Below are 57,671 nucleotides of genomic sequence, written 5' to 3'. Positions count from 1 at the left end.
AAACAGGCCGATTGTGGTATTGCCGTTAGCGGCGCCACCGATGCGGCCCGCGCCGCAGCGGCAATTATTCTCACCGCGCCGGGCCTTTCCACCGTAGTGGATGCAATTGACGAAGCGCGCAAGATCTTTGAGCGCATTATTAATTATGTGCTTTTCCGGGTTTCCATGACCCTGGATATTATGGTGGTGGTGGTATTTGCCACAATTCTCTTCGGTTTTTCTCCCCTCACTCCGGTCATGATCGTATTGGTAGCTCTACTCGACGATATCCCCATTATGACCATTGCCTACGACAATACTTTGCTACCAAAGGAGCCGGTGCACTGGGAAATGCGTGATTTATTACTGGGTTCGACCATTATCGGCATTTTTTCTATCGCACAAACCATGGGGCTGCTCTTGATTGGTATGGAGTGGCTACAAAACAGCCAATGGCAATCCTGGATATCCCTAGATAAGTCTCAGATCCAAACGATTATTTTTTTACAAATTGTCGCCGGCGGTCATTTACTACTTTTTGTCGTGCGATCTCGCTCTGCCTTCTTCACAAAACCACTACCCGCAATGAAGTTATTTATCGCTATTGTCGGTACACAGGCGCTCACCGTCTTAATGTGTGGATTTGGTTGGCTGGTACCTGCTATCCCCTGGCGTATTATTGGGCTCGTTTGGCTCTATATGATTTTGTGGATGTTTATTCTGGATCTGGTGAAGAAACTACTCTATCGGCGCTTGCAGGATATTTAATCCACTGCGCAGAGACAAACCATTAAACTTATCATGAAGAAATAAAACTATGAATTGCTTCGAGGCATTCCAGGTAAAACCTGGCAGCAAAGTACAGTTAGATAAGATCGATGCCAGCTTCAAGGATTGCTATAACAATCGCGAAGAGGCCCAGCCGGTCATTGATAAGCTGGATGAAAGAATTCGCGCACAGCAGTATCTTATGTATGCCGAACACAAGCGTTCCCTGTTGATCTGCCTACAGGGTCGGGATGCCTCCGGCAAAGATGGCACCATTAATCATGTACTGGGGGCAATGAATCCCCAGGGCTGTACGGTGACTAGCTTCAAGCAACCATCCAAAGAAGAAGCCGCCCATGATTTCCTATGGCGATGCCATAAAGTCACCCCTGCGCAAGGGCATGTGGCTATTTTTAATCGATCCCATTATGAAGATGTATTAATTCAACGGGTGCATAATATGGTGCCGGAGAGCATCTGGTCTAAGCGCTACGATCACATTAACCACTTCGAACAGCTACTGGCTGATAACAAAACCCTGACTCTGAAATTTTTTCTGCACATCGATGCGGACGAACAACTGAAACGTTTTAAGCAACGTATCGATGACCCAAGTAAACACTGGAAAATCAGTGAGAGCGATTATACCGAGGCGAGCTACTGGGACGCCTACACCCAGGCCTTTGAGGATATTCTCTATAAGTGCAGTAAACCTCATGCTCCCTGGTTCGTTATTCCCGCCAATCACAAATGGTTTAGAAATCTTGCAATTGCCTCCATTGTCGCCGATGCGATGGAGGCCCTAAAAATGAATTTTCCCAAGCCCAGCGTGGATATCAATGAAATAAAAAGAAAGTATCATAAGCTGGATGACCTAGAGGAAAAGAAGGGACTCTTAGATGATCCAAAGGAGCATAAGAAGATCTAGCCACCACTCCTAATTTCAAATCTTAGATAATTTTTTCACTTCTGATATAACAATAACCATCAGTGAAACCGCCGGACTGTGAGGGCTGTATCTCAGTGATCAGTTGAGTTTTCAGAAGCCCAACTGGCAGTTCCCAATAGTGCACTTTACGCTCGGTTGACGGCACAATTGAAGCACCCCGGAACCGCATTGTGAATATGGATATAATCCACCGTCCCTAGGGAAAATTGCTTTTCAAGTACCACCTCAAGCTCCGCCCCCTGAGTAACCTCAGCAGTCTCCATTACCCCCTCGCAGTTATAAGCGCGAATTGAAAGCAGCCTGTGTCGCAGCATTAGGGGAACTTCATTAACCTCTAACTTAGCAGGCTCGGCATGCTCCCGAATAAATATAGGGCCTGAAGCACGATAAAAGGATGAAGTATTATGATGGCTATAGGGTAGGCAGAGTACCCTCTCGTCTACCTTGGCATCCTCAAGGGATACCCTGCAGGGATAACCTGGGTTCGCATCTACACGCTTCCAGCAAGCATTTTTTTCTTTCAACTGAGTATCTGGAAGCATCAATAAATGATAAAAATTTAGCGGGTTAATGCCTTGTATTTGAAATGCCATGGTAACTGCTACCTGATTGATCAAGAGGAAACAATCATAACTTCAGTGCATAACGAGTATCGGTCATTTTCGGAAGTATAAATTTGGACAAAAATGATAGAGTCATAAATAATACGCTAATTTGTTGAAGCGGTTGGATATCTCTTTTGGGCAATCACACACCCCGCTATACCTACAGGGCAGTCGTACCGTTAAACACATCAAGTCCAACGTATTCTTTCCTTGCCCCATGTGGAGGTTTGATAGAGTTCCAGATACATTGGGAACTCCACATAAGGGTTGCTATTGACTGATTAGCGATAAAACACAGCCAACCAAACTGTTGCTTCCTTAGGCGAGGTTTCCACCACGCGGTGCTTTCTTCCAGCCTCTATCAAAAAGCAATCCCCAGGCTTCAGCTGACATAATTTCCCACAGTCAAACTCCAGCACCCCATAACCACTCAATACAAGCACCCACTCATGTTCATCCTGGTCGTACCAACCCTCCTCCGGCGAGGACTGACCGTGAGAAACGATTCTCTCAATTCGTACAGCGTCACTTTTTACGATATCCTGGAAGTGCTCCAGTTCGGTGTTTTCCGGTAAATTCTCAAAAACATTTATCATATTTACTCCTGCCAACTGGAAAAATGATCCATTAGATAATCAATGGCCATTCTCACTCGTATTGGTAAAAAGCGACGGTTCTGGTACACAATCCAACTGCTCGCTCCGCTCCCCCAAAAAGGCTCTAGAACTGGCTCTAATAGCTGCGACTCTATAGAACGCCTAAAACTACTTTTAGGCATATAGGCAATCCCTAAACCTTTTTCACAAGCTTTTACCACCGTGTGGGCATTATTACTTCTCCAACGGCCACTAACACGAATAGACTCCTCAACGCCCTCTATATCAAATATCCAGTTCTCATTATTCGCAACAATACAACTATGCGACTTTAAATCCTGTGGATGGGTAGGCCTGCCAGATTGATCCAGGTATTCCGTGCTGGCAACAGCCATCATCTGGCGTCCCGCCAGCTTGCGGGCCACCAGTCCAGAATCCTCCAGGCGGCCATAGCGGATCGCAAAGTCGATACCATCCTCAACAAAATTAACCATTCGGCTATTAAAATCGATATCAATCTGCAGGTCGGGATGCTGTAAAGCGAAAGCCATCAGCGCTGGTGCCACATACTGCTCGGCGAATATACCGGCACAGCTCACCCTCAAGGTGCCACTCAGCTCATACTGTTGCTGGCCAACCTGTTCATTGGCCTGCTGCAGACCCACAACCAGCTCTTTACAGCGCTGGTAATAAACAGCACCTGCCTGAGTAAGGCTGACCAAGCGCGTTGTTCGAGCCAACAGAGCACTCCCCAGGCGCTCCTCCAATCGAGCAACCTGTCGGCTCACATGGCTGGTACTGCACCCCAACTGTTTGGCGGCTGCAGAGAAGCCCTGGCTCTCTGCCACAGCGACGAATTCGACTACACCGTCAAATGTATCCATCCCAGCTCACTCTATTATTGCCACTCAGCAAAAGTATTTCACAGATAACCCCTATTATCATCCACCTAGGGACAACATAGAATCCTCCTCACTGAATGCTTAACACAGAGGGCAGATTCATGAAAAAAGTACTTATTCCCGTTACCAACCATGCAACCCTTGGGGAAACTAACCAGGCTAATGGCACCTATTCTCCTGAGCTGACTCACGTCGTACATGTACTCAAAGAAAGTGATATTGACTACGATATCGCCTCCATTAAAGGTGGCAAGGCACCTCTCTACGGTACTGATATCGAAGACGATGAGGTAAACAGCCAAGTATTGGCCGATGAAGATTTCCAAAATCGTATCAATAACACCATTCCGGTGAGCCAGCTGAATACTGCCAATTACGATGCCGTGTTCTACCCAGGCGGGTTTGGTCTACTTTCCGACCTAGCCAGTAATGAAGATTTCGCCAAATTGAGTGCAGAGATCTATGAAAATGGTGGCATTCTTTCTGCGGTCTGCCACGGTCCGGCTGGGTTTCTGCCCATCACCCTGAGTAGTGGTGAAAGTTTGCTGGCTAGCAAGTCTGTAACGTCATTTACCCGAGAGGAAGAGATCGACTTTGGTACCATTGAAGATATCCCTTTCCTGCTGGAAGAAGCAGTTAGCCGAAAGTCTGCTCGATTTAATAAAGCACAGCCCTGGCAGGAATTTGTTATTGAAGATGGCCGTGTGATTACCGGGCAAAATCCAGCCAGCGCGCATGCTGTTGGCCAAGCCATCGCAAAACAGCTTGCCAACTAAACACTCAACCAATATTACTGGCGCAGGCTAATCGGGTCTGTGCCAGTATTTATCAAATGCTGTCGATATTTTCCGGAAAAACACCTTTTAATACCAAATTTTCCTACTAGATGAGCAATAGCTTTTCTTTGAGGTTTCAGTAGTGCCAAACTCTATTATCTACCCATTATTAATGCTAATTGCTGGTATCGGTATTCCAGTGATGGCTGCACTGAATAGTGGCTTAGGAGTAAAGCTCGGTAGCTCCGCGCTTGCCACCACGGTATTATTTTTTATTGGGTTGATTATATCGGCAATGTACTTAATTAAGACCGAAGGACTGCCTATTGGCGGCTTCCCCAAGGATATCTCCTGGCACCTGTACCTTGGTGGAATCTTAGTTGTTTTCTATATTCTTAGTGTAACCTGGGTTTCTCCCAAATACGGCATTGGCAATACTATATCCTTTGTACTTCTTGGGCAGCTAATTGCCATTGCTGTTATCGATCATTTTGGTCTTCTAGGCGCCCAGCAAAACAACTTGGATATCAAAAGACTTTGTGGTCTAGTGATGATGATTACAGGTGTATTTCTAGTTATTAAACGCAATGCTTAACAGAAAAACCGGAGTTTAGACAATGAGTAAGTTATTTGTTATGGCCAAAGTAAAAGTCAAGCCAGGGAATACGCAAGAAGCCAAAGAACTTCTAACCAACCTGGCGATAAACTCTGAGAGTGAAATCGGCTGCTTGAGTTATCAAATACTTGCTTCTGAGAAGGAAAAAAATACATTTATTACACTTGAAAGATGAGATTCTATAGAAAGCGAGCAACAACACTGGGAAATGTCCCATTTGAAAAATTCGCTAGTAAAGCTACATCCTCTCCTAGCAAGAGAAGTTAAGATCGAAAAATTTACTGAGATATCAAATAGACAGCCAAGAGTAATTAATATTAATCACACAAGGCTACTTAACTCCAGCAAATAAGACCTCAAACCAACGCAAATCCTCCGGCCCCAACTGGGCCTTGTTAGCCTGTTTCTTATCCAAATATATATCCTTATACACATGATAAACCGCTCGCGCGGTCAACTCGCGCCAGCGCTCGCTATCCAGCTCAGGGATTGAGCCGTCGGCCAAATTTGGATCGGTTAATGGGTCGTGCTGTGCTTCGGTAGTTCTCAGCGCTAATTCCAATTCTTGTAGAATCGGATTGATCACTTTGAGGGTATTGGATTCAGAAAACTGCTTGGCCACTTCCTCCTCTGCCTGGCGAAGCATTTTATTGCCCTGTAGTTCCGATAGCTTTTCTCCAACTGGGCGCAAGCCGAATTTATTGACCACACCACTCACACCGGGCAGTACTGCCTTGGCTGCCAGCCCGGCACCTATTAAAGGATTAAATACTGCTGCGACACCCCCAACCAGCAACAGCCCAAGAGTCAGTTTTCTGTCGAGCTTGTCGATATCATCTGCCAGCCTCTCGAGAGTACTTTTATTGGATTTTCCCCTTTCCTGGGATAACTCTAAGGCGCTCTCCACCATAAATTTACGTAAGCTACCTTCATAATGGGAGTTAGGAAAGTGAAATACTCGGCGCTTGGGTAGATCGTTTACCTCGGGGGCATCATCGGGTAAACAACGCATTGTGTGGAGAGTAAAGCCAGTTTGCGAGAGCTTATAGGGAATTACAAAGTAATGCTTTTCATCGTAGCTCTGCACAAAATTATCACTGCGCTCAGTAGAAGAAAATATCGGCAGGCCAGCAACTACCTCTTGAAAAACTTTTAAGCTACCGGTGATCTCTGCTGGCAGTTTACGAGAAAGGTCAAGCAGACCGTTTTTTCCTTTATCAAAATATTGTTTCATATCCGTTTATTCATCGGAAGCAAAGAATCATGGGGAGTGTTCCGCAGAAACCTTTCAACCTTTTATACTCCATTTCCCTGTGAAAACTATCCCTTCTCTATTGTTAAAGGATTAACGCCTTTAAAGTGAGAGTGCTTTAATTAGCTTCGGCATAAACCCAAGCTTCTGTACCAGATTTCAACTTGGCGGCAACCCGTTGATAGGCATCCACTTCATAAGCATCAGACTGAGCAAGTTCCTTGGCAGAAATTTCAAAGACAGTTCCCCTAACTTCGTCCGAGAAATCCCCTGTATATTTCAGAATGGGGTGAAATTCCTTGCCGCTAGTTTGAATAACTTGTGGATCTATGATTCTTATCTCGGAAAGTTGATAACCAATTAAGACATCTGCAGATCCTCTCAACTTACGCCCAAAAGTTTCCAGCTGGACATTCTCCTGTTGAAGAGTACCGTAGGAAAATAATCGTTCCATTGATCAAACCTTAACCCTATTAATGACTTATCAAATGCACCGTAAAAAACACCCACTATATCGGCAGAGTATTTTACCCACTTACCATCGAGTAAAAGAAGCCCCAAAGTGATGGCTGTAGATTTAAGTTCTTACTCCCTATATTTCGAAAACCTACCAAATCGCTGTATTTCAGGTTAATAACCAGTGATTCACTTATTCCTTTTTGATGTGACTGGCCTGAGAGACCGACCTTAACATCCCATGGACCTGCATTGGTGAAAACCTGTGCTAACCCATCCCGCAGTTGAGGCCGAATATACGGCGAGCTGCTTTGGGGAAATCTCTAACCAGCGCCTTGCCCCTGATAGGGTGCGCATGGATTTTGCCCTCCGGCAGGCAACGGTTTGACTCTAAATCCATGGTTGTTTACACGGCCCACTGGCAATAGAGAGGTGTGTAATGCATAACCGATCTTCGCTGCAAAACCATCAAACTATACCTACACGACGGAAAACGTCTCTACAAAAAATTCAAGGATCTCTACGTAAAAACGCTTCATTCGCCGCCGCGCTAATGGTTGTAGGATCGGCAATATTGGCTCCCCTGGCCTACGCTGCGGATTATTCCAATCCCTACACCCGCCAGGGATCAAGGTATGTCTCTCATCAAGGACATGGAGGGCATTATGACAGGCATTCCAGGTATAGCAGGGATTACAGGTACAGAAGGGATTATAGGGGACAGTCGAGATACAGTAGGAATCAAAGGGGATATTCAAGATACGGCAGATACCAAAGGAACCAGCCAGGGTTTGGTCGGCATATGTGGTTTAAAGCAAATATCCAGGGTACACCACGCATAGTGATCGACCTCAGTGACCAGATGGCCTACTTTTATAAAGGAGGACAATTGGCCGGTATGTCCCCCGTATCTACAGGTATGGCCGGACATCGTACCCCTACAGGCAACTTTCGTATTTCAGAAAAGAAATACAGTCACCGCTCAAACCTATATGGTCACTATGTGAGTTCCCGCGGCTATGTAGTGCGCAGTAATGTGGATGTACGCCACCATCGCAAACCGGCCGGGTCTCGATTCCGCGGGGCATCGATGGATTATATGATGCGGATTAATGGACCCGTCACCATGCATGCGGGTTATGTACCCGGATATCCAGCCTCCCACGGTTGTATCCGTATTCCCTGGAATATGGCGAAGATTTTTTATAGTCACGCCAAAGTCGGTACAAGGGTATCTGTCGTGCCTTAGGCAAAATCGGAGTGCTATAAAAAAGGCGGACTTAATAGTCCGCCTTTTTCTTTTCTTCAGACTTACTATCGGGAAACTTCCACACCATCCCGTTGGGTCATTTCCATTCGGGTGAAGTAATCATGGGCGGCGCGGTTAACATGCCTCGCCAGCAATAGCGTGGAAACCATGGTGGGTATGGCCATTACCGCGTACATACCGATAATAATGCTGTTGACCGCGCTCAAAGAAGCCACTGCACCCAATACAATCAACACCATATAGAGCCCGGTATAAAGCCCCTGCCAGCGGCCTCCAAAAAGAAATACATAGCACTTCATACCGTAATACCAACAGGTAACGATGGTGCTGAAGGCCAATGGGAATACCATAAACAGCAATAGAATAGGGCCCAATTGGCCGAACACCTGGGAGAATGCCTGTGCGGTCAGGGTCACACCAGCCACACCCTCTCCCTGTTGCCAGGCGCCAGTCAGTAATATCACCAGGGCGGTACAGGTGCAGATCAACAGGGTATCCACGATAGGGCCCAGCATAGCCACCACGCCTTCGCGCACCGGTTCGCGGGTTTTTGCCGCACCGTGGGCCAATGACTCGGTACCGATTCCCGCTTCATTGGAAAAAGCCCCGCGGCTTACGCCAATGGTAATCACCGTACCCAGGGCGCCGCCAGTAATGGCTTGACCATTAAATGCATCGCTAAAAATCAGGGCAAAAGCCGCGGGCACTTGCTCCCAAAAACTCGCGATCACGATTAGTGTCATTACCAGATAAAACAGCACCATGCCCGGCACTATGCGCGCGGAGAATTTGCCGATGCGCTGGATACGCCCGGCAATCACATAGGCAGAGGCGATAGCAATCAATAAACCAATGGCAAAATCAAATAGTAACGAACCGCCCGGTGCTACCCACCCCATTGGCTCGGCGAAAGATTCCCGCAATAACTGGGTAGTCTGGTTAGATTGAAATACCGGTAACATTCCGCACAGCCCTGCCACAGCAAACAGCATCGCCAGTGGCGTCCAGTGTTTGCCCAGGCCCTCGCGAATCACATACATGGGCCCGCCCTGCAGCTCTCCATTGGCATCGCGGCCGCGGAACATTACCGCCAGAGTCGCGGTATAGAATTTGGTGGCCACACCAACCAAGGCCGTAATCCACATCCAGAAAATCGCTCCGGGACCACCGGCAGTGATAGCGATAGCCACTCCGGCAATGTTGCCCAAACCCAGAGTGCCGGAAAGTGCGGTGGAAAGAGCCTGGCCGTGATTTACCTGGCCTGGATCATTGGGGTCATCATAGCGGCCACTCAGCAATCCAATACTATGGCCCAGATGTCGGTAGGGACGGCCGCGGGAATAAATCAGCAGTGCCAAACCACCGCCAACCAGTAACACTAATAAAGGCGGGCCCCAGACAAAACTGGCAAAGGCCTGCAGGGCCCGATCAATCGCATCTAAAAAAGGCATAAGCAAGAGTCGTTTTCTGTAAGACACAGCCAGTCTAGGTAGGCATACGCCAGGCTGTCAAAGTTCCACACATCCTCTGCAGTCAGCTCATAGACGGTTTCTAATAAAAAAGCCCCTGAAATAGGGGCTTTTTTATTGGGGAAAGACGCTTTTCTTCAAGCCGCGGAGCCAAGCTGTAACACCGGTTCCGACCGCGCGCTCTCTCGTACAAAAAATACCGATACCGCGCCGAACAGCATACTCACTCCAGCCAATACAAGAATGTAGATTGCCTGGTTAGCGAAAACAGATTTCAAAACAAGCCCTGCCACTAGTGCAGATACGATTTGGGGGGCGGCAATGGTGAAATTAAAGATTCCCATATAAACACCGGTCTTATCCGCCGGCAACGCATCAGAAAGTATGGCGTAAGGCATAGCGAGAATCGCCGCCCAGGCAATACCTACCCCCACCATCGGCAACAACAAGCCCAATGCCCCACTGGGAACCGTCACTTCGGTAATCAGTAAATCCACCTGAGTAGGCGCACCGCCCTGAAACAATATAAAGCCGATATAGCCCAGCCCACCCAATGCCAGAGACAGGGAATAAATCAACTTGCGCCCCAGCACCTGGGCCAGTCGGGCCAAGACGATAGAAAAGAGTGCTGCAAACAGAGAGTAAGCGGCAAAGAGAATGCCTACCCAATCACCGGCAGCGCCTTTGGCTGCGGCGATATGCGCGGGAATATCATCAACGGTTTCCAAATAGGCAGGATCAAACCACATGGCCTCCACCCCCCATACGTGTTGAGTGATCGCAGGTGTGGTGTAAACCCACATAATAAACAGGGCAAACCAGGAGAAGAATTGCACCAGGGCCAGCTGGCGCATGGTACGCGGCATATTTATTAGCAGCTGGAAAAAGCCTGCTAATCGTTTTGCCAATGAGGCTTTTGACTGCCCAACCTGTTCAGGCTCTGCAGAGTGGAGCCCCTTATAAGCGTTGTATTGCTCCGGTGGATATTCCTTGGTACGCAGTACCGTCCACAGCACACTACCCAACAATACCGTAGCGCCTATATAGAAAGCCCAAATCACCGAAGGCGCCACCTCACCCGCACGGGCGGTATTTTCCAGGCCGATTACATTGGTCAGAATAAACGGCAGTATTGAGCCGAAGATGGCACCGATATTAATCAACAAAGACTGTATCGAGTACCCCAGCGTGCGCTGCTCCGAAGGCACCATATCGGACACCAGTGCACGGAAAGGTTGCATGGTGACATTAAAGGCCGCATCCATCAGCGCCAGCATAACGCCACCGAAAATAATAGGGGCCACTATCGCCACCACAATCCCGGCATTGGGCATAAACGCCATGCCCAGGGCCGCTGCCATGGCACCAAACAAAATATAGGGGTTGCGGCGACCGAAACGGTTCCAGGTCCGGTCCGAAGCCGAACCCACGATAGGCTGTACGATAAGCCCCATGAGCGGCGCTACTATCCAGAACAGCGACAGGGAATGCAGGTCCGCTCCCAGGTCTGAAAGAATCCGGCTGGCATTGGCATTTTGCAGGGAAAAGCCAAACTGCACCCCGAGAAAGCCGAGGCTGACATTCCATACCTGCCAGAAAGGCAGACGTGGCTGCTGAATAGGATTGGGCTCTGATTGGCTCATAGGGTCACCGCATCTATCGTTATGCTTATGTTGCCATTCTGACATGCCCACCACAGACCTCCATCCTCCCCCTGTAGGGAGGATGCGGACCAGGTTCTGCGCTTTAGGATAAACTCAGGCCCATGCGTACGCGCAGGGCCACTGCAAAAACAAAATCCACAGCTAAGAAGTCCGCGCGATGACCCCAAGATTCCCACTCCTGCGCCTGCTGGGCCTCACCGCCGCGCTCTGCGCCTGCGTTCAAGCCCTGGCCTTAGAGCCGCGCATCTACCGCGACCACCACATGAGCAAAGACTCACTAAAGCTACAAACCAGTGATGGCGAAGTCACCCTCACCCCAGTGGGCCCTTCGGCACTGGCGATACACTACCGCCGCGAAGGCCTGAAGCAATTGCCCTCATTTGCTCTAGCTTCCAATCCTGCAGGCCAACCCAGGGCGACACTGGAACAACAAGGGAACAAGCTGGTTTACAGCACTGGCTCGCTCAGTGCAGTTATCCACAAGTCTCCCTTCCGCATCGAATATCTGCGCGGTAAAGCGCCCATCCTGAGTGAAGAGAGCGGTTTCTTTGCCACTGAGACTATGCGCGGATTCCGCTTCGCACTGTCGCCAGAGGAAAAACTGCTGGGCGGCGGAGAGCGCGTGATGGGCATGGACCGTCGCGGCCAACGCCTGCCCTTGTATAACCGCGCCCATTACGGCTACACCACTGAATCCAACCAGATGTATTTCTCCCTGCCAGCAGTAATGTCCAGCAACAAATACATTCTGCTGTTCGACAACTCTGCCACTGGCACCCTGGACCTGGGCGCGAGTGAAGATGATGTCCTGCAGTTTGAAGCCGTAGCCGGGCGCACCGCTTATATCGTGGTAGCCGGTGAGACTTATCCACAGTTGCTGGAAAATTATGTGTCCACCACTGGCAAACAGCCCCTGCCGCCCCGTTGGGCCCTGGGCAACTTTGCCTCCCGCTTTGGCTATCACAACGAAGCCGAAGTGCGCGCAACCGTGGACAAGTTTGCCGAAGAAGATTTCCCCCTGGATGCCCTGGTGTTGGACCTCTACTGGTTTGGCCCGGATATCAAAGGCCATATGGGCAACCTGGCCTGGGACAAGGAAGCCTTTCCCGAACCAGAAAAGATGATGGACGACCTGAAAGCCCGCGGTATCAACACCATCCTGGTGACCGAGCCTTTTGTCCTCTCCACTTCCGAGCGCTGGCAGGAAGCCGTGGCGAATAATGCCCTGGCGAAAAACCTGGCCGGAGAACCCAAACGCTTCGATTTCTACTTCGGCAATACCGGCCTGATCGATGTCTTCTCCAAAGATGGCCGCGACTGGTTCTGGAATATTTACGATGGACTATTGGAACAGGGCGTAGCCGGCTGGTGGGGCGATCTGGGTGAACCGGAAGTACACCCCTCTGATACCGTTCACGCAATCGGCATGGCCGATGAAATCCACAACGCCTTCGGTCACTCCTGGGCGCAATTACTGCACGCACGCCAAACGGCAAAACACCCTGAGCGCCGCCCCTTTATTATGATGCGCGCCGGTTTTGCCGGCTCCCAGCGCTACGGAATGATCCCCTGGACCGGCGACGTCGCTCGGGAATGGGGTGGCTTACAGCCCCAGGTGGAATTGGCTCTGAGTATGGGCTTACTGGGCTTTGGCTACACCCATTCAGACCTGGGCGGCTTTGCCGGCGGTGAGGAATTTAACCGCGAACTCTATATCCGCTGGTTGCAATACGGCGTATTCCAACCGGTTTACCGCCCTCACGCCCAGGAGCATATTGCTTCCGAACCGGTTTTCCACGATCGCCGCACCCGCGATATCCTGCGCGAATATGTAAAACTGCGCTATCGCCTGCTGCCCTACAACTACACCCTCGCCTTCGAAAACAGCCAGACCGGCATACCGCTGATGCGTCCGCTGTTTTTCGAAAACGAAAGTGACCTATCCCTACTCGACTACAAGGATGCCTACCTGTGGGGCCAGGATTTCCTCGTTGCCCCAGTAGTAGAAGAAAATGTGGATGAAGTCGCAGTTAAACTGCACGGCGGCACCTGGTTCGATTACTGGACGGATAAACAATATTCTGGCGATCAAGCCCTGGTAGAAGTGGATCTGAAAAGCATTCCTGTACTGGTGCGGGCCGGCGCCATTATTCCTACCATTGATGATATCCATAGCAGCCGTGATTACTCCAGTAAAAATCTGACCCTGGACTACTACGCCCACTCCTCAACGGCAAAATCCGAGCGCTATGTTTATGAAGATGATGGTGTTACCGCGCAGGCTTTCGAAAAAGGTCAATACGAGAAACTATATTTCTCAGCTGAAATTAAACAGCGGGGTTTAGCCTTCGCCTTTAAACGTGAAGGAAACGGTTATACCAGTATGCCGGAATCCCGCAAGGTCACTTTAAAGATTCACAACTGGCAACAAGTGCCTGCGCAGCTCGATATTAGCGGCGAATCCCTGCCTATTTTCGACAGTGAAAAAGACTTTACTCAGGCACCCCGTGGGGCCTGGTACAACAAGCGAAAACAGCAACTGCTGGTTAAATTTGACTGGCATAAAAAACCGCTGGATTTAATGCTCAAAAATCCATAATTCAGCAAACTGCTGTGCACTGACTAAAAAAATTAAAGTCATCAGGAAACAATGAAGAAGTTACATTCCCTGTTAATTGCCAAACTCCTTTTGGCTTCCCTCCTAGGCGCTGCTTTATTCGGCACTGCCGGCTGCGGCCAGGAGAGCAACCCGAGAGAAATACAGCCCGCTGAAAAAGTTGCGGAGAAAAAAGCGGTGATCTACCAAGTACTGCCGCGCTTATTTGGCAACACTAACAGTACCAACAAACCCTGGGGCACACTCGAAGAGAATGGTGTGGGTAAGTTCGCTGACTTTACCCCAAAAGCACTGAGTGAAATCCATGCGCTGGGCGCCACCCATATCTGGTACACCGGCGCCCTGCACCACGCGCTCGTTGGCGACTATACCGAATACGGTATCAGTAACGATGATCCCGACGTGGTCAAAGGCCGCGCCGGCTCTCCCTATGCCATCAAGGATTACTACAGCGTAAACCCGGACCTGACCAATAACCCAGCAGAGCGATTACAGGAATTCCGCGCACTGGTGGAGCGCAGCCACGCGGCCGGCCTGAAAGTGATTATCGATATAGTGCCTAACCATGTAGCCCGCGCCTACCATTCTCTCGATAAACCCCAAGGCGTGCAGGATTTTGGAGCTGGCGACAACACCCAGGTCACCTACGCCCGCAACAACAATTTCTACTATGTGGTGGGCGAAGATTTCCGCGTGCCCATTGCAGAGGACGGCTACAAGCCACTCAATGACGAAGCCAATGATCTTGTCGATGGGCAGTTTATAGAGAGTCCAGCCAAATGGACCGGTAATGGCGCGCGCAATGCACAACCTTCCATGCACGACTGGTATGAAACCGTCAAAATTAATTTTGGCGTACGCCCCGATGGCAGCAAGAATTTTTCTGAGCTACCCAAGGAATATGCCGAGCGCGACTACCGAGCCCACGCCCAGTTTTGGGCAGACAAGAAAGTCCCGGACTCCTGGAAAAAATTCCGCGATATCGCCCACTACTGGCTGGACTTTGGCGTGGATGGATTCCGCTATGATATGGCCGGTATGGTGCCGGTAGAATTCTGGAGCTACCTGAATTCCTCCATTAAAATGCGTAACCCCAATACACTGTTACTTGCCGAAATCTATACTCCAGAGCGCTACCGGGACTATCTGCACCTGGGCAAAATGGATTACCTCTACGATAAAGTCGGCACTTACGACGCTATTCGTGCGGTCATGGAGAACAAGGGCAGCACAGATAAAATCGCAGAGGTGCGGGCAAGCCTGGTAGATATTTCCTCTCATATGTTGCGCTTTATGGAGAACCACGACGAGCAGCGCATTGCCAGCTCACAATTTTCTGGTAATCCAGAGGCAGGCAAACCTGCAATGCTGGTATCCGTCGCACTCTCACCAGCCCCTACCCTGGTTTACTTTGGCCAGGAGTTAGGAGAACCCGCCAACAAAGATGCCGGCTTCGGTAAAGCCAGCCGCACCACCATTTTCGACTACTGGTCAGTACCCAGTGTGCGCCGCTGGAACAATGAGGGTGCTTTTGACACTGCTCAGCTGACAAAAGAAGAAAAAGAGTTGCGCAGCTTCTACCAACGCCTGCTCAACTTCTCCAAACAGAGCCCAGCCTTGCTTGGCAACTATCTGGACTTACACAGCTACAACCGCAAGCAGGGTAGTGGCTATGGGGAAAAACAATTTTCTTTTGCGCGCTGGAATAAAACGGAAAAACTCTTGATCGTTGTAAATTTTGATCGAGAGGACAGCAAATTCGAACTACTGATCCCCAATAAGCTACTTAAGCAGTGGAAACTGAAAGACGGCAGCTATGCATTAAAAGGGCAGATCAGCAATGCGAAGCAACAGCTGGTTATCCAAAATGGCCAGGGGCGAATCTCACTTAATCTTCGCCCCTTTGAAAGCCATATCTTCAAGCTTGAAGATTGAGTATTAAATACAGTCCCCGAATACAGAAACCCGGCTTTAAGCCGGGTTTCTGTATCAATACTAGACTCTATTTACTGGGCTATTAGACTATAAATCAAGGTCTGATCATTCATCTGCACCTTAAAGTTCCCTGTAGCAGAGGTATAGATATCAGATCCGCCCTGCTCCAGAGTTCCATTAGAGTCACTATCACCATAGTTTTCACTCCAATCGCCAGTTACATCAAACTTAAAACGCTGCTGGTATTGACCATTGAAGTTAACCGAAATTTCCCAAAGGTTGTCCGCCACTAACTGCATAGCCTCTGCTCCCCAGTTATTTGGCGTTCCACGGAAATATAGGGAGGCAAAATTAGAAGCGTGACTACCACAATCCACACAGGTCAGGGAGTAACTGAGTGTTTTATCATTCACTTCAACAAGATAAGTACCAGCCACATTGGTATGAATATCATTGCCACCTTGTTCAAGAGAACCATCGGCATGGTTGTCCCCGTAATTTTCATCCCAGTTAGTGCTTACATCAAACTTGAAACGCTGGTTGCTACTCCCATCAAATACAACCGTAGTACGCCAGTTATTATCCGCTACCAGAGTCATGGCCTGAGTGCCCCAGCTATTGGGCGTTCCCCGAAAATGCAGTGCCGTGAAGTTCTGTGCATAACCTCCGTTGTGATCAGTCACAGTGATGGCCGCAGTGGCGCTGTCAGTTAGGCCATCGTTATCCGTTACCGTCACGGTTTCTGTATAGGTTCCAGCGTTGCCAAAACTCAGGGTAGTACTGGCGTTGCTGCCACCACGACTCCAGCTATAAGACACCACACTGCCATCGGGATCGTTAGAAGCGCTGGCATCCAAGGTGATACTTTCATTGATTGCAACGGTAACCGCTGAGGGAGTAACAACCGCTACCGGTGCCTGCTGGGAGGAAACTTCAGTGAGGCTATAGCTCAAGCTCTGGTCGTTGACTTCGATTCGGTAATTACCACTCACAGAGGTATAAATATCTGCACCGGTCTTATCCAAAGTACCATCGGCACCATCATCCCCGTAATTCTCGGTCCAATCACCATAAATATCCAGTTTAAAGCGCTGGTCCGCCTGGCCATCAAAGTTCACCACTAACTGCCAGGTATTATCGCCCACTAGTTCGAACGCAGTACTGCCCCAGTTGTTGGCAGTACCGCGGAAGTAAAGGCTGGGGAAACCAGGTTCAGCGCAATCGTCACAAGGCGTCGCCAATTGCCCACCATGAATTGCCGCGGCAGAGTTGGCAGCTACATTAAAGGTGGCATAGCCGTTACTATCTACAGTAATCACATCGCCACTGCACTCGTTATCGCCCGCTAACACATTGCAATAATCCCCCTCGGGCATGCCTGTGTAGAGCGTCTGGTTCAGGGAGCCTCCCTCATTATTGATCACCACAAAACCTTTGTTGCCACGGCCAAAGGCAATCTGGTTGTTGTCATTGTCCCACCAATTGTTCATGGCGGTGCCGTTGGTATAGTTACGGAAACCCACCATGTTGGCGATATTGCCCCAGCGGTGCTGGCAAACCCAGGCACCATTTTGACAGTCATTCGGGCCAGTGCTGGGCGGACCAATATCGGTATCGGTAAAGTCATAACCAGACATTACCTTGGGATAGCCATAGGGGTGGGCCAACATAAAGACATTGGCTAGGTTGTACTTATAGTCATCGTGATAAGTAAGATTCCCACCGCCACCATGGCCTCGTTCTCGATCGTGGTTATCAATAAAATGCACGGCATCACTAGAGGAGAGCAGTCCCCAGCTTTCACCAATAGTGGCAAGATTTTTAATCTGACCGTTGAAATTGCTGGCTACATCTGTGCCATACTTAAATTCAGTAACCCGGCCAAGAAAAGTGTAATTGTAAGGCTGGATCTCTGAGGCCTCGCCGGCAGCACCAATAACTTCGGAAAAGACCCAGGGGTTGCCAGCTTGACTCACAATTGCCTGTAAATCGCCGGGGGACATATGCTTGACGGCATCAATTCGGAAGCCATCGACTCCCATGCCTTTTAATTTACTCAGGTAACCAGCGAGTTTTCCCTGCACATAACTGGAGCCGGTATCCAAATCTGGCAAACCACTCAACCGACAACTCCACACATGATTAGCATCATTGTAGTTATTAATGGTGCAATCGGAGTGATAGTTGTTATCAGAAAACTCCGGATGGTCCAGCAAGGTCCACCGAGTGCCTCCCCAACCGGTGCCACCGCCATTCCAGGCCGCCGTATGGTTAATTACCGCATCGGCGTAGACTTTCACACCTGCTGCATGACAACGGTTGATCATGCTTTGCAGTTCCTGCTCAGTACCGCTGCGACTGGTTAAGTTGGTATAAGTCACTGGCTGATAGCGCGCCCACCAGGTGGACAGACTGATATGCTCATTGGGCGGAGAAATTTGCACCGCATCAAAACCCTTGGGCCCGAGAAAGTTCTCACACTCACTGGCGATATCATTCCAGCTCCACTCGAATAAATGTACAAAAGCGGTACCGGCATTAGCGTGGGCACTAGATAGTGTACCAAGCACAAGGCCTGTACTGGCCAGCAGCCTTTTTAGGAAAAATGGATTGTTCATTTTTGCTTTCTCTTAGTCATCTTTTCGCTGTTATTTTTAAAAGCCAGGTATCCGAGCCCTCAATCACACAAACAGTGAGCCAAGGGGATTAGATCTCCTGAATTTGAAGACCGAAGTCACCGATTTAGAAACAGCAAACTCTGAAGCTGAGAAAGGTTCTTCTAACAAAGGTAAAAGAATCCAAGGACACAACAATCAATATGACATTCAAATTACCAGACATTCAAGGCAAGGCTCAGCAGCCAAATACATTCAGGAGAAAGCTGGATTCCGTGAGAGCAAATGACCGCCAGGGAATGACAGGTAAAGAAATAAATAAACCTAGTTATTGTTGTTATACCTAACTCAAAGTGTGCTTCTAACCTAGCGACTCTGACCTAAGTGCCCACCCTCTCTGGGGTGTGACCTATTGCAGAGTAAAGAAGTGGTACTAACGCACACATCCCCCTTAAGGGGGGCGTAGTAGTTTTATCTGCAGAGATTTGAACTTAGTGACATGAGAAGCATTGGGGTGTTCAAAAAAACAACAGGATTAAATTTTATTGGCAGCTATCAGATTAAGATGAGTCAATGAGCCTTAAGGATTAGTAGCTATTTAAAGATAGCCCTATTTGACATAGACCAATATCATTTTATCTTACTAAAGATCAGTCCATGGTATCTGGCGTAATTAAATTATTACTCCCATATTAATTTCTAGCGCATCAATCACTATAAGATTTCACGTTGCTAATCACGGACTGACACTAAAATTTATTTTCTTTCTATTTACCATACGACCCTATTCTGCTTAAAGCTAACTATTTTGATTCAACCGAAAGCAATTAGGTATGTATCATCCGTGGGATCATATTGACCTAGAGACTTCTCTCGCTATGATCATTATTTCTGATCCAGAAAAATCAGAAAAAAAAGATTTTTTTCAAATCAACCTATTGGAATGGTAAGGAATTATTGAGATAGTGGTCACGGTATCCGCATCGCAAATGTTAAATCAGTGCCAAATTCATAAAAGCAGATAATTTAATTTATTTTTTGGTAGCTAAGGTTAAACTACTTCCAGAATAATAATCAGAATAAGAGTGGTCATGATGATCACTATATAAATGTTAGCCCCCTTGAGGACATTTACAAAGGTATCCTATATGATTCGATTTATGTTGCTTGTACTGTTTTTTGTATCCTCCAGCGTCTACGCGATCGTCATTCGAGATGACGTTGACGATTCAAAATATAGAGTGCCAGGGTCTGAATATCCTGCTCTTGCTGACATACCTGGTGAGGGACACGGAATACTTATTGCTCCGCAATGGATAATAACTGCTGCACATGCGGTCACATGGCGCCCTGAACAGATAGTCCTCAATGGCAAATCCAGGAATATAGAGCGCCTGATAATACACTCCGGATACAAAAAGCCGTCAGAGGAACTACTTGATCATGCACTGGCCACTTGGGAGTGGACGCTCTTTGCGGTGCTGCTCTCCTCCTCAGATGACATTGCACTTCTCAAATTGGCACAACCCGTTACTGATGTCTCTCCTGTCGCCATCTACAAAGGAGATAATGAGTTCGGTCAGAGCGTCAAGATCATAGGAAAAGGCGCTACAGGTACCGGCGTCACTGGGTACGACTTTCATGACTCGCACCGTACTGAACTTCGTCGTGCGGAAAATAAAGTCACAAGCGCTCATGGCCGCTGGTTCTGCTATGTGTTTGATGCACCACCGGAAGCACTAGCCCTTGAGGGCAGTGAGGGGAATGGTGATAGCGGCGGCCCAATTATTATCCAAACTGATGACGATTGGCTGTTGGCTGGATTGACTTCATGGACAGCTCCACAAGGCACTACCAGGACTCCCCCGGGGCAGTATGGGCAAATCAGCTGTAATGTCCGTCTGAGTCATTACAAAGAATGGATTGGAAATATGATCTCTGAGCGATCGAAAGCAGATAGATAACACAACATTTCACCGGACCAACACGACAAGCCACACAGGCCGGTGAATTCAAACGTAAATTTTTTGGGGTATCTGAATGCTTGAATGGATTATGATATTTATGTTTGGTGGTAGTACGGTTGTTACCCCTGAACCAATTTACATATCCGATCAGCCGGTCTCAATCTCTTTTGACAAACCAATTACCGCTTATAACAAGTGGGCTACATTTCACGTTGATATTAGCCAATATTCTAATGAAGGATTAGATTACCTGAAACAAAATCAGTATCTGCGCTCAAGTTTCCCAGAGGGCTGTATAAAACTTATTCTTATTGGTGAAAATGGTAGCGAGTATAATTTCACCAATTCCAATTCGGCCCTTGGGAGAAATAGTGCTACAGATATTTGGTCCATACTGAGCACTAGTGAAAATGTACCTAATATTAAATATGTATCTGCAAGGATTTCATCTTGCAAAGCATTGTCAGCTACCAAAATAAGCTGGTTCAACTTTGGAAAAATCTAACAATCGCATGTATAGAAAAACATCTAAGTGTCAACAATTATGGTACTCTAGGCGCACTTTGCCACAATTTGATCTACCACAATGCCTCCGGTGATACGGGCAGTAGTCAAAGTCATGGAAAGATTTAAATATAACATTTTCGATAGAGAATTTTTAGTTGAAAGAAGCCAAAATCGCTGGAAAACCTTCTATCAGGGTTCTAAAGGCAAGCGCCTAGACACCGGAATATTTGTTCCGACAGAAATTACGGAAGATGAGTTAACTCAGTCTATCTGATCTCTGCCATGAGTGAGCAACTGAAAGGCACCCATTTGTGGTACGTCTCGTTAAAAAAAGTAAACGGATATTTACAAAGAGTCCCGCCTAACAATCTCAAGCAGAATGTTAAGGGCTCTAGTAGTACTTAGATATAAGACTTACCCACGTTTAGCAGACACCTTGTATAGTAAAGTTTCGGCCTAACACAGAGGCAAGACTTCAGTAATCAACAAAATTTTAGCCACATAGGATAAATAAAAAGCATGCTAAAGAAGATCATGAAAGCCACATTGGTTTATTCATTTTTTATGGGCCAAAGCTTAAATGCCTCTACCGTTGATTTCAATTTAGAGAACAACGATTTTGTCGGAAAATATTATCCATCTTCATCAACTGAGCAGCAGGTTGCTGTGTTGGTCCTGGGCGGGTCAGAAGGCGGGCTACCTGAAAAGCTCGCAGAGCCTGTTGTCGACGCAGGATATCCAACGTTAGCTTTAGCCTATTTTAATGCCGATGGATTACCTCAAGAGCTAGAGAATGTCCCGCTTGAATATTTTTCTCACGCTAAGTCTTGGTTAAAGAGTCAGAACAATGTAAAGCCAGATGAGTTAATAATTGTTGGCTGGTCTAAGGGCGCCGAACTGGCACTACTTTTAGCATCAAAAGATGAACAGATTTCAAAGGTAGTGGCAATAGCACCAAGCTCAGTAGTTTGGGCAGGCATTTTAAAAGATTGGACAAAAGTACCTGCATCAAGCTGGACGGAAAAAGGGCAAGAGTTAACTCACGTCCCATTTAAACCATCTGGGCAGGTAAACGGTTTGCGGGACCTGTATGCTCAGTCATTGGCGAATCGAGTTGATGGCAATAAAGCAGATATTTCCGTCAATGATATAAGTGCAATGGTGGTGCTGATGACAGGCGAAAATGATGAAATTTGGCCGGCGCCTCAGATGGCAAATGATATTTGTGAGAAAATGAATGCAAAACGAGAGAATCAATGTGAGCATATTTATTACGAAGGTTTGGGACACTTGCTAGATTATAAATTTTTAGACAAGGATACGGCCATGAATCATACGTTTATCAGTAAGCTTAAAGGTGGCTAATGAGCATAGACAGTAGACGCGTGCCCCACTGCTGCTTTGAGCTTAATGTGTATGACCTACACACATTTAGTAGATACCTTTTATTGTTAGGTTTCGGCCTAACACTGAGGTGTTACCATCAGTAAAAAAGAACTCAGATGTATACGGAAGAGTTTCGTAGAGAGATGGTAAAAGGGCTTAGAAACCGGAGACTACAACAGTCTCCGTCGTTTGTGAGCTGGGTATCAGCATCCTAAAGATCTATAACTGGCGGCGTCAGTTCAACCGACTCTCAGGGAAGCCGTCCAATAGTTTATGTCGATTTCTCGAGGAAGGAGAGTACAGAAATGCGCTGCCTCAAGAAAGAGTTGTATGTGGTCCGCCAAGAGGTCGAATTTCTAAAATAGGCAGCGACGTATTTTTCGAACCACCAAGAGTAATGTACATACTGATATTTGAGCATAAAGGGGGGTTCCCTATCAGCTGGATGTGTCGATGTTCTGAAGTATCAACTTCAAATTATTTCCCTTGGCTAAGTAAAGGAGACTGTCGCGTTAACCCTGCAGAAGAGGTGCTTGTAAGTTGCTCAGTCTGACTATTACTGGACCAAAGACATTACCTACATCTGGGTAAGGGATCGATTGGGTAAGGGGTCGATGGCTGTATCTTGAGGTAGTGTTTGACCTGAATTCGCCGTTGGCTGGTCGTTGATTATCCAGATAACGGAGTACCTTACGCAGAGCACATTAAATATGACTCTGCAGTAAAGAGGTACTTTACCGGGGCTGATCGTACATTTGAATCAGGGTATACAGTATCGGGCCCAGGGATTTCAGGGCCTTCTATTGGTGAACGATTGTCGCTCCAGCATGAATCTCCAGGCTAATTGCTGGATAATGTCGTAATGGAACCGTTTTTCAGGCATCGGAAATTTGAGCTGGTATATGCGATAATTTTTCAAAGTATCAATCCAGCGAATTCTTAAGTATTTGAATACCTCTAGATTCTCCTAAAACAGATTAAGCAGGTACTACACACTGGATTACATAATACCAGCAGAATATGAGCCAATATATGAATAATTATAGTGTCTATTTTTTCTGAATAAGGCCAGCGCCATAAATGGAGCAATTATGGAAGTAAGAATTGCAAATTCAACTTCAGATATTATGGAGTTTTTTGAGGCATTATCTCAGCTGAGACCTCATTTAAAGAAAGATACATTTCTTGATACAATCAACTCCCTCAGAAATCGTTATGATTTTAAATTGGTGTATTTACGTGAAGTTAAATTCAATCTGTAGCAGGAATAAGAATTGCTGAATGGCTAAAAACTGGAAAATATCTGGAAATTGAAGATCTGGTTACCTCTAATGAAAGTAGATCTGAAGGTTTTGGCAGCATACTATTTGATTGGATTATTAACTATGCCACAGAAAATGAGTGTACTCAGGTTCGGCTCGCATCAGGCGCTACACGAGAAGCAGCACATAAATTTTACCTTAATAAAGTCTTGTTATTTGAGTAGTAATATTTTTCAATTAATTTATAACAGGTTTTTAAATAAAAGGTAAAGCCAGCAGAGCGCGGTAAATCTCAGCTCTACTTAATGTGATATAAATAATAATGGTCATGGATCTTCAACGCTCTACCGGCTATGTATTTAAAGTCATTGAAGGTGACGATCAAGCTGAGATAATTTCCCATGGGCTAATTTCACCCGTAAAAAATTCTGAATTTCTCTTTCAATTGTTCTACAGAGCATCAAGAAACCCCTTTAAGTTAAAATTAAGGTTATTGTATTTCAAATTTTGGAGGATTAAGTGAGCCAAGTTACAATTGGCTTAAAGTTAAAGGATGCTTCGGTTGGAAGCCATAACAACCACCGGTATAATCATTAACTATGTGTGCTGAACTATTAAAAAATTTCCTACCTATATGGTGGGTGTAACATATAGTCAAGGGCTACAATGAAGACCTACATTTTACTATTCCGCGGAATCAATGTTGGCGGCAAAAACATAATACCAATGAAGGAGCTGAAATCACTATTGGAAGGTGAAGGCTATGAAAGTGTTAACACCTATATTCAAAGTGGAAACGTAGTTTTCAGAAGCAAAGCTAAATCATTCAAGGATATTACTTTGAAAGTTGAGAAAAAATTTGGTTTTAGTCCTGAGCTACTAGTGCTGGAAAAGTCAGAATTCGAAGACGCGCTAAGCTTTAATCCATTTACCTTATATGAAGGTAAAACAGTTCATCTCTACTTCTGCAAAAGGAAACCTATTCTGGACAAGAAAAAGTTAGATTTTTTTGCAGCCGATACCGAAAACTATAAACTGCACGGAAGTGTATTTTATCTCCATGCACCAAATGGTATAGGACGTTCTAAGCTTGTCTCAAACCTTGAGTTATGCCTCGGCGTCCCTGCAACAGGTAGAAACCTAAATACCGTATTGAAACTACAAGGAATGGCAGAAAACTTATAAAAATGAGCGGTAGAAATATGGACATAATAGCACCTAGGCTGCCCATTTGCTTTCGCTAGATTGAAGAGGGAGTGTACAAAAATCGACTCAATCATTACGCCGATATAAATTGCAAAATAATTTCAGGAATATACATGGATGATGCTTCTTAAGGTAATATCCGATTAACCAGATGGCACCAGCTTCGTAAATTTACTTACGGGAGAAGCACATCACTCTACACTGGCCCCGTTTACGGGCATATGGCTAAAGGAATTCATGCTTGGCTTAACTACAAGGTAAAAATACTAGTATTGACATCTTTTAACTCGAAAACGCTACTCTAAAACTTGGCACTAATACAGGGAAAGCAGCTACAAACGAAAAGAATGTTGTACTATTCAACTTTGAATGTAGTAATAAGATCAAAACTAATGAAACCATATAAAAGCTAACGTAAAGGATATATACCGTTGGCATATCAGAGTCACACCTTAACAATTTGCTGTTACTGGTTAGCCAATGTCTGACAAAGATTACTCTGAATTTACATACACTACTGAACCAATACAATGGTGCCGAGCATTATTTTTTAGCATTTTACAGATTTATCTATATAGTTTATAAAAGAAGAAAATAAGGAAATTTTCAAATGAACAAGAAGGCATTTTTAGCATCAGTTCTAGTTATCGGTATAGCTTGGATCTGCGCCATCACCCTCACAACTATTTCTCCTATTCAAATTACTTTACTTGCCATTCTCCTGGTAATCTTATCATTTGTTGTTTTGGTTATTTTAGCCTTGTTAAAGTGATTTACAGAATCTAAAACTGGACAATCTAAGTCTGCGAAGATCTGGCCTACATGACGTCAGGACAATTAAAAATATGTGGTACAAAAGATATGGATATAAACATCCTTCAGGTAGTGGGGGCATCGGCTGTATAGGTGCTTCTCTCTCTGTGATCGTTGGCTTCTCCTTAGCATTCCTTATATCGATCTTGTTAAAAAATATCTTATTTTTGTGGCTTGGAGTTCCGTTTACTTTTATTGGTTTTTGGGTTGCCGAAAAAAGCTTTGCCGATGAGGGCGAAAAGATACGGAAACGTCGATTTGAATACCATATTGGTAAAGCTAAGAGGTATTTGCAAGAAGGAAAGAAGCACAAAGCAGAAGATTCAATAAAGAAGGCCAAAATTTATGGAGAATTGCCCGATGAATTTAAAGAACGTAAAAGCAGTAAAAAGAATTCCACATAACCACACATGCGTCAACAATGTGGCTGTGATTATAAAACCTATGGAGATCACCAAATATGCGCAAACTCGTTAGCTCAGGCTCTCATTTAGAGGGTCCTATAGGATTTTCTCGGGCGTGCCGGATTGAAAACCATATAGCAGTATCTGGAACAGCTCCCATTGATAATGGCAAAACAGTATTCATTGGGGATTTGTACAATCAAACCAGGTATTGCCTTAATCTTTCGTTGCGAGCTATAGAAAAAGCTGGCGGCGGCATTGAGGATGTCATTCGTACACGTATCATGCTTACTGACATTTCGCAATGGAAAAAAACCGCTCAAGCTCATGGAGAAATTTTCTCACAACAACGACCAGCTTGTACTTTTGTAGAAGTAAATGGTTTTATCGATCCAGATTGGTTGGTAGAAACTGAGATGGACGCCATTACATCGAACTCATAATAAATTACTACAGCTTGCTTCAATTAGCATGGATTTTATAGAAGAATAAAAACCTTATCTCTGAGCAAAGCATTTTACACAGTAATAGGATAATTAATTATCCAACAAGTGAGTCATACAGCTCTATAGAAGCTATCTAAGCTTCTGATAGTGAAAAACTTCTAATACTGGCTGGATTATTTTAGGATTGAGTGTATCTATCTTCCTGAATATATTAAATTCAAGTATCTATTTCATCAGAAAATACATGAATGGACTCTACGCACCATCACCACAGCGTAATTTTAACCATCACTTTGAACATAAAAAGGATTTAATCATTGAAAATTAACCTACGCGAATTAACAAAAGATAACTGGGTCGATATGATTGACCTTGATATCACTAAAGAACAAGAAAACTATGTTTCTCTTCCATCAGAAGCTATTGCCGCGTCCAAGTTTTATGACCATTACATCAACCGTGGTGTTTATCTTGGAGGCAGGCCAATTGGCTTTATCCAATAAAGCCCAAATTACGACGATGATGACAAACCAAACGAAATCTTTATAAATCAATTATTGATCAATGTCAGTTTGCAAGATCAAGGTTACGGCTCAGAAGCAGTGAAACATGTTTTAGCTGAGATTAAGCACCTTGAAGGCTTTAACTCTATATCCATTTTTTATGTCGAAGGACATGGTATCATGAAATCTTTTTTCGAGCATTTTGGATTTGAAGTCGTTGTTCAACAATGAGTTAGATGAAGCAATTATGGAATTGCATTATGCTTGAGCAGTACATTGTGGATAACTATTCGACTGTTGCTCACATGAAATTATATAAAGGGTTTAAAAGGCTTAATATTGAAGGCCCCGGAAGTTAGAATATCATGAGTTTATCCAAAAAGTGTATCATAGCCGATGGTACAGTAACCATTAAGAGAAATTCTTTTTTAATTATATTTATTGTTTTATTCGGATTAGGCTTGATCACTTTATATATAGTTAATACTACTTTAGACCTCGGTCCTGAGTGGGTTATTTTCTGTGTATCTCCTATGCTGATTTTCATGTTTTCCAATCTTAGAGGTCATTTTTTTCCTGTGCAGACCAAAATTGATTTAAATCGAGAGGTTGTATTCATGAAAGGCTTAATTCCATGGAAATGGAAACCCATTTGTAGACTAAAGTGGGGAGTAAAGGACCTTTATATTTCAAACTACATCATGAATACCAGGCATGCCCCTCAGGCTAAATTCAATACACTCTGTCTAAAAGCAGGATTACGCGAATATGTGCTATTTGAAAGTATGGATGATTCGGCTATGAGAATGAAAGACTATATTTACAAGAACTCTCCCAAAAAGAGAAGGCGCAGATAAAACTAAACGGAATAATTTATCCAATAATAGCTAATCTCTGGAAATCCTATAATAAACACCCGCAATTATACCTAACATAATGACAATACTACCTACATAAACCACAACTTCCAAAGGGGTTGGAGTGGCTTCGTAGCCAGATATGGCATAGAACAGCTGCCCAGCAATTGAGTTTTCCTCCAGTAGTCTGGAACTATCCCATAGGGGCTCTTGCGCGGGCAGTAAATCTGCCTGAATCAGTAATTGCGAGGCTTGCAGGCTCATGCCCGCAGCTAGAATGGTAAGAAATATGCAAGAAATTCCCAGTGTATATCTTTGGGATAAACCACACAAAAGGTAATAAAACAACGCACTCAGGCTGTATCCTATGCCGGCACCTAACAATGCTCCGATCATTACAGAGGGCAACAGTGGTGGATGCAGCCAAAAGGAAGTTAGGTAAACATAAATTTCCGATCCTTCACGCATAATGGCCATCGTGACGGCCAGTAACATGACAAATTGCATCGTTAATAATTTATAGTGCTTTTTATGCCAGTTTACTAGCAATAATACTGCAACAACTATTAATAAAATATAGATAAAAATGGATATGCCCGCATTCACCAGCTCCTGGCCGACACCACCAAAAGCCTGAGAAATTTTTGCGAGGTTCTCACCGTAAATAACTGCAAAACACCCGCCAAGCAACAGAGCGATATAAAACCAACGGGCGCGCAGTTCTAATAAACGTGTAGCGGCCAATAGAACGCTTAGCAACAAGGCCACTTCCAACACTTCACGCAGAACCACCATTACAGAAGTCAATAACATAAGCCTTCCGCTATTGTGCGATGATTTTTCCCTGAGCAGTTTTTGGGTGGAACTCGCCAAAAAAAGGATATTCTCCTGCAGGCAAAGGGCCGATGAAAATCACGGCTTTGCTGTTGCCCATAATCACTTTCTTCCGGTTCAACAAGTAACTCTCAAACTCTTCCGGGGAGGAATCACGGTTATAGATTACCAGTTTAACCTCCGTATCGGCAGGTATAGCCACTTCGGAAGGGTTAAACAAATGATTACGAATTTCCAGTTTCACTGTGGGTTTGTCAGTATCTGAAGTACAGGTATTCAAAAGAGGGAAACCCAATAAAATAATCAACAACCATAGGCAACCGGTTATCCTGCCACTGCTCAGTATTCCTTTTCCAGCTTTTAGCAGGTTAATCACGCTCATCTTCCTTTACTTTTGTAAAGCGTATTGTTACTGAGAGCCCATGTCCGAAACTGGACTGACCGAGTTCGATTATGGCTCCATGCAAGCGGGCAATATGTTGCACAATAGAAAGTCCCAAGCCACAGCCAGGTACTGTGCTTTGATGTCGATCACCACCAATACGGTAGAAACGTTCAAAGATCCGAGTGTATTCTTCCTCTGGAATACCTGGCCCTGAATCCTCAACCCTCAATAAAATATCTTCTTTTACCAGTGTAGTACTCACTTTAATCCTGCCCGCTACTGGAGTATATTTTGCGGCATTGTGCAGGAGGTTTTTGAGAAGGATCGTCAAGGCGAAACGATCGCCACGTATAAATACCCTACCCCCCAAAAGTTCCACCTGTTGTTTTCTCTGGGCAAAGATCGGGTATTCTTCAGCCAATACCTCGCGAGCCAGGGCGTGAAGATTGAGCATTTCAAAGCGCGCTGGATAGTGCTCGGGTGTGGTACGAAATAAATCCAGCATTTGTTCCACCAAATGCGCCATACGATGAACACTGTCTTCAAGTTTAACCAGACTTGCGGGTATTAATTTTTGCCCGGTACCCTTAAATTCACTCTCCAAATTGTGGGCATGTACCTGTATGGCGGCGATGGGCGTACGAAGCTCATGGGCGGCGTCAGCGGAAAAACGTCGCTCGCGTTCAAAGGAGGCCTGCAAGCGGGTGAGCAGTGCATTAATGGATTGCACCACCGGTAACAGTTCCTCTGGTGGGCTGCATTCTGGCAGTGGTGTCAGGTCTTCGGCGCGTTTGCTGTGCAGTGCTTCAGCGAGTTTGCGCAGGCTGGAGAGGCCGCGCCCCACCACAAACCAAATCAACAACCCGGCAACCGGTAGACCCAGTAATATCGGCAGTACCGCAGCAATAGCCAACTTATCTGCTAATTGGTAACGCAGGTCAGATCTTTCGGCAACAATAATCCAGTGGCCGTTGTCGGGAAAATATTCGGTAAGACTTCGCCAGCGATATCCAGAGAAATTAATTTCCTTAAAACCAACGGCAAATTCACTCAGTGGCTTTACCGGAGCATCGGCGGAGCGCACCAGTAATTTTTTATCTTCCGACCACACCTGCATGACCATGGCCTCGGGCTGAGCCACCACCCGCTCGGCCCCGGATGCAACCGGCATATCTGCCAATAGTCTGGCCGAGGCCCCCAATTGGCGGTCGAACAGCCGTTGAGCCTCCGCCACTGTATCGCGATATCCATGCAGGGCCGATACAAAATTCACCAGCATGATGATCGATAACAAGGTAATCAGTAGAAAAATTCGGATGGATTTCATGCGCTGCCAGCCGGTTCCAGCTTATAGCCGACGCCGCGTATTGTTTGAATAAATTCTGGATAGATTTTTTTGCGCAAATTATGAATATGCACGTCTACGGTATTGCTCGATACCTCTTCGCCCCAACTGTAAAGTTTATCCTCCAGCTGTTCGCGGCTGAGGATATGACCTGGGCGCTCCGCCAGAGCGCGCAACAGACTGAATTCTCGTCGCGAGAGTTTTATTTCGCGACCCGCCTGTAATACCGTATAGCTGGACAGATTTATAGTCACATCGCCAATCTGGATTTCCGCGCTTAGTCCCGCTCCAGTACGTCTCTCCAGTGCCCGCAATCGGGCTAGTAATTCATCCACTGCAAAAGGCTTGGTCAGGTAATCGTCGGCACCGGCATCCAAACCCTTAACCTTGGAAGGGAGATCATCACGCGCTGTAAGAATCAACACCGGTGAGCGGATTGATCTAGCGCGTAGCGTTTTCAAAACCTGTAATCCGTCGAGATCCGGCAGACCTAGGTCGAGAATAATGACATCCGGCTGAGCGGCCTTAGCCAGGGATATGCCCTCACCTCCTCCAGCAGCGTGGTCGACTGCATAGCCCCCGCGTTGCAGTGCGGTAACCATACCTTCGGCCAATGAGCGGTTATCTTCAATTAATAGGATGCGCATCTATCTCGGTCCTTTGCATAACTGTTTGCGGGACCGAACAAGGCTTCAAAGGCACTGACGGCACCGATCCCTCCACCGCCTGAGCATAGTGCCTGTAACACTGGCGGTGGAGTTTAGGTGCTCACAAGTAACGAGGGTTCCCGTTCCCATTGCTCAGAAGTCATGATTTGCCGGGCTCGGGGAGCGGGTCTGTTGCTCCGGCGAATTGGCGCACCAGTGGCAATTTCTTTGCCAGTGCACTATCTACCAGGGCGGGAAAGAGGGCGTTGATCTTGATAAAGAACCGCTCCGGCCAGCCAACAAAGCGCCGACGACCATATTTGCTGTGCAATAGCTGCAGACACTGTTGGGCTATTTTTTCCGGTGGATCGGACTTGTTGCCGAGAGCGTGGTTTAAACCATTCACGGCTTCGCTGTTGAGACTGGTATCCACCGCCCTTGGCGCCAGGTAATGCACGCGTATTCCAGTATCCAGAAGTTCACGCCGCAAGGTCTCGGTAAAGCCATGCAGGCCGGCTTTACTGGCACCATAAGCGCCAAACCCCGGATGCCCGATATGACCAAAGGCGGAACTGATATTGATAATCGCGGCACGCTGACTGCGCTTTAATAGCGGAAGCAGATCGCGAGTTAATGCCATCGGGGCCAATAAATTGGTGTGCAACAGCCTGGCTAACTCTTTATCGCTAGTCTCACCAAGCAGGGCAAAAGCGGAAACACCGGCGTTATTGATCAGCGCATCCAATCCGCCTGGCAACTGCTCACAGCTGCGCACCAGCTCAAGGCGCTCGGCCTCATTGAGTAGATCGGCAACCAGTATTTGATGCCTGTCACTGTGAGGTAGTGCCGCTTTCAATTGCTGCAGACGCTCTGCGTTACGCCCCTGGAGCAGCACCCGATGACCCTTTTCGGCCAGGGCACGACTGATGGCGCTGCCGATGCCACCACTGGCACCGGTCACTAGCACCGTAAGCATTGCTTGCGCCGACATCTCAGGCGACCTCTTTCGACGAACAACGACTTTCCACTTCGCGGAAAATGTCGCCATAAAGACGGTACATCACTCGTGAGCTGTGCAAAATCGCCGCCTTATCCTGAGGGCTCTCAATGCGGTTCATCAACCCTTTGAAGAAATCCACATGGCCGATATCCAGGTCACCATGTGAGAGCAGGTAGCTAAATGCCTTGTTGGGCAGGCCGTGAGTCTTCTGAATGGCACGCGCGGCTTGCGTTGCCACGGCGGTACTGGTGCCTTCCAATACATGAACCATGCCAAAGAACCCCAGGGGGTTGCCTCGGGCAATCGTATCGTAGGCGTAAGCCACCATCAGTTCGGTGCTGAGATTTGGCTGACCATTGCGCACCGCCTCTGCATCACCACCACAAGTGGCGATGTCATTGAGCACCCACTCCTGATGACCGGTTTCCTCCTCAATGTACTCCGCAATTGCCTCGCGTAACCATTCCTGTTGACTACTCAGGCGACTGCCACAGGCCATCATCAGGGGCACGGTATGTTTGACGTGGTGATAAGCCTGAGTAAGGAAGGCAATGTATTCCTCCTGGCTTATTTCTCCACGCGCCGCACGCTGGATCAGCGCTACATTCATCAGAGACTGACGGGCGTCGGCAGTTTGCGCTTGCAGTTCATCGTAATAACTCATCAGGAAATGCCTCCATACAGGTTTTCAATAGAATCTTGGTAACGCTCGGCAATTCGGTCACGGCGTGGGCGACCGTTGGCGGTGAGCAGGCCATCGGCAAATGTGAGTGGGGCTGGCAGTTCGGCCCAGGATCGCACTTGGGCATAATCCGGCAGCTTGTTATTGACCGCAGCCAGCCAGTTATCGAGCTGCTCGCGGCTGCTGCCGGGCCGGGGAAAGATCAATGCGGCGCAGTGGGGCCGGGCATCACCGACCACTACACATTGCTGCACCATGGGTTCCAGCAGCACTTCGCTCTCAATCCATTCCGGCGAGATGTTGCGCCCAAAGGCACTGATCAAAATATTTTTTTTGCGCCCGGTGATATGGAGGAATCCATCGGCATCAATCTCTCCCAAATCACCGGTGGCGAGCCAGTGGGATTCGCATTCACCGGCATCATCGAGATATCCCAGATAGCGGGGACCGCGCACCATGACTTCACCGGCTTTTAGGGCGACCTCGCAATGGGGCAGCGGCCTCCCGACGGCGCCGGGACGATCCGAGCCGGGAAGATTCAATGCCACTACGGAGCCGCACTCCGACAAACCGTAGCCTTCGTAGACCGGTAAGCCGATACTGCGCGCTTGCAGCAACAGCTTGGTCGCTACCTTGCCACCTCCGACAGCGACGAAACGGAGAGAAGATGGTGGCTGCCAACCACTGCGCTCACAGTGTTCCAGCAGGGCCTTCAACATCTGTGGCAGCAGAATCAAACTGTGGGGCAGATGTTCATCGATACACTTTGCCATCTGAGCCACATCCAGGCCGGAGCTGCCTGTAAGCCCCAAACTTGCCATAGGCGGTGCCACCACCTGGCCGCCACGCAACCAGCTGCTATAGGCACCGGCAACGTTTTCCAGCAGGGTCGCCAAAGGCAATAGGCACAGGTGAATTCGGCTATCCAAAGGGCCCAACTGCTTCACCAGCGCTTCGGCGGTGGCAAATTGCGTTTGTTCAGACAGGCAGACCCCTCTGGGGGTACCTGTGGAACCAGAGGTGAATGTGATCTTGGCAGTTTGCACCGGCAGAACAGTCTGTTCTGCGCCGAGAACCTCGATAAGTGCCATTTCGGCGATTTCCGCCTGAGCCTGGCCGATTTCACGGAGAGAGGTAAAGCGCTCGCAGTCGTCCGTCAGCAAGGCCTGCATACCGCTCGTGCGAATAGTGTGTGCCAGCTGCGGTTGGGAAAAGAATACCGGCAGGGGCACTATGGTGGTCTCCGCGAGTTGGCAGGCAAGATCGACCAGCAACCAGTTGGGGCCATTATCGGCATAGAGCCCCAGCACTTGGATATTGCGCTCGCGCAGCTCAGCCGCAATGCCCTCCACCGCCACCATCAAGGCCCGATAGCTGTATTTTCTGTGTTCACCACTCAACGCCAGACTCTCGGGGTGTTGCCCGGCCAGGTGGCGGATTTGTTCAATCAGTTGCATACGATGGCGCCTTCTGTGGGGGTTTTGAGCACAGGGGACATAAATTGCGCGCGTCCCCGGCAGCCCTTTAGCCGTTCTCGCATCAGAGGGTTTTGCAGTAATGCGCGGTGTTCACCGGAGACATCGATCGCTGTCACGGCCGGGGCTGCCTCGTAGTAGCGTCCCCAGTCGCCCAGGTTACTTCCCAGACGACGGCCATCCGCTTCACACAAAACAGTTTGTCGACCCACCAATTTTTGCAGCAGACCGCGTACTTCTGCGGTGGCCGTATAAATAGCCCAGTGCACGCCGGCGGCGGCGAACAATTCAAACAGCATCAGAAACAACATCTGGCTACCACCGCGACTGGTAGAGACCAAATTGCCGATCTCGACAATCTGTGCACGCTCTACCGGGCGCCCGCTAAAGGCGGCGATCTCTTTTTCCACCGGTTGATCGAGGTACTGTTCCAGAAATAGAGGTCCGCTATCAGCACGGCGCAGACCGAGCGCACTACTGAACGCATTCTCCTGCCATGCGGATAACAACAGTGGGGCGAATTGATTCACCCGAGCGCCATAGGTATCGGCAAACTTCTGTGCGATGAACCCCTGCACCCGGCTGTGGCCAGCCTGCCCCATACGAGTCAGGTCAAAATCCAGCTTGTGCCGCCGCGATCGGTGCTTGGACGGCGCACTCTGGTTCGGGAATTGATGGTGTCTCTGTAGCGCCATTGAAAACCCTCTTTGGGAGTGTCACGGCGAGAGTCTACGTAGGCAAAATTAAGGCAAACTTAAGAAACCCTTGAAAATTTCGATAAGGATTTTTTCCCTCACCCAGTGCTTCTCGCAGTGGGGGCAGGTCTTGATCTGGCTCAATACAGTCTTTCCCCATTACTTCATCATGCGCCGGCAGTTAGGCCTGTTTGACGCGTTTTTCAACGTATTGAGACGACAAACTCTCCGAGTCTGAGGCGCCTCGTGATAACTTAGACCCAGGAGTCAACTGCATAAAGCAGGGACCGGAAACACCCATTGATCTGGAGGAAAGATGGAGCAGCAGAGCACCGTATTTGTGGTCGTGGACCCCAACGATGACAAGCATGTAGCCCTGGAGCGGGCGATGAGTACTTCCCGCGGTCGCAACCCGCAGCCGCGTTTGGCGGTGTTTGTCGCGGTGGACGGCGAGGCAGTGGATACCCGCGCGGTGAACGACCACCTATTCCGCGATGAATCCTGGTTCCGCGAACAGATCCGTGAACCCATCTCCGAAGCGGGGCTCACCTGCGAGATCACCGTGTGCTGGTCCAGCGACTGGCAGGCGGCCATTGTGCAGGAAGCCAAGCGCTGCGATGCGGAGATGATCTACCTGCCGGTGCACAAGAAATCCACCCGCCGCTTTACCTTTGCCGAATCCAAGTGGCGGGTGCTGAAAACCGCGCGCTGCCCAGTGGTACTGATTCGCCCCGGCGCCAAGGCCGAACGCAAAGTGGTGCTGGCCACCGTCAATTACCAGGCCAAAACCCTGGAGCAGCGTCAGCTGAACCGCCAGATCAGCGAACGCGCCACCTATATTGCCGGCCATTACGATGCCGAGCTGCACCTGGTGAACGCCTACCTGGATTCCATGCGCTATCCCGATCGCGGCGCCCTGGCCAAGCTCGCCGATAAAACTGGTGTGCCCACCCATCGCATTCATGTGAAACAGGGCTATACCAGCGATGTGGTGGAAGCCGTGGCTAAAGAAATTGATGCGGATTTAGTGGTGATGGGTACCCTGAACCAGTTCGGCGAAACCGGTTCGCTACTGCGCGGCAACACCGCCGAGCGAGTGATCGGCCAGTTGGATGTGGATGTGATGGTGTGCAACCAGTTCACCAACACGGAAGTGTAAAACCCGTTCGAAAGCTCTACAAAAAGCCCGGCAATAACGTGAATTTACCGGGCTTTTTCTTTTTTGGATCCGTTAAAGATAGGACTATTTTGACCTGGCTGAAAGCAATAGCAGCTCTCCCTCAGTAATGAAAGTAACACTGTCACCTTCAACTTTTGCATGCTCACCGGAATAGAAATCCGTTAACTCTGTGCCATCGGCAAAAACGCCTTTTACAGAAATACGCTTCTCCCCGCGAGGCAGGTCCATTGCCACCACCACCGGCTGCGCCCCTGCCAGAGTACGGGAAAATGTGTAGGGTTTATCGGCGAGTTTCCTGTGCTCACCGGCGCCCAGGGCGCGGTGCGCGCGACGGAACTGGCCGAGCTTCTGCCAATGGGCAAGCAGAGCGCGGGTTTCGGCTTTTTCCAGATCATTCCAATTCATGGGGCTGCGCATAGTCGCATCGCCAAAGGCACGGGCGTCGGTCATGGGCCGCGCCAGCTCATCGCCGTAATAGATCTGCACCGCGCCCGGAGCCAGCATCAATTTACTGGCAGCGCTGCGGGTCTGTTGGCGTTCACGGTCGAAGGAGTGATGGTCGTCGTGGGAACCCAGATAATTAAGCACTCCCAGTCCCTTTAATTCCCCGTAATTTAGTGCATTGGAATAACTGGAGAAAATCTTCTCGGCGGGCTGGCCAGCTACCTGGGCAAAGTCAAAATTGATCAGGCTGTCGAAACCGTACTGGTAGAAATCTACTTGTTGATCGCTGTAATCATAAACACGGCCGACAGTGGGGCCATAGTTATTCACACCAAAATGGTAAACCTCACCCAGCATAAAGAAATCGCGGTCATCGAGTTTTTTCTGTGGATTTTTTGTTTTCCATTCGGCCAGGGCCAAGTCCGCTTCTTTTTTCAGAATTGCCCAGGCTTCTGGCTCGACATGTTTTACCGTGTCCACACGAAAGCCATCCACGCCGTATTCCCGTACCCAGTCGGTCAGCCATTTGATCAGGTAGTACCTGGGCGCGCGCGGATAACCAGTGCGCGCAAAGAAAGCATCCAGCTCACGCTGCTCTTGCGCCAGGCGGCCTTCCCGTCGCCACTTATCCACAAGCTGCGGCGGCAACGCCACGGGTTTATCGCTTTCTGTGAGAATATCGGTGAGATTGCTGTGGATCGCACACTCCACATTGCCGGCGTAATCGGACCAATCACAGGGCTTGCTCTTGCGCAGCCAGCTGGCGGGCCACTCAGGGTCCTTTGCGGTTACCGGGCCGGTGTGATTGAGGATCACATCGAGCAGCACACGGATACCGCGCTTGTGGGCAATTTCAATCAGTTCCGCCAATTCGGCCTCAGTGCCAAAGTTGGCATCCACTGCGGTCCAGTCTTTGGGCCAGTAACCGTGGAAGGCATAAGTGCGTTTGTCGGAGTCATTGTAACCGTGGATATTCTCGATCACCGGGGACATCCAGATGGCATCCACGCCCAGCTCATTGAAATAACCCGTCTCGATCTTTTCGATCACTCCGCGCAGATCGCCGCCGGCAAATCCACGCATATATGCCGCGTCATCCCTGCGACCATAGGGAAAGTCGTTGCTTGTATCGCCGTTTTTAAACCGATCCGGCAACATAAAATAGATGGTGGCATTGCGCCAAAAAGGGTCGACCGCTTCTGCGGTTGAAGCAATCTGCACAGCCCCCAGAAACAAGCCCGTCAGTAAGCTGGTGAATTTAATCATTGTCCCCTCTCTTATTCTTCTCACTCGATCGCTCTTATGCACCGCGCACAATTTCACTGGCCAACTCTAATCGGCAATGGAATTCATACATCCTCCCAGGCGGGGGCGTAATCGATAATGAAGCGAGAGCAAAATAGAGCCTGCAACAATCTTCGCAACGGGCAAAGAGTGAAGCAAATCCCCTTTGCGATGGGCTCCTGTGGAGAGTAAGGTAAAACCCAGAAACCACGGAGAAACCGAAGGGCTTTGCCGTGGTCAAAGGGTCACATTCTGATAGCAGCAAAAGGAGGCAGGGAATGTCGGAACAACAGTCTAGGCATGGGTGGATCATCGGAATTATTGTGGTGATCGTCGTCGCCGCGGCAGCCTATTGGCTGTGGACTGGCGATGAAAAAAAGAAAGAAGTTCCTCCGAGCAAAATTATTGAGGAGCCCCAAAGCACTCCAGAACCAGAAACACTGGAGCAGCCTCAGGAGCAGGCCGCCCCCTCGGAATCCCAGGAGCCCGCTCCGGTGGAAGAGCCCAGCAGGGAACCGCCACCGCCTCTCAACGAGAGCGATAAGGCCGCTTATGATGACCTGATGGGTCTGGCTCCAGACAACGCTCTGTCGCGCTGGCTGGTGAACGATGAGGTAGTTCGCAAGTGGGTGGCCGCAATCAACTCCGGTTCAAGAGGAGACCTGATCCACAAACACCGCCCGCTGAAAACCATTCGCGGCCCCATAATTGTTACCGGCTCCTCAATGGAGGGTTACGAGTTATCACCGGACAATTACCGCCGCTACGATCAGCCGGTACGCCTGTTCGCCTTGATGGATACCGACACCGCAGCTAGCCTCTACCAGTATTGGTATCCGCGTCTGGCGCAAGCCTATGGTGAACTGGGTATCCGCAATAAAACTTTCCACCAGGTGGTGATTGAAGCAATTGATAAAGTGCTCGCCGCCCCGGAGGTCGAGGGTTCAATCAAGCTGGTACGCCCGTCGGTCTACTATAAGTTTGCCGATCCCAAGCTTGAAAAACTGCCCGGTGTACAAAAGTTGATGATTCGCATGGGCCCGGATAACGCCGCACGGGTGAAGGAAAAGCTCAAGGAGCTGAAGCAAAAGCTGGAGGCTATGCCGGTCCAGCAGCCGGAACAAGCCCAGTAATCTCATGAGTATCCTCAAGCCCTCCCTTGGGGGAGGGCTCGAGGTAACACGCCCGCTCTTCCACATCCTATCCCCCAGATCCGCCACCGGCTCAATATATTCTGCCTTGGGGTTGGGGTATATTACCGGCACACTTGGCGGTTAGCGGAGTACTGCCGCCCGGCTCTGTAGCAAGATTTACAGGCAACTATCGAGAGGCTCAGGAGGAGCTACCGGTTTGCCGGAACCGACCGGTAATTACCTTCGCTTCTTTTTACTTTTAGCTCCCTCCGTATCTTGAATGAGTGCCTGTTAACGCCCGCTGTAAAAACTATTGAGGCTCACCTTGAAATATCGTTTCCTCGGCCAATTGTTGGCTGCCACTCTTTTCCTTGTCACCTCACTTGCCCAAGCAGCTCCGGAGCTCTTATTCAGCGCCACCCCCGAATGGGTGGAAATACTACAGCCGGTGGAATCAAAGCGCCCGCCACAGGGCAGTGTGCGTGTACATCTGTCCAATTCCCAGATCCGCCACAGGGGAAAACAGCAGCAGTATTACTTCCAGGTAGTGGTAGAGCCCCTGAATCAGCAGGGTGTCAGTGAAATTGCCGAGCTGAACTTCAGCTTCTACCCAGCGTTCCAAAAGCTGTTGGTACACGATATTAGTGTACAGCGTAACGGTGAGCGCCTGGATCGCTTGCAAAAGGATGGCTTCAAGCTTTTCCAATCCGAGCAGGAACTCTCCAATAAGCTTTACTCCGAACAGTGGAATGCGCTTTATATTCTCGAAGATATTCGCCCCGGCGACATCATTAGCTACGCCTATACCATTGAAGGCAGCAACCCGATTTTTGCCCGCAGCGACTTTGGTCGCTTATACCTCTCCTGGCCCCAGGCAGTAGATCGTCGCTTTGTGAAAATTAGCAGCGACAAGAAACTCAATTATCGATTTAACCATCGCGAATATCCTGTTCACAAAACCCAGCAACAGGCCGATTACGCCTACACCCTGGACCTGCGCGATGTGGCGGGAGTACCGATGGAGAGTGAATATCCATACTGGCACGACCCACTTAATTACATCCAATACTCCAGTTACGACAACTGGGGACAGGTTAACAACTGGGCCCTGGAGCTCTATCAAGTTGATCGCTCATTGCCAGAGGCATTAAAGAAAAAACTGGATAACTGGCGGGCACAGCTGGGGTTGGAGGCTGCAGTCAGCAAGGCTATTGAATATGTGCAGGAGGATATTCGCTACTTTGGCATTGAGTTGGGTATTAATTCCCACCAACCCAGAACCCCGCGAGAAACCCTGGAAAAACGCTATGGGGACTGCAAAGATAAAGCGCTTTTACTTACCAGTATGCTGGCCCACTTAGGAGTGCAATCCTACCCCGCCCTAGTATCCTCTTCCCGTGGACGGGATATCGGTGAAGATATTCCCTCTCCCGAGACTTTTAACCATGTGATCAACCTGATCGAACTGAATGATCAGGAATACTGGGTGGATGCCACTGCCTCCGGTCAAGGTATCGATATAAAAAACAAGGGCTTTTTTGATTATGAACTGGCACTCCCCATTGCCAGGCAGACCCGAGCCCTGAAAGCTGTAGAACCCAGCTCAGAGCAGGTCGCCAGCTACAACGCACGTATCGAAGAGCAGTATGATATTGATGCGGCGGAAAACCGTGCGGAACTCCGTGTACGCTCTCATTTTTCCCACCTGAAAGCCGAGCAGGTTCGCCAATTCTTCCTCTCTGCAGATTCTGAGCAAATCAAAAGTAGTTATACTAACTTTATCGCCAGTTATTATCCGGGCGTAAGCGGCGATCCTGAAGTCACCTATAAAGATAGCCTGCAGGAAAACCAGCTGGATGTGTCAGAACATTACCAAATCAGCGACTTCGCCCAGCTGAGTTCCGCACGCAAGATATTTTCTCTGTATGGTTCTGCTTTGGTGCCCTATTTATCCAAGCCTCAACGACCTATTCGCCAGAGCCCCCTGGTGCTAACACACCCGGTCGATGTCCAGCAAAGTGCGACAGTGAATATTCACGGGGAGCTACTCTGGCAGGAGGAACTGGGTACCACCACGATCGATAACCCCTGGTTCACTTTTACTCGCAAAGCCACGCTGGAAAACCGTGCACTTCTGGTGAACTATGCCTTCAAGTCCAAAACCGATCATGTGGAGCCACAAGATGTTCCCGAATATTTGGCACAGTTCAATCAGCTCGACAAAGCATTGCAATATAAATTCTGGGCCAAGGGTAAAGCGGCTCCCGAGCGCAATAGAAGCCAGGAAATGAAAAACCTGATTAAATCACTAATCAGGAAATAAACCATGAAGAAGCTGCTGATTTTTCCCATCTTATTAATGCTGGCTTCCTGCGCCTCCCAGACCAGGATTCAATCACCAGCAGATCCACTGCAGGCCTTGACCAAGCAAGTTGCACAAGCACCGGATTCAGTGCGATATGCCACCTATTGGAGTGAATATTTAAAATCACCCCAGCCTCTTAGAACCTTAGATGCACAAGATCGCTACCAGTCAGAAATGACGGAACTCGAATCCGGCAGGAAAACTTGCACGGATATAAATTGGGAGGCAATAACCCAACTCAACAGTATTGCTCTGCTGCCACATCTCAGTGCAGCTGAGTGCTATGAATCTATTGGCAATAGTGAACAGGCCAACTATCACCAGAATATTTTTAACTTTATCGCCACAGGGATACTTTCAACGCGCAGGGGGGATACTTTCTATAGCGCTTATGAAATAGCTGGCTGGAGCGAAGCAGAGGACTTACTCAGCATTTCCGGCTATGAAATACTCGACAACTATTTTGAATTTGCCGCGAGTCGAAGCGGCCTGTATCGAGTTTACAATGTACGCGATCCTGACAACGGCAAAGTGCGAAAAATATACTTTGATAACAGTCGCTTCCTTCACCGCCTACTTGAGATTCAATACCCCTTTGCCGGTCTCTCTGACGCCCTGTATAAAAATATAATCCAACCGCTGGCAGAGTCTGACTACGCCGCACGCCACGCCGTTGGTCAAGTTCAGGAAGCCGAGGGAGAATTTCAGCAGGCGGAAAAAACTTACATAGAAGCCATTGGTATGGGTTCACTCACCGCAAATATCAGTCTTGGCAATCTGTGCCTCGAAGGCAACAGCACCAAGTTTGCAGTGAACGAATGTACCCAGCTCTTTGTTGCCGCTGCAGACCTGGGACTACAGGAAGTTAAAATTCTCCTCGCCTATATCACCACTGTCGGCCTTGGCATAGAGGCCGACGCTGAGTTGGCCAGCCAGTTATTGGCGAGCGCAGCAGATACCATGCACAAGGGCGAGGCCGAATACGCAATGGCTCTACTATTGGCATCTCATCAATACAATATGTCAAGAGAAGAGCAGGCAGAGCACTACCTGCAGCTGTCCGCCCAACAAGGTTATGCCCCGGCACTTTTGGAGTTGGCAGCCTCCCATATGAAAGGTAAGCCGGAGCAACAAGAAATCTTTGTAGACCTGATCAGCCAGGCTGCTGAGCAGGACTATCCCCCAGCACAATTTTACTATGGAAAATATCTGCTTGAAGTCGCTGGAAAGGACCAAACTCACGAAGGAATAAAGTTGCTACAGCAATCCGCCGAAACCGGATTCCCCGCTGCACTTTATCTAAGAGCAGGAATTGCAGAAAACGGTCTCTACCAACAAAAGAAAGATGAACAGTCCGCGCTAAGGGACTTCGAGAGGGCAGCCCTAAGCTGGCACCACCCAGCACAATTTCGTATGGGCGTACTCAATTCCACTGGAAAACTTGTACAGACCAATCACGAACTCGCCTATGGCTGGTATGCCCTCTGCGCCAAGGCAAACAATCTCGACTGCGTGACCAACCTCGGCTATGCCTCCGCTATGGGTGCCGGAGTCGAGCAGGATTACCAACGGGCACTTAAGATCTATCAATACGCCGCACAGCAGGGGTCAGCCAGGGCCAGCTATAACCTGGGTTTACTCTACCAAAACGGACAAGGTGTTGAAAAAGATCTGTATAAGGCTAAGGAATATCTAACGCAAGCCGCCGAGGCGGGTTCTACCGATGCTATGAATGCCCTGGGACTGCTCTATCTCACCCAAAGTGAAGACACACAAGATTATGCAGAGGCATTAGCCTGGTTTGAACGCGCTTCAAAACATCATTCCATGTATGGCCTCTACAATCAGGGGCGTATGTATGAGCAAGGATTGGGTGTAAGCAAGGATCAGGAACAAGCTCTTGAACTATATAAAAACGCTTCTGAACTCGGCCATACAGGGGCCTCTTTAAAGCTCGCCAGAGCTTATAGCTCTGATGAATTTAAAAAATATGACCTGCAAAAGGCCCTGCACTTTTTAAAATTAGCCTCCGAGCAAAGTGGGAACACCCGCATGAGGGAGACCTTACTAGACTGCCAAAAAGCTCAATATTGCAGTGAGTTGGATATAGGTAAACTGGTTAGCCTCTTATCAAAAGCTGAATAATTCCCACAGATTTACCAATAAAGCGGCCAACTGTCAGATTGGTCGCTTTACCCCCACTTATGCGCATTAGTGACAAACTAGTGACATAGAGAGTATTTTTTAACCCGTCAAAATAGGGTAATGAGAATTAAATATTTATTCTGATAGGCAATCCAGAAGTTTATTTCCCTAGATTGTCTTTACGTTATTTCCCCAAGAATACCTAACAGCTATCAATTCCTGAATATCCAAAGTAAAGCTCCAATATCCACCCGATTTCACAGAATATGCCGATCTCTCGCCTATAATCCTGCGCAAAATTACAAGTAGATATCGAGAGCAATATGAAAGATTCGATAAAGCTATTTTCAGCAATCAGCTTGGCGGCCATGATGACTGCATGCAGTGGAGGGGGCGGTGATGGAAACAGCGGCTCTGATACCAGTTCAAACAGCGGCAGCAGTGCCAACCAAGGGACTGGCATCGGCGCTATTAGCGGTGGTGAAGGCAGTGTTACAGAAGATCACGCAGTCTCTACGAGTGGCAAGCTGATTGATGATGCCAACCCCAGCCAAATTTTTGAAAACAGTAGTTTTCAAGGCACTTATGGCACCCTGACAACCTCAATTGATGGCAGCTGGCTTTATACCTTGGGTAGCGCTCTTTCCGATCCCCTGAATGCGGATGAGCAGGCTGCCGATACATTTACTCTGGGTGTGGGTAATGGCAGTAACACCACCAAAATTAGTATTCAAATAACCGGCGCTGACGACCCCTATTCTTTCAACCCCAGCATTCCCCTCTCTTCATTGGTTTTAAATGACAAAGAGCACGCCTCTGGAAAATTGGAAATCGATGATGTCGACGGTAATACCCCCCTCTTCAGTGCAGACTCCATTGAGGGTAAATATGGTCAATTTACCCTTCAGAGTGATGGAACCTGGGAATACTCACTTAATAGCAACAGCGAGGCATTAAAAACAGGAGAAACTAGTGAAGACACAATCAAATTTCTACTTACCGATGGCAGCCAGCAATCAGTAATTTTTTCAATTGCTACAACAGCCTCGTCTAAAAACAGTATTGTTTTTATATTTATGAACTTCTCCGACGCTATCGCCACTAGAGAGGCGGGGGTTAGCGAAATTGCCGACATGGTCTTCAATGAAGTCGATTCGCTTGATAATGCCTATCTGGAAAATTCCCAGGGCCAACTCAAGTTCCTTAGGCACCGAATCGATAACGATACTCTGCAGCATTATTGCTATGGTGAGGAGGATGTAGAAAAAAGCTCTATTGACTGTATTACATACACTATTCCAGACCCTCAAAACGGGGGAACCTTAAGCGTTGCAGATGCACAAGCTCGCCAGGGCCAGGGCGGCGAGTACAACGATGGTGGTTTTTCCTGGAGAGACCATGCCCATCAATGGGCCAAGAATAACTTGGTTGATGATAACGGCCAGCCCTTAGACTTAAGTGATTGGCGCCACCAAGTGTATATCTATCCCTCAGAAGCTGAGGATGCCGGTTTGGTCGGTACCGGTGTTGCTTCAGTTGGCGGACAGTGGAGCGTTGTTGCCGCACGCACCGATCAATTGGTGATGGGGCATGAACTGGGTCACAATATTGGCCTTGGCCACGCAGGCTGGGACGAAGATAACGATGGCACAGCCGAAAATGAATACGGTACCGCCGGCTCCCTAATGGGCAACCGGTCAAAATCTCGCCTATTTGGCAGTGCCCACCGAGAGGTTATGGGTTGGTACAAGTCAAACCCAGAGTACACTACAACCGTCAGCCAGATCGCTGGCAGTGCCCAGGATATAGAGATTCAGGCCATAGAGCTGACAGCAGGTGAACTCTCCGGGACACTTCCCCAACAACTTAAAGTGCAAAGCAATGGTAGTAAAAACGGTAAAGATTACTACTATGTTAACTATCATGTTAGCCACAACATTCTAAATCCAAGGTCTCATTATGCCAATTCAGTGACCATTCACTATTTGCATGATATAGATTCAAACCATGTTGCCGTACTGGAAAAACCAGGTGATTCTTTTAAAGATGACAATGTCGGCCTCATTATTACTTACAAATCTAACAGCGAGCCTGGTCAATCTGCAGTGATATCGGTCGAATATGATAAGTAAGGATTAATAAAACAGTCAGAGAATTACTTGAGCCATCAATCATTTTATTTTGGAAGGTAGTCTTAATGTATAAGATTTTATCAATCGTATTCGGCATTACTTTTAGCCTTTTCTGTCAAGCAGAGGAAATCGTTACTGGGACTTTAGAGGAGATCATCTCTGAAGACTTTAAAACCGGTAAGGTAGAACGTCGCTTTAGTATAAAAGATGAAGCTAGCGGTAATTATTATTTTATTGACGCTAAAGAAATTAAACAAAAGGGCATGAAATCTGGAGACAGAGTAAGAATTCGCGGTGAACGGGGCAATAAACGGATGCTGCACATGATGGAAACCAAGAAGCTGGAAAAGACTGCAGAAAAATAGGTTTCTCAGAGCCGGGCTACTGAAAAGTATCCGGCTCTATCAATTCCCTGAAATCTTCAATTCATCCTAAAATAATTTTTCATATGGACGGTAACGTCCTTAACTATTCAGATTCGACCTGAAATTCAATACACAGCGCCTATTCAATTCCCAAACACCTTCACGTTTATATTTATTTGCCAGGTAGCTTCCTGAACCTAGCCACTCCTGATTAGGCTAGATACCCTTTCGATTCTTAAGTATTCAGCACCTAGCTGAAATGCCAAGTATTGAGTAATTTCCAACAAAAGACCACCCGGTAAGCAAGGCTCAGCGGGTGGTCTTTTATTATTAGTCCAGTTTACACTGAACTAACTAGAGGCACTTAATAACTGTAGTTTAAGCCGAGATAAAACTGACGTCCGAATTCAGTATATTCACCGAGGACACCATCCACCCCATAAGACTTCACATCCGCTTCATCAGTCAGGTTATTTGCTGAAAAAATCACATCTATACCATTGTCGAAGGCGTAGGATATCTGTGCATCCACAGTTGTGTAGGCTTGCGACTCTACTGGGGTTGAACTGCCTGGAACCGGCATATTCAGGATAAACTCGTCACGGTAGCGCACATTAATGTGCGAGCTTAAGTTACCGATATCCCAGAATACAGTGGTACTCCAAACATTTTCGGAAAGCCCCGGCAGCGGTAAGTTTTCGCCATAGAGGCTGCCGCCACTCACTTCGGTTTCACTCTCGGTATAGGAATAGCTGGCAGTTAAGCCGAGACCGGCAAAAATACCCGGCAGCTGATCGAAAGTCTTGGTACCCGCAAGTTCGATACCGCGAATATAGCCACCCTTGTCATTGTTAACATAAGTCTCAAATGCACCAGCTTCCAAGCCATCTGGAATCTCAATGCCCAGAGAATCAAACATCGCTGTGCGTTCTGCTTGACTATCCGAATAAATATACTGCTTTTCAACCAGACTCTCGATGTCCTTCCAGAAAATAGCTGCGGTGAGTGCCCCACCATCTTCAAAGTAGTGCTCGTAAGCCAAATCAAACTGGTTTGCACGGAAAGGATCGAGATAGGGAGAACCCTTAGTCCAAACGTTGTATTCAGTAGCACCATCGCTATTCACGGTGTTCCAGGAGCCAGCGCCGCCTTTTAACTGCCCAACCGGAGGACGTCCCATCACTTTAGCGGCGGCAAAGCGAATATAATCCTGCTCGGTAATCTCGAAGTTCAAATTAAGGGAAGGTAGGGTATCAGTATACTCGGGACCGTACTCGACATAGTCATAGCTATCTGAAGTAACTCCCACATCATCAGTAATTTCGATACCATTACCAGAGCCTACATTTTGAATACCGCTGGATTTCACATCGGTCTCAACAATGCGCACACCGAGATTACCGCTTACCGGGATATTGCCCAGTTGAGTATTAATATTGGCCATTAAATAATAGGCAAACACTTCTTCAGTTACAGCACCAGACTCAACAAAAGTCCAATCCTGGCTAAATACTTTCTTACCTTCGTAATTACCAGCACCAAAAATACTGGAAGCCAGGGCATCCATATCGTTTACCACAAACTGCGGTAACCCGTAGGTGGATTCAACAGTAACGTAACCATTTAGCTTTTGCGGTTTGCAGTCGTTATTGGACAGGTTATCCGCGCAGTAGCCATTAAATTGGCCATCGCGGCTACCGTATAGGAAAGCCCCTCGCTCAGAGTCAAAGGTGCGCTCAGAAACCCGAAAGCCAGCCTCAACAGAGGCAATTGCCCCCCACTCCAGATCAAGCTTGTAGTCGACTTTGAAGGCTTTGACTTTATCGGTGTACTCGTGTGGATACTCTTCATAGCGGGACAGGCGCATGGTATCCAGGCTTGTGAAATCGACACCGGAGAAGACGCCAGTAGGAATACCATCGCCACTGAGGGAATAAACAAAGCTCTGCCCAGCCGCTTCTTCCCAGGTCTCCAGATTGCCATTGTCATCGTAGGTAAGGTCGTAAGCATGCATGGACACAATCTGGTCCTTGCGTGTCTTAGTGCCTTTGCTATAGGAATAGTCGACTGCCAGGGTGTGACGATCGCCAATATTCCACTCCAGATTCAAGCCAATACTATCGCTGTCTGCCTGGGTGGATTGATCTTCAGAGCGAGCTTCAAACCAAGGGCTGGAATCGTAGACTGTTTTCGGATCAGTAATAATAACTGTTCCGTTAGAAACGGCACCGCCATTTACTTCGGTATCTGAAAGAATGTAATTACCGGTATTGGACAAACCGCCTACCGTAATGCCATGGCGAGTATCGGCACGTTCAAAATCGGATTTAAAGTAATCCAACTGCGCCTTGAAGTTATCGGTAGGCTGGAAAACAACGCTGGCCAGGTAACCGTTACGGGTATCGGTGCCATCACCTGACTGCCATTGAAAAGCACGCGGTAATGCATCTGGGCTGCCATCACCATCATAATCGGTGTCCTGCTCATAACCGATCTGGGCATCAGCCCCAGTGCGCGCCTTGATAAAACTATTAGGCTGCTCCAAATTGGAATAACCCAAGGCTACACCAACCTTTTCCTCCATAAATTTACCCATGTACGACAGGGTAACGCGCTGGCCAAATTCATCAGCGCCTACTTCATCCGCAGCGTCGTTAAACGACATACGCACATTGGCATTAAAATTATGTTCTTTCTCAGCGTCGAGAGGATTGGCTGTTTTCAGTTCGACAGAGCCCGCAACACCACCTTCGATATGAGAAGCTTTCGGGGTCTTGTAGACCGCAGCTTGATTAATCAACTCTGCCGGGTATTGATCAAAAGAAATCCAGCGAGTACTTTCGGTATAGCCACTGGTAGAGGCCTGCTCACGACCATTCAGGGTGGTTTGTAAGAAGTCGCCATTCATACCACGGATATTCAACTGGGAAGACTGTCCGTTGGAGCGAACGGTGGTAACGCCGGGCAAGCGGCCCAGGGCGTCGGCAATAGATTGGTCGGGAAGAGATGACAGAGCACCTGCATCAACCACATCGGCCACAACATCCGCAGCGCGCTTGGCCTCCACAGAATCCAAAACGCTGGTGCGAATCCCGGTTACCGTGACCTCTTCCAGTGTTTCCTGCTCCTGCGCGTAAATCCCAACTGAAGTGGATATGGAGGCCGCAATGGCAGCAGATAGTAAAGTGGGCCTGAGCGCCCTTTTACTTTTATTGGATAGACTCATCATCTTCTCCCTGGATTTATCGTTATGTTGAGACCCTGCATCCTAGGCCGGCCCCCTATCCATAACATCCTCCCCCGAGGGGGGAGGAGGCGGGAGAAGCTGCGACTTCAATCACACTAATACGCCGCATAATTACACGCGATACCGCGAAGGTAAATTGCATCTGACAAGGAAAAGAGTAGAGAGAAATGTGGTTTTAAGGGGGGCTTTAAGCCTTGTGGAGATCCTGAAAAAAGTGCTGATTAAGACTTATCTTTCTCAAACTTTTTATGGGTACCCCTGAAACAGATGAACTCATCTATTTTAGGGGCACAGCACAGTCGAATCAGCCTTCCAGCTGCACCGCAGCACCAATTAGAGCCTGGTAACCGGCATTCAGAGCGTACACCGGCACGGCTTCCATCCATTCAGCAACCCGCCCCTTGTTGAGAAATCGCTGCTCGAACTCGCTCTCGGGCAGCAACTTTGCGATACGTGGCAATATGCCTCCTCCCAGGAATACTCCACCACGTGCGCCCATATACAGAGCCGCATCTCCCGCGACACTGCCGAGGAAGTTGAGGAAATCCAACAGAGTTTCACGACACATAGGGTCGGAGTTATCCAGGCCACGAGCGCTTACGTCCGGTGGTGTCAGCGCTTCAGGGGTTCGACCATTCAATTCGCAGACGGCGCGGTACAGATTTACCAAGCCATTTCCGGAGAGGACCCACTCATTGAAAACTGGTGTACGGCTCTTCATGAGGATCTGCAGTAGTTGCAACTCGCGCTCAGTAGAGACTGTCAGGTTGGCATGGCCTCCCTCGCCTGCGAGCACATGGTAGCGTCCATCCGCCTCAGCCAGGCCCGCCACACCGAGGCCGGTACCCGGTCCCAGTACCACCATGGGCGCCCCTTGGGGGCGGGGCACATCTCTCAGTACCTTATAATCGCTACTGGTCAGGCGCGGCAGGGATTGAGCCAACGCAGCGAAATCGTTGATCAATTCCAGGTGGGGGAACTGAAACTCCTCGGCCAGGGCCGTTGCATCAATACTCCAGCCCAGATTGGTCATGTAAACGCGACTACCGGAGGAGGTCTTTTCCAGTGGGCCAGCAGCGGCAATACAGGCTTTCTCAGGTCTGGGCTGATCGAGGCCATCCAACCAATGCTGCAGCGCAGCATCAAACCCTTCAAAGCGCTTGCAGTCCACTACTTTCAGCCCCTCCAGCTGATAGCCCTCCGCAACCGGCTTGGCTATCGCAAAACGGGCATTAGTGCCGCCGATATCCGCTACGATACTCGTCATAGTTATCCCTGTAAGATCCCCAAAAAAAGGCGATATAAGTTAAGGGGTGAGAAGAAATTATGCTAGCCCCATAGGTCCAGGGTTAAGGACAACCTAGCCCATAAAGTAACCGGGTAATCTACTATTGCTCCTGAAGCAAAGAAAATATGCACCTATGGACACACTGTGAGTGGGTCACCGCCCAGTCACAATCAGCACCCTTGCAACATAGGAACGTACCTGGTGTAGGTGTATTACTTCTCTTCCACCTTTTTGCCCATTAGTGCAGAATAGCTATCCCGGCGACCGCTTGCTAAACGCCTATTGACCAGGGAATATAATTTGGTCATAGGTGCTTAACTCTGCCCAATTCACAGCGAAAAGATCAACGCACTTCAGCAGCAACCTCCCTTAAGGACTTGGCGAAAACTTGCATTTCCTCGCGACTGAATTTGCTTTTCACTCTCTTTTCCGAAGGTGGCTGGAACTCGACACCCACTCCTGGGCGTCGAGCAATCTGTGGACGAATAGGCCTTGGACAAAAACCACCACCGCAATTTGGGCAAACATTGCTCAGTATATCTTCCACACAGGTGCGACAAAAAGTGCACTCATAGGTACAGATCATCGCCTCTGTGGAGTTGGGTGGCAGATCCTTATCGCAGCATTCACAATTGGGTCTCAGTTGTAGCATGAGTAACTCACCTTACGAGTATGTAGTTTTTAGTGTTGAGAGGTCTCAACTTTATTTAGCATGTCAACTTTTTTTCGTTTAGCCTACCAATAAACAATAATTCTTAATAATCTTCAAACCTAGGAAAGTAATTGTCTAGAGTGAGAAAAAATCTTTATGGAAAGAAGGTAGGACTCTTAAAGCAGCTCATTTATAGCTGGAATGTAGTTAAACGATACTGATTTAGAGAAATATCGAAATTATCCCTTTGGATATTCTTATATTGGCGACTGTACATCTTCACCATCACCTCATGCGATATCTCTTCAGTTACTATTTATGCGCAGCAGCGCTCATTCATTATTTTGTATTTAATAGTAGGATGAAGTTTCTCACTCTCATTGGGCTACAGGAGTCACTGGCCGGCGCACCGGTCCAATAAGAGGATTGCGTACAGGTTTGGCAATACCATAAATAACGACTAGCCCATCGCCGCCGCCAGCAGTGGCAACTTCTCGATTCGGATTATCATCCAAGATGGCTTCAATCACATTCCAATTATTCGCCACCCAAACATTACCCGCATCATCGATAACTGTATCAGTGGGTTTTTCTATTAAACGGCTTTTATAATAATGAATCAGGTCTCCGGTCGTCTTTCCTTCAGGACAGGTACTGATATCTACCCCACATACTTGTATAAAACCGGACCCAAAAAAACTGGAAACAAAAGCGGTATCTTCACCATCAATAGAAATACCAAATCCTGCATTAATTTCATTATTGAGTAAGTTGGATTTTAACACCTTTCCTTCTGAAGAAATCAACGTAAGATTCCCTGTTCTTGGAATTTTCTTTTGGTGTTCGATAAAATTTTCTAGCGATATCCTTTTCACCTCTAAGATTCCGGCTCCAGGAGGTATCTTTGGTAATGGATAACCAGGGCTCAAACTTGAAGCCACCCAAATATTACCTTTGGAGTCAATAGCCAGGCCCCTGGGTGATATGCCCACCTGAACTTGCATTGCCTGTGTTGGAGCCCTTGCTGGAAATCGCGTAACCGTATCCGAAGCAGTATTGCTGACCCAGATAATGCTATTGTTATCCACGGTCACTCCGAAAGGCGCACTCAGTCCAGGTACTGAAATCACCTTCCCTCTCTTAAGATCACCACCGGGAAAAACCACGAGTTGATCCAGCTGAGTGTCACATAACCAGACATCTCCATTTGGCGCTATTGCCATCCCCTGCAGCATACCTGTTTTACCATTAATCGTAGCGGGGCCAAGGACATTTCCATCCAGGTCAAACACACCCACCACCCCATTGAAAGAGCTCACCCATACCTTGTCTTTACTCACGGTAGTACCCCAGCCAATGCCATCGAGTCCCTGACCCCGGGAAAAACCACGAGTTGATCCAGCTGAGTGTCACATAACCAGACATCTCCATTTGGCGCTATTGCCATCCCCTGCAGCATACCTGTTTTACCATTAATCGTAGCGGGGCCAAGGACATTTCCATCCAGGTCAAACACACCCACCACCCCATTGAAAGAGCTCACCCATACCTTGTCTTTACTCACGGTAGTACCCCAGCCAATGCCATCGAGTCCCTGACCGTTGTAACCCAGAATCGGGGGGGATATAGCCCTTCCATCAGGCCCCAGTCGAGTAACTCCACCGCCAATTGACCTGTTTAATCCCGACTGAGAGCCCGGCATCCAGTTCTGACCACTCCATAGGTTTCCATTGAGATCAAACATCAGTCGGCCAGCAGCAAAGATTCCTCCTCCAGAAAGTTTGACTTTTAGGGAAAAATCTTCTGGGGGATATAATAGGTAAGGAAGAAACTTTGTATTTCTACGCTGTTTTCCCTCAGGAATTGGATAGTGCTTGGTAAACAGCTCAAAGTATTTATCAGGGTTAATGTAGGGTTTCTTTGCCAGTTTGATTAATGCCTCCAGGGTGGTAGCACTCTCAGATAATTTGAGGAATTCCTCACAGGCCTGTGCCACCTCTTTTGCGCCACAGAGTGAGACCAAAGCAGCCAAAGTATTCATTCGCGCAACGGTTTCAGACTGAGTTAAATTGCCCAATCCCAGCACTGTTCTGCCGAAATTTCCGCTGGAAACCTCCGTCAAGTGCTGCACATGGCCTGAGCCAATCTTTAGCGCATTAAATGAACCTTGTAGCCTGCCATTTTCCAATTGTTGAGCATTAGGCCAAACGGAACCGATGGTGGTGATTTCATTTATGATCACTGCACTTGGCTTTATTAAAGAAAGAACAGCTAATTGTTCCAGATATTGGTGGGACTGATCAGAAGTCTTACCACCCTTACTTTTAATATATAAGACTGAACCCTCCTCAAGATGAGCATAAGTTAAACGCGCCTTACCTTGATTATCCGAAACGGTTTGATCAATAAGCTGTGCTTCACGGCCAGGTAGGGCTTTCCATAGCTCTACTTGGGCCTCTCTTAGGGCTTTGCCTTCGGACTCTACATTGATATCAATTTCATTTGAAAATACCGAGGAGCAGAATAAAAATAAACTGCAAACTAATACAGTGCGTAAATTCTGGATTTTCATATTAATTGCGCCAAGCCTAAGCGGTCTATATAAATATAATAAGTTAATTTAAAGCGTAGCTGCAGTAGCAGACACCTGCCCAAGAATCAACTAAATTAGTATTTAAATAGGCGAATACCAAGCTAAAGCGCAAACTTATGGCATAAATATTATTTTAGGAAGGAAATAACTTCCCATTTTAAAAACAAAACCCGCATCCAAAGTCCATTTGAACGAATAGTGAGATACTGGGTTTAGTAAAGACGAGCAATCGACCAAGATTAAATACTTCCCTCCTTTTCCACCACTAGTATACGAGCCTCTCCTTGTGGGTGAGCTACATGCTCCGAGCCTTCTGAAGCATAAAAGATATCACCGGAATACAATACCTCAGACTTCACCTTACCATCTTGCTTGTAAAACATCTCGACGCAGCCATCGAGCACAGCAAACACTTCCTCACCATCATTCACATGCCAAACATAGGGTTTATCGGTCCAGTGCAATTTGGTAGTAACGCCATTCATATTGGCAATTAGTTTTGATTCCCAGGCAACTTTCCCAGTGAAATTCTTACTTTTTATAAATTCCATTGAACGAATTAACTCACATTAAATTTTTAGAAAGAAATCAACTTGAATTCTAATGTTAAACTAACCGGAATATTCAAAGGCCGATGATCAAATTTATCCTCACTAGTCACCTCAGCAATTTTACCAATCCTGTACACCCCAAAAGATACCATTGTCGATATTCGTATACCAAGATTAATATCTGCTAGTGATAACTTGAGCCATTAACTTTGAGAGTCGCATCTAATTTCTCCCGTTATTCCACTGCTTTAATATCAGCATTGGTAATCACTTCATCACTACTAAACACCATAATAGACTCATTGAACTGGTAAAGATTTCGAATATTCATTTAAGCATACTACTTATGCTGTTAATTTTTTAGATCCACCAACAAAAATAATATAATCAGCCTGCATTACCATTTTGGCATGACCATATATAACTGCTTGACGACTGGATTTAATCCACGCTCATCCAGCAGGTCCAGCTGGGTATCCAATGAAAAGATTTCCACTTAACCGCATCCATGCTGGCGCTTTTCTTTCAGGAAGATAGAATCGATTACCGATAATGAGAAAAAGAGAAAATACCGTGAATAAACTACTCCTATCACTCGCTATCAGTACGTCGTTACTGGCCAGTCAGGCATCTGCTACAGATACCAATCCCCAGCAATTACTGGAAGAGACCGCACCCAAAGTCATCGAATGGCGCCGCCATCTGCACCAGAATCCAGAATTGAGCAACCGTGAGTTTCAGACCTCCAAGTATATTGAGAAGCACCTGCGCACTCTGGGCCTAGAGGTTGAGACAGGGATTGCCCATACCGGGCTGGTGGGTTTTCTCAAAGGGAGCAAACCCGGCCCAACCGTCGCCCTGCGCGCGGATATGGATGCTTTACCAGTCACCGAAAGAGCCGATGTTCCCTTCGCCTCCAAGGTGAGAACTTCTTATAAGGGCAAGGATGTCGGAGTCATGCATGCCTGCGGCCATGATACCCATGTGGCCATGCTGATGGGAGCTGCCGAAGTACTTACAGGCCTTCGCGAGGAGCTGGCCGGCAATGTCCTCTTTATCTTCCAGCCCGCCGAGGAAGGGGCGCCAGATGGTGAGGAAGGAGGAGCAGAACTGATGCTCAAGGAAGGCTTATTCAGAAAATACGAACCAGAAGTGGCATTCGGCCAGCATGTCACCTCCTCCTTACCCTCCGGTGTAATTGGCTATCGCTCAGGTCCGTTAATGGCCGCTGCCGACGAGTTTCGTATTACTATTAACGGCCGACAAACGCACGGTTCACGTCCCTGGGGTGGCGTTGACCCGATTGTTACCGCCGCGCAAGTTGTAATGGGCACCCAAGCTATTGTCAGCCGCCAAATCGATATCACCAAGGAACCTGCCGTTATTTCCTATGGCCGTATTGATGGCGGTGTGCGCAACAATATTATTCCAGACAGTGTTTACCTAAACGGTACCATCCGCAATTTTGATATGGACAATCGCGCGGAGATTTTTAAACGCTTAAAAACCACTGCGGAACTGATTGCCGAGAGCTCTGGAGCCAGTGCGGATGTGGAAATCCTTGAGGGCTACCCAGTAACGATCAACAATGCCGAGCTCACAGAGACGGCCCTACCTATTTTAAGATCTGTGGTGGGGGAACAACGTGTTGTGGAGGTACCAAAAATAACCGGTGCTGAAGATTTTTCCTATTACGCAAATGAAGTGCCTGGATTCTTTTACTTTTTGGGGGTAACTCCGCAAGGGCAGGATCCCAGCAAAGCCCCTAGCAACCATTCACCGCTATTTTATGTGGATGAAGGCACATTGCGTAAAGGTACCGAGGCTTTGACATTATTGACTTTGAGCTATATGGAAAATTATAAAAGCCAGTAAAAAAGAGCCCCACTTGGGGCTCTTTTTTCTTAACCAATAGGTGTTAATTCAAAAACGCTAATTGATACATTAAAAGTGCTACTCTCCCCATCATCATCGGTCAGTGTTACAGAAAAAACCAATGTGGCCTGCTCTGATGGTGCTGTAAATGAAGCGATAGCGCGGTCTGAGTTGGTTATAGAGACGGGAGGACCAGATACTTGCTCCCATTGATATTTTACTATGTCTCCATCAATATCAAAAGCACCTGAAGCATCAAGGGTAACAAGGGAGCCTAGTTGAACACCTTTTATTAGGCCTATAGGCATCATAGAAGGCATGTTCTGCTCTACGACAATACCAACTATGCCGGTAGATTTCAGACCATCATTATCCACCACCTCAAGCTCAAACAAAAAAGCAGCTTTAAGCCCTGGAGAAACCTCAGGCGCAATAAAACTAGCTGTGCCGTCTTGGTTATTAATTACTGGAATATCAGAAAGTGACCGCCAATTGTAGCTAACGATTTCCCCGTCTGCATCTGTAGAGGCTCTGCCATCTAGAAGTACTTCCTCACCAGAACTTACCCCTTGGGGGATTCCAATAATTGCTAGCGGCGAGGCGAGGCTCTGGACATTCACTTGAGTTACAGCGCTACTTTCCAGACCTTTATTATCTGTGACTACCAGTTCGAACTTCATTGTTTCAAAAAATATAAAGGGAGAACCAGATATTATCGGTGCTTTAAAGCTCACAGTAGCTTCTGAATCCTGCACCAACTCCACAGGCTCCCCAGAAATTTGCCTCCACTTATAGCTAACAATCTCTCCAAATAAATCTATTGAGGAACTACCATCCAGAATTACAACCTCACCAGATTTTACTGCCTGAAAGTCACGTATTATTGCTCTAGGCGGGATATTTCCATCCAAGGTAACAATCGCTGTATCAACAGAAACTACGTTTTCATGATCTTCAACTTCTAATTCAAACACTAAGGCTTCATCACCGCCAATATCGGAATTTTTGGATGACGGTGCCAGGAAGGTGGCAAATCCATTACTCGTATCATTTAATGAAACAGGGGAACCTGATACTTGCTTCCAGCGATAATCAATAATGCTTCCGTCTCTATCAGCTGATTGACTACCATCTAAAAGGATTAGCTGATCTTTTTGGACTACCTGATCATCTCCAGCATCAGCTAACGGCGCCAAGTTAATCCCTTGGGTATCTCCCTTTAGCAGAACCAATCCTGAAGATGGACTTGCAATAACAATATCTGGAATTCCATCACTATTAATATCTCCTACATCTACTCCTCGAGGATTTGCATAAATATCCTCTGGTATGCTGTGACTGGATTGTCCGGACAATCCATTTCTAGTCAGCACATCAAAAATAGAGATACTATTAGCATCCAATGAAATTGTCATAAATTCATGACTTAAGTCATTATTCAAATCATGAGACAACAACATTGCTGAAATGCTTTCTCTTGGAAATGTAAAAGGCTTTTGCAGTAACCCATCACTCCCTTGATAGAAAGCTAACT

Annotated in this window: 53 protein-coding genes (2 of these 53 cut by a window edge); 29 read left to right on the top strand and 24 right to left on the bottom strand. The window is 47.6% G+C overall.

What is annotated here, in order from left to right:
* Together LC073_RS00760 and LC073_RS00755 are read left to right on the top strand one after the other, a co-directional pair.
* A protein-coding gene (locus tag LC073_RS00760) for a plasma-membrane proton-efflux P-type ATPase (RefSeq protein ID WP_226642330.1) crosses the window boundary here: on the top strand, nucleotides 1–747 show its final stretch. It extends 1,791 nt beyond the left edge of the window; 747 of the gene's 2,538 nt are visible here — the last part of the coding sequence; its start codon lies beyond the left edge, outside the window; its stop codon occupies nucleotides 745–747.
* 49 nt (nucleotides 748–796) lie between these two features.
* Complete coding sequence (locus LC073_RS00755) at nucleotides 797–1,675, top strand: polyphosphate kinase 2 family protein (RefSeq protein WP_226642327.1); 879 nt, start codon at nucleotides 797–799, stop codon at nucleotides 1,673–1,675.
* A gap of 146 nt (nucleotides 1,676–1,821) precedes the next feature.
* Here the strand turns inward: LC073_RS00755 and LC073_RS00750 are convergent, their stop codons facing one another.
* The 3 genes from LC073_RS00750 to LC073_RS00740 form a co-directional block, all read right to left on the bottom strand.
* Entirely contained in the window at nucleotides 1,822–2,289 is a 468-nt protein-coding gene (locus tag LC073_RS00750; RefSeq protein WP_226642325.1) for a DUF1203 domain-containing protein, read from the bottom strand.
* Nucleotides 2,290–2,582: 293 nt separating this feature from the next.
* A complete protein-coding gene (locus tag LC073_RS00745; RefSeq protein WP_226642323.1) occupies nucleotides 2,583–2,897 on the bottom strand; it encodes a cupin domain-containing protein in 315 nt (104 codons plus the stop codon).
* A gap of 2 nt (nucleotides 2,898–2,899) precedes the next feature.
* Entirely contained in the window at nucleotides 2,900–3,781 is an 882-nt protein-coding gene (locus LC073_RS00740; protein ID WP_226642320.1) for a LysR family transcriptional regulator, read from the bottom strand.
* Nucleotides 3,782–3,900: 119 nt separating this feature from the next.
* Here LC073_RS00740 and LC073_RS00735 point away from each other — a divergent pair, with 119 nt between their 5' ends.
* The 3 genes from LC073_RS00735 to LC073_RS00725 all read left to right on the top strand — a co-directional run bounded on the left by LC073_RS00735 (nucleotide 3,901) and on the right by LC073_RS00725 (nucleotide 5,366).
* Complete coding sequence (locus LC073_RS00735) at nucleotides 3,901–4,575, top strand: type 1 glutamine amidotransferase domain-containing protein (protein WP_226642318.1); 675 nt, start codon at nucleotides 3,901–3,903, stop codon at nucleotides 4,573–4,575.
* A gap of 142 nt (nucleotides 4,576–4,717) precedes the next feature.
* On the top strand, nucleotides 4,718–5,170 hold the full coding sequence (locus LC073_RS00730; protein ID WP_226642316.1) for a DMT family transporter: 453 nt from the start codon (nucleotides 4,718–4,720) through the stop codon (nucleotides 5,168–5,170).
* Nucleotides 5,171–5,192: 22 nt separating this feature from the next.
* Nucleotides 5,193–5,366, top strand: coding sequence for a putative quinol monooxygenase (locus tag LC073_RS00725; protein WP_226642314.1), 174 nt, complete (start codon nucleotides 5,193–5,195; stop codon nucleotides 5,364–5,366).
* 156 nt (nucleotides 5,367–5,522) lie between these two features.
* Here the strand turns inward: LC073_RS00725 and LC073_RS00720 are convergent, their stop codons facing one another.
* Nucleotides 5,523–6,425 carry a hypothetical protein gene (locus LC073_RS00720; RefSeq protein WP_226642312.1) on the bottom strand — a complete coding sequence of 301 codons (903 nt, stop codon included), beginning with the start codon at nucleotides 6,423–6,425 and terminating at the stop codon, nucleotides 5,523–5,525.
* 136 nt (nucleotides 6,426–6,561) lie between these two features.
* Complete coding sequence (locus tag LC073_RS00715; RefSeq protein WP_226642310.1) at nucleotides 6,562–6,897, bottom strand: gamma-glutamylcyclotransferase family protein; 336 nt, start codon at nucleotides 6,895–6,897, stop codon at nucleotides 6,562–6,564.
* Nucleotides 6,898–7,534: 637 nt separating this feature from the next.
* Here LC073_RS00715 and LC073_RS00710 point away from each other — a divergent pair.
* A complete protein-coding gene (locus LC073_RS00710) occupies nucleotides 7,535–7,741 on the top strand; it encodes a hypothetical protein (RefSeq protein WP_226642308.1) in 207 nt (68 codons plus the stop codon).
* The gene (locus tag LC073_RS00705; RefSeq protein WP_226642306.1) at nucleotides 7,702–8,148 is read left to right on the top strand and encodes a L,D-transpeptidase family protein; all 447 of its coding nucleotides are present in this window, start codon (nucleotides 7,702–7,704) and stop codon (nucleotides 8,146–8,148) included. The genes LC073_RS00710 and LC073_RS00705 overlap by 40 nt, the downstream gene beginning before the upstream one ends.
* Nucleotides 8,149–8,213: 65 nt before the next feature.
* Here LC073_RS00705 and LC073_RS00700 read toward each other — a convergent pair whose 3' ends face one another.
* A complete protein-coding gene (locus tag LC073_RS00700; RefSeq protein ID WP_226642305.1) occupies nucleotides 8,214–9,620 on the bottom strand; it encodes an alanine/glycine:cation symporter family protein in 1,407 nt (468 codons plus the stop codon).
* A 155-nt stretch (nucleotides 9,621–9,775) separates the two neighbouring features.
* Entirely contained in the window at nucleotides 9,776–11,281 is a 1,506-nt protein-coding gene (locus tag LC073_RS00695; protein WP_226642297.1) for an MFS transporter, read from the bottom strand.
* Nucleotides 11,282–11,459: 178 nt separating this feature from the next.
* On the opposite strand from LC073_RS00695, the gene LC073_RS00690 reads away from it, so the two are divergent.
* Nucleotides 11,460–13,901: a TIM-barrel domain-containing protein gene (locus LC073_RS00690; protein WP_226642296.1), complete on the top strand. Its 2,442-nt coding sequence runs from the start codon at nucleotides 11,460–11,462 to the stop codon at nucleotides 13,899–13,901.
* A gap of 51 nt (nucleotides 13,902–13,952) precedes the next feature.
* Nucleotides 13,953–15,854 (top strand): alpha-amylase family protein, encoded by a 1,902-nt coding sequence (locus LC073_RS00685; RefSeq protein WP_226642294.1) that lies wholly within the window; start codon nucleotides 13,953–13,955, stop codon nucleotides 15,852–15,854.
* A gap of 71 nt (nucleotides 15,855–15,925) precedes the next feature.
* Here the strand turns inward: LC073_RS00685 and LC073_RS00680 are convergent, their stop codons facing one another.
* Complete coding sequence (locus tag LC073_RS00680; protein ID WP_226642292.1) at nucleotides 15,926–18,472, bottom strand: alpha amylase C-terminal domain-containing protein; 2,547 nt, start codon at nucleotides 18,470–18,472, stop codon at nucleotides 15,926–15,928.
* 103 nt (nucleotides 18,473–18,575) lie between these two features.
* Here LC073_RS00680 and LC073_RS00675 point away from each other — a divergent pair, with 103 nt between their 5' ends.
* The 13 genes from LC073_RS00675 to LC073_RS00615 all read left to right on the top strand — a co-directional run bounded on the left by LC073_RS00675 (nucleotide 18,576) and on the right by LC073_RS00615 (nucleotide 27,820).
* Nucleotides 18,576–18,758, top strand: coding sequence for a hypothetical protein (locus LC073_RS00675; RefSeq protein WP_226642290.1), 183 nt, complete (start codon nucleotides 18,576–18,578; stop codon nucleotides 18,756–18,758).
* Between the two features lie 859 nt (nucleotides 18,759–19,617).
* Entirely contained in the window at nucleotides 19,618–20,433 is an 816-nt protein-coding gene (locus LC073_RS00670) for a S1 family peptidase (RefSeq protein WP_226642289.1), read from the top strand.
* A gap of 76 nt (nucleotides 20,434–20,509) precedes the next feature.
* Nucleotides 20,510–20,941: a hypothetical protein gene (locus LC073_RS00665; RefSeq protein ID WP_226642287.1), complete on the top strand. Its 432-nt coding sequence runs from the start codon at nucleotides 20,510–20,512 to the stop codon at nucleotides 20,939–20,941.
* Nucleotides 20,942–21,462: 521 nt separating this feature from the next.
* Complete coding sequence (locus LC073_RS00660) at nucleotides 21,463–22,308, top strand: acyl-CoA thioester hydrolase/BAAT C-terminal domain-containing protein (protein ID WP_226642285.1); 846 nt, start codon at nucleotides 21,463–21,465, stop codon at nucleotides 22,306–22,308.
* A gap of 1,112 nt (nucleotides 22,309–23,420) precedes the next feature.
* Complete coding sequence (locus LC073_RS00655; RefSeq protein WP_226642283.1) at nucleotides 23,421–23,591, top strand: hypothetical protein; 171 nt, start codon at nucleotides 23,421–23,423, stop codon at nucleotides 23,589–23,591.
* A complete protein-coding gene (locus LC073_RS21875; RefSeq protein ID WP_413231426.1) occupies nucleotides 23,579–23,815 on the top strand; it encodes a GNAT family N-acetyltransferase in 237 nt (78 codons plus the stop codon). The genes LC073_RS00655 and LC073_RS21875 overlap by 13 nt, the downstream gene beginning before the upstream one ends.
* Nucleotides 23,816–24,257: 442 nt before the next feature.
* Complete coding sequence (locus LC073_RS00645) at nucleotides 24,258–24,776, top strand: DUF1697 domain-containing protein (protein ID WP_226642281.1); 519 nt, start codon at nucleotides 24,258–24,260, stop codon at nucleotides 24,774–24,776.
* Between the two features lie 631 nt (nucleotides 24,777–25,407).
* Nucleotides 25,408–25,569, top strand: coding sequence for a hypothetical protein (locus LC073_RS00640; protein ID WP_226642279.1), 162 nt, complete (start codon nucleotides 25,408–25,410; stop codon nucleotides 25,567–25,569).
* Between the two features lie 73 nt (nucleotides 25,570–25,642).
* On the top strand, nucleotides 25,643–26,014 hold the full coding sequence (locus LC073_RS00635) for a hypothetical protein (protein WP_226642277.1): 372 nt from the start codon (nucleotides 25,643–25,645) through the stop codon (nucleotides 26,012–26,014).
* A 56-nt stretch (nucleotides 26,015–26,070) separates the two neighbouring features.
* On the top strand, nucleotides 26,071–26,457 hold the full coding sequence (locus tag LC073_RS00630; protein WP_226642275.1) for a RidA family protein: 387 nt from the start codon (nucleotides 26,071–26,073) through the stop codon (nucleotides 26,455–26,457).
* 320 nt (nucleotides 26,458–26,777) lie between these two features.
* The gene (locus tag LC073_RS00625; RefSeq protein WP_226642273.1) at nucleotides 26,778–26,963 is read left to right on the top strand and encodes a hypothetical protein; all 186 of its coding nucleotides are present in this window, start codon (nucleotides 26,778–26,780) and stop codon (nucleotides 26,961–26,963) included.
* A gap of 54 nt (nucleotides 26,964–27,017) precedes the next feature.
* Nucleotides 27,018–27,194: a hypothetical protein gene (locus LC073_RS00620; RefSeq protein ID WP_319004694.1), complete on the top strand. Its 177-nt coding sequence runs from the start codon at nucleotides 27,018–27,020 to the stop codon at nucleotides 27,192–27,194.
* Between the two features lie 134 nt (nucleotides 27,195–27,328).
* Nucleotides 27,329–27,820: a hypothetical protein gene (locus LC073_RS00615; protein WP_226642271.1), complete on the top strand. Its 492-nt coding sequence runs from the start codon at nucleotides 27,329–27,331 to the stop codon at nucleotides 27,818–27,820.
* 30 nt (nucleotides 27,821–27,850) lie between these two features.
* Here LC073_RS00615 and LC073_RS00610 read toward each other — a convergent pair whose 3' ends face one another.
* The 8 genes from LC073_RS00610 to LC073_RS00575 form a co-directional block, all read right to left on the bottom strand.
* Nucleotides 27,851–28,633 (bottom strand): FTR1 family protein, encoded by a 783-nt coding sequence (locus tag LC073_RS00610; RefSeq protein WP_226642269.1) that lies wholly within the window; start codon nucleotides 28,631–28,633, stop codon nucleotides 27,851–27,853.
* A gap of 10 nt (nucleotides 28,634–28,643) precedes the next feature.
* Nucleotides 28,644–29,030, bottom strand: coding sequence for a cupredoxin domain-containing protein (locus LC073_RS00605; protein WP_319004693.1), 387 nt, complete (start codon nucleotides 29,028–29,030; stop codon nucleotides 28,644–28,646).
* Nucleotides 29,023–30,366, bottom strand: a complete 1,344-nt coding sequence (locus tag LC073_RS00600; RefSeq protein ID WP_226642267.1) for an ATP-binding protein — start codon at nucleotides 30,364–30,366, stop codon at nucleotides 29,023–29,025. Before LC073_RS00600 ends, LC073_RS00605 begins: the two co-directional genes overlap by 8 nt.
* Entirely contained in the window at nucleotides 30,363–31,031 is a 669-nt protein-coding gene (locus LC073_RS00595; protein ID WP_226642265.1) for a response regulator transcription factor, read from the bottom strand. Before LC073_RS00595 ends, LC073_RS00600 begins: the two co-directional genes overlap by 4 nt.
* A gap of 160 nt (nucleotides 31,032–31,191) precedes the next feature.
* Entirely contained in the window at nucleotides 31,192–32,022 is an 831-nt protein-coding gene (locus LC073_RS00590) for an SDR family oxidoreductase (protein WP_226642264.1), read from the bottom strand.
* A 1-nt stretch (nucleotide 32,023) separates the two neighbouring features.
* Nucleotides 32,024–32,695 carry a TenA family transcriptional regulator gene (locus LC073_RS00585; RefSeq protein WP_226642262.1) on the bottom strand — a complete coding sequence of 224 codons (672 nt, stop codon included), beginning with the start codon at nucleotides 32,693–32,695 and terminating at the stop codon, nucleotides 32,024–32,026.
* A complete protein-coding gene (locus LC073_RS00580) occupies nucleotides 32,695–34,170 on the bottom strand; it encodes an AMP-binding protein (RefSeq protein WP_226642260.1) in 1,476 nt (491 codons plus the stop codon). Before LC073_RS00580 ends, LC073_RS00585 begins: the two co-directional genes overlap by 1 nt.
* Complete coding sequence (locus tag LC073_RS00575) at nucleotides 34,161–34,883, bottom strand: thermostable hemolysin (RefSeq protein ID WP_226642258.1); 723 nt, start codon at nucleotides 34,881–34,883, stop codon at nucleotides 34,161–34,163. The genes LC073_RS00580 and LC073_RS00575 overlap by 10 nt, the downstream gene beginning before the upstream one ends.
* 316 nt (nucleotides 34,884–35,199) lie before the next feature.
* Here LC073_RS00575 and LC073_RS00570 point away from each other — a divergent pair, with 316 nt between their 5' ends.
* The gene (locus LC073_RS00570; RefSeq protein WP_226642256.1) at nucleotides 35,200–36,042 is read left to right on the top strand and encodes a universal stress protein; all 843 of its coding nucleotides are present in this window, start codon (nucleotides 35,200–35,202) and stop codon (nucleotides 36,040–36,042) included.
* An 84-nt stretch (nucleotides 36,043–36,126) separates the two neighbouring features.
* Here LC073_RS00570 and LC073_RS00565 read toward each other — a convergent pair whose 3' ends face one another.
* Nucleotides 36,127–37,773 (bottom strand): alpha-amylase family glycosyl hydrolase, encoded by a 1,647-nt coding sequence (locus LC073_RS00565; protein WP_226642254.1) that lies wholly within the window; start codon nucleotides 37,771–37,773, stop codon nucleotides 36,127–36,129.
* A 296-nt stretch (nucleotides 37,774–38,069) separates the two neighbouring features.
* On the opposite strand from LC073_RS00565, the gene LC073_RS00560 reads away from it, so the two are divergent.
* The 5 genes from LC073_RS00560 to LC073_RS00540 all read left to right on the top strand — a co-directional run bounded on the left by LC073_RS00560 (nucleotide 38,070) and on the right by LC073_RS00540 (nucleotide 45,931).
* The gene (locus LC073_RS00560; RefSeq protein ID WP_226642252.1) at nucleotides 38,070–38,924 is read left to right on the top strand and encodes a DUF3014 domain-containing protein; all 855 of its coding nucleotides are present in this window, start codon (nucleotides 38,070–38,072) and stop codon (nucleotides 38,922–38,924) included.
* Nucleotides 38,925–39,249: 325 nt separating this feature from the next.
* Nucleotides 39,250–41,247, top strand: coding sequence for a DUF3857 domain-containing transglutaminase family protein (locus tag LC073_RS00555; RefSeq protein ID WP_226642250.1), 1,998 nt, complete (start codon nucleotides 39,250–39,252; stop codon nucleotides 41,245–41,247).
* Between the two features lie 3 nt (nucleotides 41,248–41,250).
* On the top strand, nucleotides 41,251–43,434 hold the full coding sequence (locus LC073_RS00550; RefSeq protein ID WP_226642248.1) for a tetratricopeptide repeat protein: 2,184 nt from the start codon (nucleotides 41,251–41,253) through the stop codon (nucleotides 43,432–43,434).
* Nucleotides 43,435–43,757: 323 nt separating this feature from the next.
* Complete coding sequence (locus LC073_RS00545) at nucleotides 43,758–45,566, top strand: VCBS domain-containing protein (RefSeq protein ID WP_226642246.1); 1,809 nt, start codon at nucleotides 43,758–43,760, stop codon at nucleotides 45,564–45,566.
* 65 nt (nucleotides 45,567–45,631) lie between these two features.
* On the top strand, nucleotides 45,632–45,931 hold the full coding sequence (locus LC073_RS00540; protein WP_226642244.1) for a hypothetical protein: 300 nt from the start codon (nucleotides 45,632–45,634) through the stop codon (nucleotides 45,929–45,931).
* A gap of 364 nt (nucleotides 45,932–46,295) precedes the next feature.
* Here LC073_RS00540 and LC073_RS00535 read toward each other — a convergent pair whose 3' ends face one another.
* From LC073_RS00535 to LC073_RS00510, 6 genes are all read right to left on the bottom strand, one after another.
* Complete coding sequence (locus LC073_RS00535) at nucleotides 46,296–49,157, bottom strand: TonB-dependent receptor (RefSeq protein ID WP_226642242.1); 2,862 nt, start codon at nucleotides 49,155–49,157, stop codon at nucleotides 46,296–46,298.
* A gap of 325 nt (nucleotides 49,158–49,482) precedes the next feature.
* The gene (gene glk / locus LC073_RS00530; protein ID WP_226642240.1) at nucleotides 49,483–50,445 is read right to left on the bottom strand and encodes a glucokinase; all 963 of its coding nucleotides are present in this window, start codon (nucleotides 50,443–50,445) and stop codon (nucleotides 49,483–49,485) included.
* A 364-nt stretch (nucleotides 50,446–50,809) separates the two neighbouring features.
* The gene (locus LC073_RS00525; RefSeq protein ID WP_226642239.1) at nucleotides 50,810–51,118 is read right to left on the bottom strand and encodes a DUF1272 domain-containing protein; all 309 of its coding nucleotides are present in this window, start codon (nucleotides 51,116–51,118) and stop codon (nucleotides 50,810–50,812) included.
* A 377-nt stretch (nucleotides 51,119–51,495) separates the two neighbouring features.
* A complete protein-coding gene (locus tag LC073_RS00520; RefSeq protein WP_226642237.1) occupies nucleotides 51,496–52,458 on the bottom strand; it encodes a hypothetical protein in 963 nt (320 codons plus the stop codon).
* Nucleotides 52,455–53,690, bottom strand: a complete 1,236-nt coding sequence (locus LC073_RS00515) for a hypothetical protein (protein ID WP_226642235.1) — start codon at nucleotides 53,688–53,690, stop codon at nucleotides 52,455–52,457. The genes LC073_RS00520 and LC073_RS00515 overlap by 4 nt, the downstream gene beginning before the upstream one ends.
* A 260-nt stretch (nucleotides 53,691–53,950) precedes the next feature.
* Complete coding sequence (locus LC073_RS00510) at nucleotides 53,951–54,262, bottom strand: cupin (protein ID WP_226642233.1); 312 nt, start codon at nucleotides 54,260–54,262, stop codon at nucleotides 53,951–53,953.
* Nucleotides 54,263–54,835: 573 nt separating this feature from the next.
* Between LC073_RS00510 and LC073_RS00505 the strand changes: the two genes are divergently transcribed.
* Complete coding sequence (locus LC073_RS00505; RefSeq protein WP_226642232.1) at nucleotides 54,836–56,137, top strand: amidohydrolase; 1,302 nt, start codon at nucleotides 54,836–54,838, stop codon at nucleotides 56,135–56,137.
* Between the two features lie 29 nt (nucleotides 56,138–56,166).
* On the opposite strand, the gene LC073_RS00500 is transcribed toward LC073_RS00505, so the two are convergent.
* Nucleotides 56,167–57,671: the 3' portion of a PKD domain-containing protein gene (locus LC073_RS00500; protein WP_226642230.1), read on the bottom strand. The gene runs 835 nt beyond the window's last position; the window shows 1,505 of its 2,340 coding nt (coding positions 836–2,340); its start codon lies off the right edge, out of view — the gene reads right to left on this strand; its stop codon occupies nucleotides 56,167–56,169.

Source organism: Microbulbifer variabilis (assembly GCF_020524905.1).
Taxonomy (GTDB): Bacteria; Pseudomonadota; Gammaproteobacteria; order Pseudomonadales; family Cellvibrionaceae; genus Microbulbifer; species Microbulbifer variabilis_A.
This window is presented reverse-complemented; position numbering and strand designations above follow the sequence as displayed.

Coding starts and splice junctions, on each gene's coding strand:
- LC073_RS00755 (WP_226642327.1), top strand. CDS start 797: ATGAATTGCTTCGAGGCATTCCAGGTAAAACCTGGCAGCAAAGTACAG.
- LC073_RS00750 (WP_226642325.1), bottom strand. CDS start 2,289: ATGGCATTTCAAATACAAGGCATTAACCCGCTAAATTTTTATCATTTA.
- LC073_RS00745 (WP_226642323.1), bottom strand. CDS start 2,897: ATGATAAATGTTTTTGAGAATTTACCGGAAAACACCGAACTGGAGCAC.
- LC073_RS00740 (WP_226642320.1), bottom strand. CDS start 3,781: ATGGATACATTTGACGGTGTAGTCGAATTCGTCGCTGTGGCAGAGAGC.
- LC073_RS00735 (WP_226642318.1), top strand. CDS start 3,901: ATGAAAAAAGTACTTATTCCCGTTACCAACCATGCAACCCTTGGGGAA.
- LC073_RS00725 (WP_226642314.1), top strand. CDS start 5,193: ATGAGTAAGTTATTTGTTATGGCCAAAGTAAAAGTCAAGCCAGGGAAT.
- LC073_RS00720 (WP_226642312.1), bottom strand. CDS start 6,425: ATGAAACAATATTTTGATAAAGGAAAAAACGGTCTGCTTGACCTTTCT.
- LC073_RS00715 (WP_226642310.1), bottom strand. CDS start 6,897: ATGGAACGATTATTTTCCTACGGTACTCTTCAACAGGAGAATGTCCAG.
- LC073_RS00710 (WP_226642308.1), top strand. CDS start 7,535: ATGTCTCTCATCAAGGACATGGAGGGCATTATGACAGGCATTCCAGGT.
- LC073_RS00705 (WP_226642306.1), top strand. CDS start 7,702: ATGTGGTTTAAAGCAAATATCCAGGGTACACCACGCATAGTGATCGAC.
- LC073_RS00700 (WP_226642305.1), bottom strand. CDS start 9,620: ATGCCTTTTTTAGATGCGATTGATCGGGCCCTGCAGGCCTTTGCCAGT.
- LC073_RS00695 (WP_226642297.1), bottom strand. CDS start 11,281: ATGAGCCAATCAGAGCCCAATCCTATTCAGCAGCCACGTCTGCCTTTC.
- LC073_RS00690 (WP_226642296.1), top strand. CDS start 11,460: ATGACCCCAAGATTCCCACTCCTGCGCCTGCTGGGCCTCACCGCCGCG.
- LC073_RS00685 (WP_226642294.1), top strand. CDS start 13,953: ATGAAGAAGTTACATTCCCTGTTAATTGCCAAACTCCTTTTGGCTTCC.
- LC073_RS00680 (WP_226642292.1), bottom strand. CDS start 18,472: ATGAACAATCCATTTTTCCTAAAAAGGCTGCTGGCCAGTACAGGCCTT.
- LC073_RS00670 (WP_226642289.1), top strand. CDS start 19,618: ATGATTCGATTTATGTTGCTTGTACTGTTTTTTGTATCCTCCAGCGTC.
- LC073_RS00665 (WP_226642287.1), top strand. CDS start 20,510: ATGCTTGAATGGATTATGATATTTATGTTTGGTGGTAGTACGGTTGTT.
- LC073_RS00660 (WP_226642285.1), top strand. CDS start 21,463: ATGCTAAAGAAGATCATGAAAGCCACATTGGTTTATTCATTTTTTATG.
- LC073_RS00655 (WP_226642283.1), top strand. CDS start 23,421: ATGGAAGTAAGAATTGCAAATTCAACTTCAGATATTATGGAGTTTTTT.
- LC073_RS00645 (WP_226642281.1), top strand. CDS start 24,258: ATGAAGACCTACATTTTACTATTCCGCGGAATCAATGTTGGCGGCAAA.
- LC073_RS00640 (WP_226642279.1), top strand. CDS start 25,408: ATGAACAAGAAGGCATTTTTAGCATCAGTTCTAGTTATCGGTATAGCT.
- LC073_RS00635 (WP_226642277.1), top strand. CDS start 25,643: ATGTGGTACAAAAGATATGGATATAAACATCCTTCAGGTAGTGGGGGC.
- LC073_RS00630 (WP_226642275.1), top strand. CDS start 26,071: ATGCGCAAACTCGTTAGCTCAGGCTCTCATTTAGAGGGTCCTATAGGA.
- LC073_RS00615 (WP_226642271.1), top strand. CDS start 27,329: ATGAGTTTATCCAAAAAGTGTATCATAGCCGATGGTACAGTAACCATT.
- LC073_RS00610 (WP_226642269.1), bottom strand. CDS start 28,633: ATGTTATTGACTTCTGTAATGGTGGTTCTGCGTGAAGTGTTGGAAGTG.
- LC073_RS00600 (WP_226642267.1), bottom strand. CDS start 30,366: ATGAAATCCATCCGAATTTTTCTACTGATTACCTTGTTATCGATCATC.
- LC073_RS00595 (WP_226642265.1), bottom strand. CDS start 31,031: ATGCGCATCCTATTAATTGAAGATAACCGCTCATTGGCCGAAGGTATG.
- LC073_RS00590 (WP_226642264.1), bottom strand. CDS start 32,022: ATGTCGGCGCAAGCAATGCTTACGGTGCTAGTGACCGGTGCCAGTGGT.
- LC073_RS00585 (WP_226642262.1), bottom strand. CDS start 32,695: ATGAGTTATTACGATGAACTGCAAGCGCAAACTGCCGACGCCCGTCAG.
- LC073_RS00580 (WP_226642260.1), bottom strand. CDS start 34,170: ATGCAACTGATTGAACAAATCCGCCACCTGGCCGGGCAACACCCCGAG.
- LC073_RS00575 (WP_226642258.1), bottom strand. CDS start 34,883: ATGGCGCTACAGAGACACCATCAATTCCCGAACCAGAGTGCGCCGTCC.
- LC073_RS00570 (WP_226642256.1), top strand. CDS start 35,200: ATGGAGCAGCAGAGCACCGTATTTGTGGTCGTGGACCCCAACGATGAC.
- LC073_RS00565 (WP_226642254.1), bottom strand. CDS start 37,773: ATGATTAAATTCACCAGCTTACTGACGGGCTTGTTTCTGGGGGCTGTG.
- LC073_RS00560 (WP_226642252.1), top strand. CDS start 38,070: ATGTCGGAACAACAGTCTAGGCATGGGTGGATCATCGGAATTATTGTG.
- LC073_RS00550 (WP_226642248.1), top strand. CDS start 41,251: ATGAAGAAGCTGCTGATTTTTCCCATCTTATTAATGCTGGCTTCCTGC.
- LC073_RS00545 (WP_226642246.1), top strand. CDS start 43,758: ATGAAAGATTCGATAAAGCTATTTTCAGCAATCAGCTTGGCGGCCATG.
- LC073_RS00540 (WP_226642244.1), top strand. CDS start 45,632: ATGTATAAGATTTTATCAATCGTATTCGGCATTACTTTTAGCCTTTTC.
- LC073_RS00535 (WP_226642242.1), bottom strand. CDS start 49,157: ATGAGTCTATCCAATAAAAGTAAAAGGGCGCTCAGGCCCACTTTACTA.
- glk (WP_226642240.1), bottom strand. CDS start 50,445: ATGACGAGTATCGTAGCGGATATCGGCGGCACTAATGCCCGTTTTGCG.
- LC073_RS00525 (WP_226642239.1), bottom strand. CDS start 51,118: ATGCTACAACTGAGACCCAATTGTGAATGCTGCGATAAGGATCTGCCA.
- LC073_RS00515 (WP_226642235.1), bottom strand. CDS start 53,690: ATGAAAATCCAGAATTTACGCACTGTATTAGTTTGCAGTTTATTTTTA.
- LC073_RS00510 (WP_226642233.1), bottom strand. CDS start 54,262: ATGGAATTTATAAAAAGTAAGAATTTCACTGGGAAAGTTGCCTGGGAA.